59 protein-coding genes, 1 tRNA gene and 1 pseudogene (1 of these 61 running past the window's edge) are annotated in these 57671 nt (G+C 42.4%); 35 read left to right on the plus strand and 26 right to left on the minus strand.

Features of this window, described 5'->3' with window-relative positions; all coding sequences use genetic code 11:
• The first annotated feature begins 96 nt into the window (after positions 1 to 96).
• From A7P55_RS03405 to A7P55_RS03425, 5 genes and pseudogenes are all read left to right on the plus strand, one after another.
• Positions 97 to 293, plus strand: a pseudogene (locus A7P55_RS03405) (hypothetical protein).
• Positions 294 to 377: 84 nt separating this feature from the next.
• Complete coding sequence (locus A7P55_RS03410; RefSeq protein WP_171551094.1) at positions 378 to 773, plus strand: hypothetical protein; 396 nt, start codon at positions 378 to 380, stop codon at positions 771 to 773.
• Positions 774 to 838: 65 nt separating this feature from the next.
• Positions 839 to 1186: a GFA family protein gene (locus tag A7P55_RS03415; protein ID WP_171551095.1), complete on the plus strand. Its 348-nt coding sequence runs from the start codon at positions 839 to 841 to the stop codon at positions 1184 to 1186.
• A 22-nt stretch (positions 1187 to 1208) separates the two neighbouring features.
• Entirely contained in the window at positions 1209 to 1772 is a 564-nt protein-coding gene (locus tag A7P55_RS03420; RefSeq protein WP_171551096.1) for a DUF4256 domain-containing protein, read from the plus strand.
• A 133-nt stretch (positions 1773 to 1905) separates the two neighbouring features.
• A complete protein-coding gene (locus tag A7P55_RS03425; RefSeq protein WP_171551097.1) occupies positions 1906 to 3069 on the plus strand; it encodes an acyl-CoA dehydrogenase family protein in 1164 nt (387 codons plus the stop codon).
• A gap of 60 nt (positions 3070 to 3129) precedes the next feature.
• Here the strand turns inward: A7P55_RS03425 and A7P55_RS03430 are convergent, their stop codons facing one another.
• The 4 genes from A7P55_RS03430 to A7P55_RS03445 all read right to left on the minus strand — a co-directional run bounded on the left by A7P55_RS03430 (position 3130) and on the right by A7P55_RS03445 (position 5727).
• Positions 3130 to 3867, minus strand: a complete 738-nt coding sequence (locus A7P55_RS03430) for a hypothetical protein (RefSeq protein ID WP_171551098.1) — start codon at positions 3865 to 3867, stop codon at positions 3130 to 3132.
• 17 nt (positions 3868 to 3884) lie between these two features.
• Positions 3885 to 4502 (minus strand): hypothetical protein, encoded by a 618-nt coding sequence (locus A7P55_RS03435; protein WP_171551099.1) that lies wholly within the window; start codon positions 4500 to 4502, stop codon positions 3885 to 3887.
• Between the two features lie 119 nt (positions 4503 to 4621).
• Positions 4622 to 5131, minus strand: a complete 510-nt coding sequence (locus tag A7P55_RS03440; protein WP_171551100.1) for a GNAT family protein — start codon at positions 5129 to 5131, stop codon at positions 4622 to 4624.
• Positions 5128 to 5727 carry a TetR/AcrR family transcriptional regulator gene (locus A7P55_RS03445; RefSeq protein ID WP_171551101.1) on the minus strand — a complete coding sequence of 200 codons (600 nt, stop codon included), beginning with the start codon at positions 5725 to 5727 and terminating at the stop codon, positions 5128 to 5130. The genes A7P55_RS03440 and A7P55_RS03445 overlap by 4 nt, the downstream gene beginning before the upstream one ends.
• Positions 5728 to 5922: 195 nt before the next feature.
• Between A7P55_RS03445 and A7P55_RS03450 the strand changes: the two genes are divergently transcribed.
• The 6 genes from A7P55_RS03450 (at position 5923) to A7P55_RS03475 (ending at position 14370) form a co-directional block, all read left to right on the plus strand.
• Entirely contained in the window at positions 5923 to 7731 is a 1809-nt protein-coding gene (locus A7P55_RS03450) for an acyclic terpene utilization AtuA family protein (RefSeq protein ID WP_171551102.1), read from the plus strand.
• Between the two features lie 10 nt (positions 7732 to 7741).
• On the plus strand, positions 7742 to 8623 hold the full coding sequence (locus A7P55_RS03455) for an SDR family oxidoreductase (protein ID WP_171551103.1): 882 nt from the start codon (positions 7742 to 7744) through the stop codon (positions 8621 to 8623).
• The gene (locus A7P55_RS03460) at positions 8620 to 10233 is read left to right on the plus strand and encodes a carboxyl transferase domain-containing protein (RefSeq protein ID WP_171551104.1); all 1614 of its coding nucleotides are present in this window, start codon (positions 8620 to 8622) and stop codon (positions 10231 to 10233) included. The genes A7P55_RS03455 and A7P55_RS03460 overlap by 4 nt, the downstream gene beginning before the upstream one ends.
• A 90-nt stretch (positions 10234 to 10323) precedes the next feature.
• Entirely contained in the window at positions 10324 to 11484 is a 1161-nt protein-coding gene (locus tag A7P55_RS03465; RefSeq protein ID WP_171551105.1) for an acyl-CoA dehydrogenase family protein, read from the plus strand.
• A 10-nt stretch (positions 11485 to 11494) separates the two neighbouring features.
• Positions 11495 to 12325, plus strand: a complete 831-nt coding sequence (locus tag A7P55_RS03470; RefSeq protein WP_171551106.1) for an enoyl-CoA hydratase-related protein — start codon at positions 11495 to 11497, stop codon at positions 12323 to 12325.
• A gap of 86 nt (positions 12326 to 12411) precedes the next feature.
• Positions 12412 to 14370 (plus strand): acetyl/propionyl/methylcrotonyl-CoA carboxylase subunit alpha, encoded by a 1959-nt coding sequence (locus A7P55_RS03475; protein WP_171551107.1) that lies wholly within the window; start codon positions 12412 to 12414, stop codon positions 14368 to 14370.
• A 32-nt stretch (positions 14371 to 14402) separates the two neighbouring features.
• Here the strand turns inward: A7P55_RS03475 and A7P55_RS03480 are convergent, their stop codons facing one another.
• The 12 genes from A7P55_RS03480 to A7P55_RS03535 form a co-directional block, all read right to left on the minus strand.
• Positions 14403 to 14876, minus strand: a complete 474-nt coding sequence (locus A7P55_RS03480; RefSeq protein ID WP_171551108.1) for a hypothetical protein — start codon at positions 14874 to 14876, stop codon at positions 14403 to 14405.
• A 26-nt stretch (positions 14877 to 14902) separates the two neighbouring features.
• The gene (locus tag A7P55_RS03485) at positions 14903 to 15751 is read right to left on the minus strand and encodes a sterol desaturase family protein (RefSeq protein ID WP_171551109.1); all 849 of its coding nucleotides are present in this window, start codon (positions 15749 to 15751) and stop codon (positions 14903 to 14905) included.
• Positions 15752 to 15825: 74 nt separating this feature from the next.
• Positions 15826 to 16605, minus strand: a complete 780-nt coding sequence (locus A7P55_RS03490) for a helix-turn-helix domain-containing protein (protein WP_065343995.1) — start codon at positions 16603 to 16605, stop codon at positions 15826 to 15828.
• A gap of 194 nt (positions 16606 to 16799) precedes the next feature.
• Complete coding sequence (locus A7P55_RS03495; protein ID WP_171551110.1) at positions 16800 to 17729, minus strand: lipase secretion chaperone; 930 nt, start codon at positions 17727 to 17729, stop codon at positions 16800 to 16802.
• A 12-nt stretch (positions 17730 to 17741) separates the two neighbouring features.
• On the minus strand, positions 17742 to 19085 hold the full coding sequence (locus A7P55_RS03500) for a sphingomyelin phosphodiesterase (protein WP_171551111.1): 1344 nt from the start codon (positions 19083 to 19085) through the stop codon (positions 17742 to 17744).
• A gap of 358 nt (positions 19086 to 19443) precedes the next feature.
• Positions 19444 to 19863 carry a roadblock/LC7 domain-containing protein gene (locus A7P55_RS03505; protein ID WP_004652554.1) on the minus strand — a complete coding sequence of 140 codons (420 nt, stop codon included), beginning with the start codon at positions 19861 to 19863 and terminating at the stop codon, positions 19444 to 19446.
• 22 nt (positions 19864 to 19885) lie between these two features.
• Positions 19886 to 20428, minus strand: coding sequence for an ATP/GTP-binding protein (locus A7P55_RS03510; protein WP_004802616.1), 543 nt, complete (start codon positions 20426 to 20428; stop codon positions 19886 to 19888).
• 8 nt (positions 20429 to 20436) lie between these two features.
• The gene (locus A7P55_RS03515) at positions 20437 to 21405 is read right to left on the minus strand and encodes a hypothetical protein (RefSeq protein WP_171551112.1); all 969 of its coding nucleotides are present in this window, start codon (positions 21403 to 21405) and stop codon (positions 20437 to 20439) included.
• Positions 21406 to 21559: 154 nt separating this feature from the next.
• Positions 21560 to 21919, minus strand: coding sequence for a hypothetical protein (locus A7P55_RS03520; protein ID WP_004802620.1), 360 nt, complete (start codon positions 21917 to 21919; stop codon positions 21560 to 21562).
• Between the two features lie 387 nt (positions 21920 to 22306).
• The gene (locus A7P55_RS03525) at positions 22307 to 22969 is read right to left on the minus strand and encodes a hypothetical protein (RefSeq protein WP_171551113.1); all 663 of its coding nucleotides are present in this window, start codon (positions 22967 to 22969) and stop codon (positions 22307 to 22309) included.
• A gap of 15 nt (positions 22970 to 22984) precedes the next feature.
• Entirely contained in the window at positions 22985 to 23410 is a 426-nt protein-coding gene (locus A7P55_RS03530) for a ClpXP protease specificity-enhancing factor (RefSeq protein WP_004802623.1), read from the minus strand.
• A 14-nt stretch (positions 23411 to 23424) separates the two neighbouring features.
• Entirely contained in the window at positions 23425 to 24084 is a 660-nt protein-coding gene (locus tag A7P55_RS03535) for a glutathione S-transferase N-terminal domain-containing protein (RefSeq protein ID WP_171551114.1), read from the minus strand.
• Positions 24085 to 24211: 127 nt separating this feature from the next.
• Here A7P55_RS03535 and A7P55_RS03540 point away from each other — a divergent pair, with 127 nt between their 5' ends.
• Complete coding sequence (locus tag A7P55_RS03540; RefSeq protein ID WP_171551335.1) at positions 24212 to 24610, plus strand: hypothetical protein; 399 nt, start codon at positions 24212 to 24214, stop codon at positions 24608 to 24610.
• Positions 24611 to 24674: 64 nt separating this feature from the next.
• On the opposite strand, the gene rpsI is transcribed toward A7P55_RS03540, so the two are convergent.
• Positions 24675 to 25061, minus strand: a complete 387-nt coding sequence (rpsI, locus tag A7P55_RS03545; protein WP_004775642.1) for a 30S ribosomal protein S9 — start codon at positions 25059 to 25061, stop codon at positions 24675 to 24677.
• Positions 25062 to 25073: 12 nt separating this feature from the next.
• Positions 25074 to 25502 (minus strand): 50S ribosomal protein L13, encoded by a 429-nt coding sequence (rplM, locus tag A7P55_RS03550; protein WP_004802631.1) that lies wholly within the window; start codon positions 25500 to 25502, stop codon positions 25074 to 25076.
• 266 nt (positions 25503 to 25768) lie between these two features.
• On the opposite strand from rplM, the gene A7P55_RS03555 reads away from it, so the two are divergent.
• From A7P55_RS03555 to A7P55_RS03635, 17 genes are all read left to right on the plus strand, one after another.
• Positions 25769 to 26389: a hypothetical protein gene (locus tag A7P55_RS03555; RefSeq protein WP_171551115.1), complete on the plus strand. Its 621-nt coding sequence runs from the start codon at positions 25769 to 25771 to the stop codon at positions 26387 to 26389.
• 77 nt (positions 26390 to 26466) lie between these two features.
• Positions 26467 to 27435 (plus strand): 4-hydroxythreonine-4-phosphate dehydrogenase PdxA, encoded by a 969-nt coding sequence (gene pdxA / locus A7P55_RS03560; RefSeq protein ID WP_171551116.1) that lies wholly within the window; start codon positions 26467 to 26469, stop codon positions 27433 to 27435.
• A gap of 31 nt (positions 27436 to 27466) precedes the next feature.
• Positions 27467 to 28279 carry a 16S rRNA (adenine(1518)-N(6)/adenine(1519)-N(6))-dimethyltransferase RsmA gene (gene rsmA, locus A7P55_RS03565; protein ID WP_171551117.1) on the plus strand — a complete coding sequence of 271 codons (813 nt, stop codon included), beginning with the start codon at positions 27467 to 27469 and terminating at the stop codon, positions 28277 to 28279.
• Complete coding sequence (locus tag A7P55_RS03570; protein ID WP_171551118.1) at positions 28279 to 29118, plus strand: symmetrical bis(5'-nucleosyl)-tetraphosphatase; 840 nt, start codon at positions 28279 to 28281, stop codon at positions 29116 to 29118. Before rsmA ends, A7P55_RS03570 begins: the two co-directional genes overlap by 1 nt.
• A 476-nt stretch (positions 29119 to 29594) precedes the next feature.
• On the plus strand, positions 29595 to 30866 hold the full coding sequence (locus A7P55_RS03575) for a glycosyltransferase family 1 protein (RefSeq protein ID WP_016162564.1): 1272 nt from the start codon (positions 29595 to 29597) through the stop codon (positions 30864 to 30866).
• 39 nt (positions 30867 to 30905) lie between these two features.
• Complete coding sequence (locus A7P55_RS03580; protein WP_171551119.1) at positions 30906 to 31457, plus strand: phosphatase PAP2 family protein; 552 nt, start codon at positions 30906 to 30908, stop codon at positions 31455 to 31457.
• Between the two features lie 96 nt (positions 31458 to 31553).
• Positions 31554 to 31754, plus strand: a complete 201-nt coding sequence (gene iscX / locus A7P55_RS03585) for a Fe-S cluster assembly protein IscX (RefSeq protein ID WP_004652532.1) — start codon at positions 31554 to 31556, stop codon at positions 31752 to 31754.
• Positions 31755 to 31861: 107 nt separating this feature from the next.
• Positions 31862 to 32293 (plus strand): nucleoside-diphosphate kinase, encoded by a 432-nt coding sequence (gene ndk, locus A7P55_RS03590; protein WP_004652531.1) that lies wholly within the window; start codon positions 31862 to 31864, stop codon positions 32291 to 32293.
• Positions 32294 to 32414: 121 nt separating this feature from the next.
• Complete coding sequence (rlmN, locus tag A7P55_RS03595) at positions 32415 to 33650, plus strand: 23S rRNA (adenine(2503)-C(2))-methyltransferase RlmN (RefSeq protein WP_171551120.1); 1236 nt, start codon at positions 32415 to 32417, stop codon at positions 33648 to 33650.
• A gap of 17 nt (positions 33651 to 33667) precedes the next feature.
• Positions 33668 to 34474 (plus strand): type IV pilus biogenesis/stability protein PilW, encoded by an 807-nt coding sequence (gene pilW / locus A7P55_RS03600; RefSeq protein WP_216077959.1) that lies wholly within the window; start codon positions 33668 to 33670, stop codon positions 34472 to 34474.
• On the plus strand, positions 34465 to 35259 hold the full coding sequence (locus tag A7P55_RS03605; protein ID WP_171551121.1) for a helix-turn-helix domain-containing protein: 795 nt from the start codon (positions 34465 to 34467) through the stop codon (positions 35257 to 35259). Before pilW ends, A7P55_RS03605 begins: the two co-directional genes overlap by 10 nt.
• A gap of 22 nt (positions 35260 to 35281) precedes the next feature.
• Positions 35282 to 36397 (plus strand): flavodoxin-dependent (E)-4-hydroxy-3-methylbut-2-enyl-diphosphate synthase, encoded by a 1116-nt coding sequence (gene ispG / locus A7P55_RS03610; RefSeq protein ID WP_004802647.1) that lies wholly within the window; start codon positions 35282 to 35284, stop codon positions 36395 to 36397.
• Complete coding sequence (gene hisS, locus A7P55_RS03615; protein ID WP_171551122.1) at positions 36394 to 37686, plus strand: histidine--tRNA ligase; 1293 nt, start codon at positions 36394 to 36396, stop codon at positions 37684 to 37686. The genes ispG and hisS overlap by 4 nt, the downstream gene beginning before the upstream one ends.
• A gap of 29 nt (positions 37687 to 37715) precedes the next feature.
• Complete coding sequence (locus tag A7P55_RS03620) at positions 37716 to 38414, plus strand: tetratricopeptide repeat protein (protein WP_171551123.1); 699 nt, start codon at positions 37716 to 37718, stop codon at positions 38412 to 38414.
• A complete protein-coding gene (bamB, locus tag A7P55_RS03625) occupies positions 38414 to 39556 on the plus strand; it encodes an outer membrane protein assembly factor BamB (protein WP_171551124.1) in 1143 nt (380 codons plus the stop codon). Before A7P55_RS03620 ends, bamB begins: the two co-directional genes overlap by 1 nt.
• A 176-nt stretch (positions 39557 to 39732) precedes the next feature.
• On the plus strand, positions 39733 to 41142 hold the full coding sequence (gene der, locus A7P55_RS03630; RefSeq protein ID WP_004802653.1) for a ribosome biogenesis GTPase Der: 1410 nt from the start codon (positions 39733 to 39735) through the stop codon (positions 41140 to 41142).
• A 61-nt stretch (positions 41143 to 41203) separates the two neighbouring features.
• Positions 41204 to 41857, plus strand: a complete 654-nt coding sequence (locus A7P55_RS03635; protein WP_171551125.1) for a 4'-phosphopantetheinyl transferase superfamily protein — start codon at positions 41204 to 41206, stop codon at positions 41855 to 41857.
• A gap of 22 nt (positions 41858 to 41879) precedes the next feature.
• On the opposite strand, the gene A7P55_RS03640 is transcribed toward A7P55_RS03635, so the two are convergent.
• The gene (locus tag A7P55_RS03640) at positions 41880 to 43346 is read right to left on the minus strand and encodes an NCS1 family nucleobase:cation symporter-1 (protein ID WP_171551126.1); all 1467 of its coding nucleotides are present in this window, start codon (positions 43344 to 43346) and stop codon (positions 41880 to 41882) included.
• A gap of 192 nt (positions 43347 to 43538) precedes the next feature.
• Between A7P55_RS03640 and A7P55_RS03645 the strand changes: the two genes are divergently transcribed.
• A complete protein-coding gene (locus tag A7P55_RS03645) occupies positions 43539 to 44252 on the plus strand; it encodes an aspartate/glutamate racemase family protein (RefSeq protein WP_171551127.1) in 714 nt (237 codons plus the stop codon).
• A gap of 123 nt (positions 44253 to 44375) precedes the next feature.
• Here A7P55_RS03645 and secF read toward each other — a convergent pair whose 3' ends face one another.
• The 7 genes from secF to queA form a co-directional block, all read right to left on the minus strand.
• Positions 44376 to 45344, minus strand: a complete 969-nt coding sequence (gene secF / locus A7P55_RS03650) for a protein translocase subunit SecF (protein WP_159414281.1) — start codon at positions 45342 to 45344, stop codon at positions 44376 to 44378.
• A 10-nt stretch (positions 45345 to 45354) separates the two neighbouring features.
• A complete protein-coding gene (gene secD, locus A7P55_RS03655; RefSeq protein WP_016162592.1) occupies positions 45355 to 47256 on the minus strand; it encodes a protein translocase subunit SecD in 1902 nt (633 codons plus the stop codon).
• A gap of 51 nt (positions 47257 to 47307) precedes the next feature.
• Positions 47308 to 47637, minus strand: coding sequence for a preprotein translocase subunit YajC (gene yajC / locus A7P55_RS03660; RefSeq protein WP_004802702.1), 330 nt, complete (start codon positions 47635 to 47637; stop codon positions 47308 to 47310).
• 108 nt (positions 47638 to 47745) lie between these two features.
• On the minus strand, positions 47746 to 48876 hold the full coding sequence (gene tgt, locus A7P55_RS03665) for a tRNA guanosine(34) transglycosylase Tgt (protein ID WP_171551128.1): 1131 nt from the start codon (positions 48874 to 48876) through the stop codon (positions 47746 to 47748).
• A gap of 423 nt (positions 48877 to 49299) precedes the next feature.
• Positions 49300 to 49869 carry a LemA family protein gene (locus A7P55_RS03670; RefSeq protein WP_004802705.1) on the minus strand — a complete coding sequence of 190 codons (570 nt, stop codon included), beginning with the start codon at positions 49867 to 49869 and terminating at the stop codon, positions 49300 to 49302.
• Between the two features lie 31 nt (positions 49870 to 49900).
• The gene (locus A7P55_RS03675; protein ID WP_171551129.1) at positions 49901 to 50929 is read right to left on the minus strand and encodes a hypothetical protein; all 1029 of its coding nucleotides are present in this window, start codon (positions 50927 to 50929) and stop codon (positions 49901 to 49903) included.
• Between the two features lie 178 nt (positions 50930 to 51107).
• Positions 51108 to 52145: a tRNA preQ1(34) S-adenosylmethionine ribosyltransferase-isomerase QueA gene (queA, locus tag A7P55_RS03680; protein WP_171551130.1), complete on the minus strand. Its 1038-nt coding sequence runs from the start codon at positions 52143 to 52145 to the stop codon at positions 51108 to 51110.
• A gap of 180 nt (positions 52146 to 52325) precedes the next feature.
• Between queA and A7P55_RS03685 the strand changes: the two genes are divergently transcribed.
• The 5 genes from A7P55_RS03685 to A7P55_RS03705 all read left to right on the plus strand — a co-directional run.
• A tRNA-Leu gene (locus A7P55_RS03685) sits at positions 52326 to 52412 on the plus strand.
• Positions 52413 to 52527: 115 nt separating this feature from the next.
• Positions 52528 to 53127, plus strand: coding sequence for a hypothetical protein (locus tag A7P55_RS03690; protein WP_171551131.1), 600 nt, complete (start codon positions 52528 to 52530; stop codon positions 53125 to 53127).
• A gap of 206 nt (positions 53128 to 53333) precedes the next feature.
• Entirely contained in the window at positions 53334 to 54605 is a 1272-nt protein-coding gene (locus A7P55_RS03695; RefSeq protein ID WP_171551132.1) for a HAMP domain-containing sensor histidine kinase, read from the plus strand.
• Positions 54606 to 54677: 72 nt separating this feature from the next.
• Positions 54678 to 57425 carry a bifunctional [glutamate--ammonia ligase]-adenylyl-L-tyrosine phosphorylase/[glutamate--ammonia-ligase] adenylyltransferase gene (gene glnE, locus A7P55_RS03700; RefSeq protein ID WP_171551133.1) on the plus strand — a complete coding sequence of 916 codons (2748 nt, stop codon included), beginning with the start codon at positions 54678 to 54680 and terminating at the stop codon, positions 57423 to 57425.
• Positions 57426 to 57455: 30 nt separating this feature from the next.
• Positions 57456 to 57671, plus strand: the 5' portion of a protein-coding gene (locus tag A7P55_RS03705; protein WP_004652473.1) for a branched-chain amino acid transaminase. 711 nt of this gene lie beyond the right edge of the window; the window shows 216 of its 927 coding nt (coding positions 1–216); it begins with the start codon at positions 57456 to 57458; the stop codon falls past the right edge of the window.

Raw genomic sequence — 57671 nt, forward strand, 5'->3', positions numbered from 1 at the left:
CTTTTAAATCTAAACACCCCCTCCGCTTACGCAGAGGGGGTGTTTTTTATTGAGCAAAATTTTATATACTAAATCTTTATTGATCGGCTTTCTGATATGACTTGGATCGTTGTACAAAGCTTCTCATTTCCTTATGAAGCTCAAATTGCTAAAACGCAATTAGAAGCAGCTGAGATTCCAGCACGTATTGAAAATGAACATACCATTAAGTGGTTTTTCTATTGCTTGGTTTTCCGCTCTTTTCTTATAAAAATGGAACGAGGTGCCGACAGTGCCAGCATTTTTGGAGTTAGTGTTGTATTGCAAAAGTGGCAAGATGCTTTAAATCAAGAATGATTGGTTTATGTTCAAACTAAAATAAAAAGAGTATTTAGATAATGAAGATTGCCAAGCAAATTTTATGGGTAGATTGTACTGCGGCTGCATCGGCAGGCTTGATTGTGTTGTTCGCTGGCGAATGGTTCAGTCAGCTTTATCATTTACCTAAACATGTCGTCATTTTCATTGGTTGCATTAATCTCTTATATGCATGCTATTCATTTGCACTAGCCAATTATAAAAAACGCTCACTGTTGCTCATCAATATCTTGGTGATCGTAAATAGTATCTGGGTCGTGGTTTGTCTGTTGATGCTTTGGCGATTTTGGCAAGAAATGACAATCTTTGCCATGATCCATATTGCTGGAGAGGCGGTCTTTGTTGGTGCTTTAGCTCGATTGGAATTTCAATGGCGGCATCAACTTATATGTTCTTATCACCAAATAAATAACTAAATTATGTGGACATCATTTAAACAGCTTTGTTTAATACAGTAGAACATTATAAAAAGGACAATAAGATGGAATATAAAGGAAGTTGTCATTGTGAAAAAATCGCCTTTGTTGCACAAGGAGATTTAACTGAAGCAATGTCATGTAACTGTTCGATTTGCCAACGAAAAGGTTCATTGTTATGGTTTTTACCTAAGGATCAGGTTGATATTTCAATTCAAGAAGATGCTTTAGCGAGCTACCAATTTAATAAACATATGATCGATCATCATTTCTGTAAGATCTGTGGTATTCATCCTTATGCAACAGGTATCGATCCGCAAGGGAATCAGATGTATGCCATTAATGTTCGATGTATTGAAGATTTAGATTTGGAAAGCATCAAGATTAATCATTTTGATGGACGTTCGGTGTAATCATCAAATCTAGAGAACAAAAATGACCAAGAATAAAAAGTTAGAGCCTGATCAAGCGACAGTGTTACTGGGCATATTGAAAAAGCGTTTTGAAAAGAATATGCATCGTCACAAAGGCTTGAATTGGGTTGATATCGAGGAGCGATTACAGCAGCAAGCAGAAAAGTTATGGTCGCTCAGTCAAATGGAAGAAACGGGGGGAGAGCCAGATATCGTTTCACTTGATTCTGAATCAAGTGAAATCATCTTTTATGATTTTGCTGTAGAAACACCAAAAGGGCGTAGAAGCCTTTGTTATGATCGTGCCGCTTTGGATGCACGTAAAGAACATAAGCCCGAAAACAATGCTATTGAGCTTGCAGAGGCAATGGGTATTGAATTGCTCACAGAAGAGCAATATAGGCAGTTACAGTCAGTTGAACATTTTGATCTCAAAACCTCAAGTTGGGTCAAAACACCAGAAGATGTGCGTAAATTGGGTGGTGCAATTTTTTGTGATAGCCGTTATGGCCAAGTCTTTACTTATCATAATGGTGCTCAATCTTATTATGCGACCCGTGGATTTCGTGGTCGATTAAAAATATAGTTTTGTGATTCGATCTTACTTTGACGTGTTTTTTTATTCTTTAATTTTGCCAAGCGCTTGCTTGGTTTTTCTGGTTTTGCTACTTTAGTGCTCATTCAATAAACAATGATCAATAATTGCTAGGAAGCAGAATATGCACCTTAATCCTTTGTACTACAACGAGCAGCATCTTGAATTTGCCAAGAGTATTCGACGTTTTGTTGAAAAAGAAATTTCGCCTTTTATCAATGAATGGGATGAAAGTGAAACCTTTCCGCGAGAGCTCTATAAAAAAGCCGCAGATATTGGTTTGTTGGGATTAGGTTTTGAAGAGCAGTATGGTGGGATTGCGGGAACAGATGCATTTTATACCTTGTTATCTTCGATTGAGCTCGCAAAATGTGCTTCAGGTGGCTTAGCGGCCTCTTTACTGTCACATACCATTGGTGCGCCACCCATCCAGCACTTTGCCAAGGAAGAGGTTAAAGCTCAGGTACTCCCTCAGATTCTATCGGGCGAAAAAATCTCGGCATTGGCGATTACTGAGCCGGGCGGTGGTTCCGATGTGGCTTCACTTAAAACCAAAGCTGTGCGGGAAGGTGATTATTTTCTGGTGAGTGGTGAAAAGACCTTTATCACTTCAGGGATGCGAGCGGATTATTATTCAGTGGCAGTGCGTACTGATCCGAATGTGAAAGGGGCAAATGGTATTTCAATGCTTCTTATAGATGCGCATAGTGCAGGGATTAGTAAAACTAAACTGGACAAAATGGGCTGGTGGGCATCGGATACCGCACATTTGCATTTTGATAATGTCAAAGTACCTGCTAGCCATTTATTAGGTCCAGAAAATATGGGCTTTCTGGTGATTATGAATAACTTTAATATGGAGCGTTTTTTCCTTGCAGCCAGTAGTTATGGCTTTGCCCTGACTTGTTATGAGGAAGCGCTGGATTGGGCACAGCAGCGTCAAACCTTTGGTAAGCGTTTGGTCGATCATCAGGTGATGCGTCATAAATTGGTGGATATGGCCACTCGTCTGACCGCAACACGTGCTTTACTTGAGGATACCGCATATCGTTTGGGTAAGCCTGAATTGCAGGGCAGTGAACTGATAGCCCAGATTTGTATGCTGAAGAATGTTGCGACTCAAACCATGCAATTCTGTGCCGATGCTGCGGTACAAACACTCGGAGGCATGGGCTTTATGCGCGGTACCAAATCTGAACGTATTTATCGTGAAGTGAAGGTGAATATGATTGGTGGTGGTGCAGAAGAGATCATGAAGGATTTAATTAGTAAACAGTTGGGATATTAAAACTGTTCCAAATATCATTAAAAGTGCGGTTAAAACACCGCACTTTTTTCATTTTGAAATTTATTCGAGTTCAGCCAATTCTTCTAAAGAAATCTGACGGATTTCAAAGATGGGTTGTTTTAGAAATGAATTTAGTGCTTTGATATCAATAAATTTTATGTTGTCGAGTGCAATACCTTCGATGCTATCTTTTTCAGCATCATAGCGAATATCCGCAGTTTGCTCGATAAACTGTTTCAATAACAATGGGCTATCGCTCAGCTCTGCAAGGGGTTTATCCATCAAGGCTTCGAACTCATAGTCCATCGCATAAATATTGGATTCCCACGAAACATCACTAAAGTTCTCATCTTGGCTAGAAATAATACTGCCAGTTTCATAGCCAGAAAAATAGTCTTCTTCTGAGTTGATCCAGAGGACATAGCAAGGTTGTGACGCATCGACTTCTATAAGTTGATACCAGACAATACCTGAAATTTGGGCAAATTCGAAAGCATCGTCTTCATTCAGTTTCGGAATTTCACCATCTTCGATATCAAATTTTTTGCCTGTTTTTTCTAATACCAAAGCTTCAAGTTTTTCGTAGACCTCATCATCTACTTCACCATTGCCGATGTCATAGTTACAAAGCTCATCATAATATAAGCCCTCAACAACTAAGGTTTTATAGGCCTTTTCTGCTTCAACTTTATCTGTATAAATTTGTTTGATTGCCCCAGTTGAAACGCAGTTGGTCAGATGCCATTCGTCATTATAAGCAAAGTCATTTTGACGAATCACGTATTGGATATTGCTCATTTTTATTTCCCCTTAAGTTAAGCAATTTTAGTTTTTAATTCTTGCAGTTTGGCTGCACTCGGTGGCACAGCCATGCCATTGTCCATCCAGAGTTCAAAACGCATTGGATTGAAAAAGAAATCAGGACGAATATCAAAATCAATAAATTTGGCTTCACCTTTTCCCATCATCGGAAGAATGCTATTGATAAACCAACTATTATGGGTAATCAGCAAAGACTTTAATTGTCCCGTCACCGATAATGGCGAGAGCAGGGTTGCTGACAGCTTTGGATCATTAATCACATCAGCATGGAACTTCTCTAAGCGTTTCGCCAATCCATCTGTAGGGATATCCTGCATCGCTGCAACAAAATCACCTAAAGTTGGAATAAAACGATGATGGAAATCAACCAATAGGTGGTCTTTTTCACACAGGTCTTTTACTTCAATGCTTTTGCCTACACTATTTTCGAAATGATGCCCAAAGATTGGAATAATCACTTCTTGAACACCCCAAAAGGTATGCAAGATACGATGGCGATTGTCTGTACACAACATTTTGGTGCTGTCGATTAGAGCATGAATATCAATATAATCTTCAAGCTCGCCCCCACGACGTTTCACCGATATATTGGCGTGTTGTACTGGATTCATTTTTACTAATTCTTATAATCGTTTGATGTTTAACAACAATAGCAGCTTTCTGATATAACGAATATAGATAAATAGACGTGAGCGATAAGCTGTGTCGTGCTTAAATTGGAATCAATTTTTTAGAATGCTTGATATTTCTGATCGGTCCAATCTGCATTTAAAATTGCCCAACGTTCATGATCTTTCCATTCTTTTCCGCCCACTCGTAGATACTGGCGAGAAAAGCCTTCTTTTATAAAACCTGCCTGTGCCACAAGGCGAATAGAAGGCAGATTATCTGGTTGGATATTGGCTTCTAGTCGATGTAGATTCAGTGTTTGAAATGCTTCGTGTAAAACCAGTTGCAACCCTTGTCGCATATAGCCATGTCCTGCATAGGGATAAAAGGCTTCATAACCTAAATAGGCAGAATGGAAGTAACCACGAATCATATTTGAGATATTAAAAGTGCCAACAAGGGCATGATTTTCTTTCAAGCAGACGAAATAACGATGTTCTTGCGCTAGATATTGCTGAAAGTCCGTTGGTGGATAGGTCCACGGTTGATGCAGTTGAATACTATTTGAGTAGGCATGTTTAATTTCAGCCAAATCGCTGAGTTGAGGCTTACGCAAATAGACTGGACTCATTTCAACGCCATTTCCCAAACCATGTCCGTCAATTCATCAATTTTGACTTTACCTTCGGGTCTATACCACGTTACGGTCCAAGAGATTGAGCCGCCGAGCAAACGACGCCAGATAAAAGCATCATGTTTGACTTTACCTTGGGCACGTAGTTTTTCAATCACATCCAGCCAGACTTGCTCATATTCATTACGCATTTTCAGAAGGTGGTCTTGTTTTTCTTTAGAAAGGGCAAACCATTCATGTACTAATACCGCCATCGCTGCACCCGTATCACCTGCAATCGAAAGTAATTCAGCTTTGATGAGATGACGTAATTGCTGTTCAGGATCAGTTGCGCGTTCAGCCGCTTCTTTTAAGCGGGCAAAATTATAAATGATGGTTTGTTCCATCACTGTCGCCAGAATCTCGTCTTTACTTTTAAAATGATGAAACAGACTACCTGATTGTATGCCAATAAATTCACCGAGTTGACGAACCGTGGTTTTGTCATAACCCTGTTTATAAAATAGATAGGCAGCACCTTGCAATAAACGGCCACGTGGACTGTCATCAAAACAAACAATTTTGGGGATTTGCTCAATTGAAGTTGCGATCATGCCTATCCGTCTATCCTATTTAAGCTGAGGTACATTGTAACAAAATTCATTTGATGCATTGTCTTATCTTTTTATAACAAGCATTTGCTTGAATTTGACTATTTTTGCCAATACAGCATAGCATTATGCACTTTACAAACCAAGCACTTGCTTGGTAATGTTAAGGCGTTTTTAGCAATAACAATGAGAAAGCGCATGACAAGTGTCAAACAGGATGACCAGAGGGTAGTCAAGATTGGGTGTGCATCAGGGTTCTGGGGCGATACCAATACCGCTGCTTTTCAGTTGGTACATTTGAGTGATATTGATTATCTGGTCTTTGATTATCTGTCTGAAATTACCATGTCGATTATGGCCAAGGCGATGATGATGGACCCAAGTCATGGTTATGCCTTGGATTTTGTCAGTCGAGTGATGGCACCGCTGATCAATAAAATTGCTGAGAAAAAAATAAAAGTGATCAGTAATGCAGGTGGGGTAAATCCACTGGCTTGCCGTGATGCCTTGCAGAAAATTATTGATGAAAAAGGCTTGGATTTAAAAGTCGCAGTGGTACTGGGTGATGATGTATTGCCCATGCATGCTGAATTACTTACCCAAAATGTTCAGGAAATGTTTAATGGCGATGCCTTGCCTGCGCATGTTGCCAGTAGCAATGCCTATTTAGGCGCTGTTGCGATTCGCGATGCGCTTGATTTGGGGGCAGATATTGTGATTACAGGTCGTGTGGTCGACTCCGCAGTTGTGCTTGCTCCACTGTTACATGAATACAAATGGTCACTGGATGATTATGACAAGCTAGCACAAGGTTCATTGGCAGGGCATGTGATCGAATGCGGTGCTCAATGTACTGGTGGTAATTTTACCGATTGGCGTCTCGTTCAAGGCTTTGACAATATGGGCTTTCCAATCGTAGAGGTCAGTGCTGATGCTTCATTTATCGTGACCAAGCCAAAAGGGACAGGTGGCCTCGTTTCAACTGCGACCGTAGCAGAGCAAATCGTCTATGAAATTGGCAATCCACAAGCTTATCTTCTACCAGATGTAAGCGCTGATTTTAGCCAAGTCCATTTAGAACAAGTGGCAGAGCATCGAGTCAAGGTGACAGGAGCAACAGGTTGTGCGCCAACTCAGCAATATAAAGTCAGTGCGACCTATGCCGATGGTTATCGGGTCTTGGTCAGTTTCTTGATTGCAGGTCGCGAAGCACCAGAAAAAGCACAAGTGATTGCGGATGCCATTATCAACAAATGTGAACGCGTTTTGGCACTGCGTTCAGTCCCACCGTTTAGTGAAAAGTCGGTTGAGATTCTCGGCATTGAAAGTACCTATGGTGCACATGCGAAAGTGAAAGACAGTCGTGAAGTGGTGGTTAAGATCGCGGTTAAGCATCTGTTTAAAGAAGCCTGTATGTTCTTTGCGTCTGAAATTGCCCAAGCCTCCACAGGTATGGCACCGGCATTGGCAGGGATTGTCGGTGGTCGTCCGAAAGCCTCGGCCGTGGTGAAATTATTTTCATTCTTGATTGATAAAGATCAATTAAAAGTCGAAGTCGATTTTGCAGGGCAGCGTTATCCCGTACAGATTCCTACTGGGCAATCTCGACAGGATTATGTGCAGCATTCCATTGGTGACGTGGCTGTATATCAAGGCGATGAAGTTGAAGTGCCTTTGATCGAGATAGCGCATGCGCGCAGTGGCGATAAAGGCAATCATAGCAATATCGGGGTAATTGCACGCAAGGCTGAATATTTACCTTGGATTCGTGCGGCACTGACTGAAGCCAATGTTGCAGCGTATATGCAGCATGTTCTTGATCCTGAAAAATCAAAAGTCATTCGCTATGAATTGCCAGAAATGCATGCACTGAATTTCATGTTGGAAAATGCATTGGGTGGCGGTGGGATTGCCAGCTTGCGAATTGATCCGCAGGGCAAAGCCTTTGCACAGCAATTATTGGATATGCCGGTGAAAGTGCCTGCACAACTGTTAGAAAAATATTAAGGATGTAAACATGGGTTATCAATCAATTTTCAGGGCAGATGCATTTGCTGACAAAGTGATTATCGTGACTGGTGGTGGTTCTGGCATTGGCCGTTGTACTGCACATGAGTTGGCTTCTTTGGGGGCGCAAGTTGTCATCACAGGACGTAAAGTTGAAAAACTGGAAAAGGTCAGCCAAGAAATTCTGGAAGATGGAGGCAAAGTCCATTTCATCGTCTGTGATAACCGTGAGGAAGAGCAAGTCAAAAATATGATTGCTGAGGTGCTGGAAAAATTTGGCCAGCTTGATGGTTTAGTCAATAACGCGGGTGGACAATTTCCTTCTGCGCTTGAGAATATTTCTGCCAATGGTTTTGATGCTGTGGTCCGTAATAATCTGCATTCAACCTTCTATCTGATGCGTGAAGCCTATAACCAGTGGATGGCGAAGCATGGCGGTAGCATCGTGAATATGACCGCAGACATGTGGGGGGGTATGCCTGGTATGGGGCATTCGGGTGCAGCACGTTCAGGGGTTGATAATCTCACTAAAACAGCTTCGGTTGAATGGGGCAAGTCGGGTGTACGTGTCAATGCAGTTGCACCAGGTTGGATTATTTCTTCGGGCATGGACAACTATAGTGGTGATTTTGCCAAAGTGATCATTCCAAGTTTGGCGAGTAATGTTCCGTTAAAACGTATGGGGACTGAGTCTGAAATCTCTTCCGCAATTTGTTATTTACTCTCCGATGCTGCGGCTTTTGTTTCGGGTGTCACCCTTCGCATTGATGGGGCGGCATCACAAGGCACACGGATGTATCCATTGGCTGATGCGACCAATAATGACGCCTTTAATGGTTTCCATCGTGCTTTTATCCCTGACATATTCAAAACAGATGGAGAAAAAACATGAGTATTCTCCAGTCTGAGATTGCAGTGGGTGGTGAGCAATATGTGCAAAATCGAGAGGCGTTATTAACGCAGCTGGCTGAAGTGCGTGCCGTGCAGCAAAAAAGCATTGATAAGTCTTATGCGGCAAAACCCAAGTTTGACAAGAAAGGCAAAATCTTGCCGCACGAACGTATTCGTTTGCTGTTAGATGCGGATTCACCTTTTGTTGAGCTATGTGGTCTGGTTGGCTATAACATGCATGACGATAAAGATGGTTCCGAAGCCGGTGGCGGGGTGATTGCAGGCATTGGTTTTGTCAGAGGGGTACGTGCACTGGTCTCTGCCAGTAACAGTGCAATCAAGGGTGGCACCATGTCACCGATGGGGGTACATAAAACCCTCCGCCTGCAAAAGATTGCATTAGAACAAAAGCTGCCGATGGTGACATTGACCGAAAGTGGTGGGGCAAACCTGAACTATGCGGCTGAAGTCTTTACCTATGGCGGTATGACCTTTGCAAATCAGGCGCGTTTATCTGCTGCTGGGATTCCCCAAGTCGCTGTGGTGCATGGTAATGCAACCGCGGGTGGCGCTTATCAACCGGGGCTGTCTGACTATGTGATTGCAGTCCGCAAGCAAACGGAAATGCTATTAGCTGGTCCACCACTGTTATTGGCAGCAACAGGGGAAGTAGCGACTGCAGAAGAACTGGGTGGCGCAGAAATGCATACTCAAGTTTCAGGTGTGGCGGAATATCTTGCGGAGAATGATGCCGATGGTATTCGTTTAGCGCGTGAAATTTTTGAACATCTAAACTGGAAAGAACAAACCGCACAATTGAATCAGAGTTATAAAGAACCGCGTTATGCGGCTGAAGAGCTGTTAGGTATTGTTCCACAAGATCCGAAGCAACCTTTTGATATGAAAGAAATCATTGCACGGATCATTGATGATTCAGATTTTCTGGAATTTAAACAGGAATATGATGCTTTAACGGTCTGTGGCTGGGCAAAAATGGGGGGGCTGCATATCGGCATTATTACCAATAATGGCCCGATCACGCCACAGGGGGCAGCCAAAGCAGCGCAATTTATTCATCTGTGTGAACAGACCCAACGTCCACTCTTATTCTTGCATAACACTACTGGTTTTATGGTCGGAACCGATGCAGAGCAGAACGGTATTATCAAGCATGGTTCCAAACTGATCCAAGCGGTGGCTAATGCGACAGTACCTAAGATTTCGATCGTGGTTGCGGGTTCTTATGGCGCAGGCAACTATGCCATGTGTGGTCGCAGTTTATCCCCACAATTTATTTTTGCATGGCCCAATTCACATGTGGCCGTGATGGGCGCGGCACAAGCAGGCAAAGTCTTGCGTATCGTGGCTGAGGGCAAGCAAAAAGCTTCTGGCATGGAACCGAATCCGCAGATGCTAGATTTCTTGGAACAAAGTACAGCGATGAAATTGGAACAACAGTCGACGGCTTTATTCAATACAGCAATGCTGCATGACGATGGCATCATCGACCCAAGAGATACCCGTAAAGTACTGATCTTTTTATTACAAACTATTTATGAAGCACAACAACGTGAACTCAATCCAACACGTTTTGGTGTGTCGAGATTTTAATAATCCCTCCCAGCCTCCCTTTTTAAAGGGAGGAGTTCCCCTCTTTAATTAAAGAGGGGTTAGGGGAGATTAATTTTAAGGAAAAAAACAATGAAATTTACTGCAGAACATGATGCTTTACGCCGTACCACACGTCAGTTTGTTGAAAATGAGCTGAACCCTTTTATTCCAGAATGGGAGGAAGCAGGCCGTTTCCCGATTCATGACGTGTTTAAGAAAATGGGGGATTTGGGTTTATTGGGGATTTGTAAGCCTGAGGAGAATGGTGGTTTAGGACTCGATTATTCATACAACCTTGTGGTGGCAGAAGAATTAGGTCGTGCAGCCTGTGGCGGTGTACCCCTAGCGATTGGCGTACAGACTGATATGGCAACACCTGCACTGGCTCGTTTTGGTAGCAAAGAATTGCGAGATGAATTTTTAAATCCTGCCATTCGTGGTGAATATGTCGCGTCGATTGCGGTCTCGGAAGTGCATGCGGGTTCTGACGTGGCAGCGATTAAGACTACAGCAAAAAAAGATGGCGACGACTATGTGATTAACGGCAGCAAGATGTGGATCACCAACTCATTACAAGCTGATTTCTTCTGTCTATTGGCCAATACTTCTGATGACAAACCACACGTCAACAAATCCATGATCATTGTGCCCGCAAAAACGGCAGGGATTAGCTTTTCAGAACCCTTGAATAAATTGGGCATGCGTTCAACCACCACGGCACAAGTTTACTTTGACAATGTTCGTGTACCACAACGTAACCTTGTCGGTGCAGAAGGTATGGGTTTCATGATGCAAATGATGCAGTTCCAAGAGGAGCGGATGTGGGCCTGTGCCAATGCCGTGGGTGGGATGGAAAAGGTCATTCAGCAAACCATTGATTATGCCAAAGAGCGAACCACCTTTGGTCAGCCTCTGATTCATAACCAATACGTACATTTCCGTTTTGCTGAATTGATGACTGAAGTGGAAGCATTACGAGCATTAACCTATCAAGCCTGCGAGCAGCATATCGCTGGTGAGAATGTCACCATGATGGCCTCCATGGCAAAGCTGAAAGCAGGGCGTTTAAGCCGTGAAGTGGCGGATAGCTGTCTACAATATTGGGGCGGTAATGGCTTTATGTGGGATAACCCTGCTTCGCAACTGTTCCGTGATGGACGTCTAGGCTCAATTGGCGGCGGTGCAGATGAGATTATGCTAGGTATTATTTGTAAGCTCATGGATATTCTGCCTAAAAAGCAGAAAAACTAGGAGTAGGAGCATGACAGTTTTAACTTCTCTTGCAAGCTTAGTGATAGATGACAGCATTCAGCTAGAACAACAAGGTGGGATTTTAACGCTATGGCTAAATCGTCCTGAAAGCCGTAATGCCATGAGTTTGAATATGGTCACCGCCATTCAGCAGGTGTTTAGCCAGATTGCCGATGATGTCTCTATTCGCGCTGTGGTTTTACGTGGTCGAGGTGGGCATTTCTGTGCTGGCGGTGATATCAAAGATATGGCGAGCTTGCGTGTTGAAGCTGCGAATACAGGCAGTTTGCAACCTTATGTTGATTTTAACCGTCGTTTTGGGGCCATGATCGAACAGGTTGATCAAGCTCCCCAAACCGTTGTTGCTGTGCTGGAAGGGGCAGTGCTTGGTGGAGGCTTTGGCTTGGCCTGTGTTTCAGATATTGCCATCAGCCGTGAGAGTGCCCAGTTTGGTCTGCCAGAAACAGGCTTGGGCATTTTACCTGCACAGATTGCGCCTTTTGTGGTGAAGCGAATTGGTTTAACCCAAGCCCGTCGTTTGGCGTTATTAGGTTTACGTTTTGATGGCAAGACGGCTTTGGATTTAGGTGTGGTTCATCAAGTTGCACAAGATGATGTTGAATTAGAGCAACAACTTATGGATACCATTCAGCAGATTAAACGTGCTGCGCCTTTGGCCTCACGTGCCACCAAAGCCTTATTACATCGAACTTTGAATGAACCTTTAGCACAGCTTTTGGATGATGCCGCGCAACAGTTTGCTCAAGCAGTCGGTGGTGCAGAAGGTCAAGAAGGAACCATGGCCTTTATTCAAAAACGTAATCCGAGTTGGTTTGACTGAAATCTCCCCTGATCCCTCTTTGTTAAAGGAGGGACTTCACCTTTTAAAAGGTGGATTGAGAGGGATTTAATAATAGAGATGAAATAATGAGTTTTTCAAAAGTCTTAGTGGCAAACCGTGGTGAGATTGCTGTTCGCGTGATGCAAACAGCTAAAGCAATGGGCTATCAAACGGTTGCGGTGTATTCAGATGCAGATGCCAATGCCCGTCATGTACAGCTGGCAGATGAAGCGGTTTATATCGGTGCATCTAAAGTGGCCGAATCTTATTTATCCATTGCCAATATTATTGCAGCCTGCAAAAAGACAGGCGCAGATGCGGTCCATCCGGGTTATGGATTTTTATCTGAAAATACCGATTTTGCTCAGGCTTGTCTTGATCATGGCATTACTTTTATTGGGCCGACGGCTGCGGCGATTGAGCTGATGGGCAGTAAGCGTCTTTCTAAAATTGCCATGATTCAAGCAGGGGTGCCGTGTGTGCCTGGTTATGAAGGCGATCAGCAAGACCTTGATTATCTAGCACAACAAGCTGAGAAGATTGGCTATCCTTTAATGGTCAAAGCTTCGGCAGGCGGTGGTGGGCGAGGCATGCGTCTGGTTGAGCAATCTGCGAATTTGCTTGAAGCCTTAAAAACAGCACGTTCCGAAGCAGAGAATGCCTTTGGTTCGGGTGAATTGATTTTAGAAAAAGCGGTAATTGCCCCACGTCATGTCGAGATTCAGGTCTTCGGCGATACGCATGGCAATTATGTGTATTTATTTGAACGGGACTGTTCGATTCAACGCCGTCATCAAAAGGTGGTTGAAGAGGCGCCTTGTCCAGTGATGACACCTGAACTACGTCAGAAAATGGGTCAGGCTGCTGTTGCTGCAGCTCAAGCTTGTGATTATGTCGGGGCAGGCACGGTCGAGTTTCTGCTTGATCAATCTGGTGAATTCTATTTCTTGGAAATGAATACACGTTTACAAGTCGAGCATCCAGTCACTGAAATGGTCACAGGCTTGGATTTGGTGGAGTGGCAATTGCGTGTTGCCAATGGTGAAACATTGCCACTACAGCAACATGAGCTGACATTGAATGGGCATGCCATTGAAGTCCGTTTATATGCGGAAGATCCACGTCAGGACTTTCTGCCACAAACAGGTAAAGTGCTGCGTTGGCAAGCAGCAGGTGCGGATGGCAGTTTACCCAATGTTCGTGTTGATCATGGCATGTTGGAACACGGTGAAATTAGTCCCTTCTATGATCCGATGGTGGCCAAAGTGATTGCCTACGGCAAGACCCGTCAGGATGCGATTCGCCTGCTTGCCAAAGCGGTTGATGATTGTGTTTTGCTTGGGGTGAATAGTAATAAGCAGTTTCTTGTCAATTTATTGCGCCATCCGATCATTGTGGCTGGGGATACCAACACTGCATTTATTCAGCAACACTTCCAAGAAGATGTCAGCCTGCACCAACAAACGTTGACACACGAAACCTTAGCCGTCGCAGCCGCATTGTTTAGCCAGCAAAATCAGCAGCAAGTCGCTTGGCAAACCGGTGTTAGTATGCCGTTTCCGCTGAAACTGAAATATGTCGATCAGCAGATATTGCTGCATGTGCAAAATGATCAGCAGCAGGTCAAAGTTACGTTATGTGATCAACAAGCGACAATCAAGATTATAAGCATCAGTGATGAACAGGTTGTTTATAGCTGTGAAGGTGTTCGACGCAAGCTTGCCTATGTCTTTGATCAAAATCAGCTGTATTTAGATGTAGGCAATGGTAATAGCGTGCTTGAAAATATTACTTATGCAGCCCCAGAGGCAGCAGAAGTGGTGGGTGATGGCAAAATCCGTGCGCCAATGGACGGTGCGATTGTGAATCTGCTGGTCAATGTTGGAGATTCAGTAACAAAAGGACAAACCTTGTTGGTGCTTGAGGCGATGAAGATTCAGCAACAAATCAAATCCGATGTCGATGGTGTGGTAGATGAGTTGATTGGTCAAGTCGGGCAACAGGTGAAAAAACGTCAATTGTTGTTAAACCTCAGCACGACTTGAAGACAACACTAGAATAGTGCAAAAGCGAGGTTTTATGCCTCGCTTTTTAATAGGTGCAGCACTGCATCTAAAGAATGCTTTGAATTCCCTTGCAATTCTTGTGTTGCAAATTCAGCTAATGCTCGTTCATGCGCCAATAAATACTTGAGAAAGTCTTGTGTGTTGGTATCTGCGTGTTGCTGCATCCGCTCAAACGTTGCCATAAATGGCTGTGTACCTTGTTTAAGTAAACGCATGGCCAGTTTCCACGGCAGTTTAGCCATGGCAAGCCCTGAAGCTTTCGCTTGTAACTTAACATGCAAACGAATCGTCGCCGTTTGACCTTGTTGAATTAAGTACTGCTGTAACTTGCGTAGGGTTTGGGTTTCCAGTTTGGCCAAAGTTTGCCATTTTTGTTGTTGCTCAATTGAGCGGGCATATTTGGCGGCATTTAAAAAGATCAGTTCACCCAGTATTTCTGATTCAAGTGCGGTGTTGAGGTCGTGTTGATATTGCGGGTAATGCATAGCTGATTTCCTTAAATTTATGCGTCTTATTCATTTTTTCTAGCGAATGGCCACAGTATTTGTTTGAGATAAGTCTTTGGTAGTGCAGTCCTTAACCCGACTTGTCCAGCTTTAACGGGTTTGCTTTCATGGTAGTACGTCCCAAACAGATGATCCCAGATCATCCAGAATTCACCAAAGTTTTTACGACCAAAACCATGTTTATGATGCCAGCGATGGACTTTGGCAACCCCGAGCAAATGCCTAAAAGCACCTAAAGAATAATCGAGATTGGCATGCTGAAAAGCCAAATGAATGGCCGTTAATCCCATCCATGTACCAATTAGATTGGCTGGCGCTCCCATGAGTGTGACACAGATAATGCCCGGTGCTGCGAGCAGAATAGCGCTTAAGGGATGCCGACGTTCACCATTCAGCCAATATAATCGTTCAGAACTATGATGAAGAGCGTGCAGTTTCCATAGAAATCGTTTTTTATGACTGAAGTAATGCATCAGCCATAAGCCAAAATCGATGATGAGACCGACAATCAGTAATTGTAGCCAGATCGGTAGAGAGGCTGGCCAAAAGCTCGGAATATGAATCAGCTGCCGAAATAAAGTAATGCATTCCGCGGTAATAAAAATCATGATGATACTAAAACTGGCATGCAGGATATCAACACCTGTATCTTCGTGATCGTTTAACCACGTTTGCTCATAGGGCTGAATCTGCTCAAGCAGAGCAACCAGCCCAATCGCAACGGCTGCGATTAAGGGCACATATGGCCAATAAGCACGCTCACCCGCTGCAACAGGTAATAAAAAAACCAGACTCAGCCCCATAATCAAGGGATAACTGCTATAGCGAATGAGGTACTGGATTAACTTCGGCATGGTGTATTGTTCCAAAACAATGAACAGTCACTATGCCTGTGCGATTGCAGGACTGAATTGAACAAAACAGCTATTTATTCAATAAAGAAAATTTTGCCCTGCATATCACTCAGTTCCGATGGGCGCACTCCCAATAACTCGATACAAGTTCGTGTGAAATGCGCCTGATCAGCAAAATTAGCTTGGTGAGCTGTATCCGTTAAGGCGAGTCCTTCTTGCATTTGGGCTAATCCACAGATGAGACGTAACCATTTGCGATAACTGCGTAAAGGTAGTCCTGCCTGTTCACGAAACCAGTGCGAAAAGCGACTTTCAGATAAACCTGCAATTTGTGCTAAATATTGACGATCAGGAATGTTGGACTGCAAGATGCCCTGATAAAGCAATTCTAGTATGTGTTCAATCTTCCGTGGATTGCTCTGGGAGGCATGGTTGTTCAGTGGTGTCGTTTTTAAGAAATGGGCTAAGCCATGATTGAGGGGTGTCTTTAGACAAAAGCTTTGTCGTAATTGTTGTTGTAGATCTGTGGATACCTCATATACCTGTGTTGCTCGATGAAGATCTAGATTGAATCGGGTGGTGAGTGCATGATGGGTATCAAGATAGATTGACAGATAGTTGCCTGTTATAAGTTGATGCTTTAGCTTGGCAGGAATGAGTAAAGTCGGTGCTTGATAACGTTGGCCATCAGCAATCACTTGTACAGCTTGATCTGGGTTCAAGGACATGGTGATTTGATGCGCATAGTGGTGGTGAGGGTGATTATTTCCTGATTGTCCAAGAAAAGCGCCAACTCCCAAAGCAATTGCTGCTTGACCAGTCCAACCAGAATTCACATGTTTAATGCTGCTCATGCCACATCATGATCTTGAAGTGATTGAATGGCTTATTTAGCGGGAATCAATGTTCTTTGTCAAATGAGCGAATGGCGAGACTTTTAAAAGTCTCATTTTTGTTTAACGCCGACGCATTGTTTATCTAAATGGTCGGCTGATTTTTATCAGAAATGAGATATAAATTTAAGCTGCTATCCGTTGAGTTCAATGTGTTAAGAGAACATTTTTAGACGCAGACTTTCTAAACGGCTTTGATATTGCTTTTGCCACTCTTCATTTGAGAGTTGTGTTTTTAACGGCTCCATCTCTTGTTGCAACTGCTGCACAGCTTGTTGATATTGGTCGACTTGTTGCTGTTGTTGAACTTCACGTTGTTCTCTTTGCTGAACCTCTTGGCGTTGCTGCTCAGTCAGATAACGTTGTTGTAACATCTGCTTTAAGCGTTGCGTTTCAGCAGGGCTATGTTGCCCTTGATTGATTAAACCGAGTGCTTGTTCATAAAGTCCGATTTTATTTTCTTGTTGAGTTGCATCAGGGTACTGTTTTTGTAGCTGCTCAAATGCTTTTAAGCGTTGTTCAGCACTCAGTTTTTGATTCTGCGCCAAATCATTGTAAGCAAACCGATAATCTGCATAGCCACGCTCTTGCCCAAAACCCAGCATCGCTTCGGCTTGTCCCAAGGTTTGTTCTCTGAGCTTCCACAAAACTTCAAAGCGTTCTTTTGGTGATAACGACGTTGATAACACGGTACTTTGCATGCGTTGTTCATATTGCGGCAGACGTTTTATTAGATTTTCCACCAAATGTGCAAAGTTTTGATCTGGATAATTGGCTAAAGCTTTTGCTAAAGCTGCATTACAGTCGGATACAGGGCAGTTGGCTTTAAAATCATTGAGAAACTCGGTGATATTGCCAGGTTGCTGTTGTAGTGTTTTTAATTGTTTTAAAAGTGACTCTTGAAAAACTTCGTCCTTGGTTTTGTTTGGCATGCCTTCATTACTCACCTGTGTTGATGAATCTTGAGATGATGCGGTGGATTTGGCTTGCTGAATTGCAGCGGAAGAGGCAGTGCTCTTCCAAACTACAATCCCAACCAAGACCACGACAACAATAAGCATTGTCAGCAATAGTCTTTTATTCATACCGAATTCCGTTTATGGGCCGTAATTAAATTGCCCCATCACAGGGAAGTGATCTGAAAGATCCCAAGTCATATACAGTGGGTCCGCTGTGGTACGTAAGATACGCACATCGTTACGAGACTGAGTTGGTTGACGGTGGTTATTTGATGCCACCACATAGTCTAGATATTCGACTGTTGCACCACCTGAACCTGCTGCTCCAGCCAACTTATTTACGCGTGGGTCAAAGGTCGATTCAGTATAACCTGTGCTTGGTGCTGCGGTGGCATTCAGATTGGTCAACATGTCTTGATAATCTTGCGGCCATAACAGTTTATTCACATTGAAATCACCGCCCATGAGTACTGCATCAAAACTTGGAATATTTTGTTGATTGACCAATTGGCGAATTTGTTTGAACTGAACCTGACGCAATGCGCGTGCTGCATCGGTATCAAAAGAAGCGGTATGCGTAGAGGTCACATGATAGGCCTTACCATTCTTAATGATTTCTGCATACAACACACCTTTATCCGCAAAACAATCAGTTCCTGTACAGTCTGGATAAATCAATTGTGCCGTTTTGACGATTGGATAACGGCTCACAATCACCAAACCGCTGTCGAACAAGTTATAGCCAGAACCGACTGGAATATGAGTTTGATATGGGTACTGTTGAGCCAGTTGATTCAGCATGCCAGTACGCGATGAAGCAAAGGCTTCTTGCATCATAATCACATCGTAGCCGTTTAAATGATTTGGTAATTCAGCCAAGCGTTCGCTGATTTTACTCGCCACCATCGGCAGGGCATAAATATTATAAGTCATTACCTTGAGCTCATCGGCACTGGCTGAAACAGGCTCTTGAAGCGTGTTTTGATGAATAGTGTAGTGAAAATCATCATAACCTCCCGTGTACTCAGCTTTCACTGCTGCTTGGGCTGATAAACCAGCATAAGTTGTGCTAATACGGTGTACATCACGATCTGAATACCAAGGTGATGTTGTGGTCGCCGTTTGAATCCCATGTTTAATATTGCTGCCCGACCAAGTTCCAGTCATGGTTTGTTTTAAAGTGACTTGTGAATTGCCACTGCTGAGAACGGTATCAAAGTTATAGGTTTTACCGGATTTGATCCCGGTATAACGGTTGATACGTAATACCCGTTTGGTCTCGTAGGGTGCAAGTTGAGTCGCTTCCTGCGCCCATTCATTGCCTTGCTGTAAGCTTGCCCCAGTTTGATTGACTTGTATTGATACGGTTTGTGGCGTGGTATTGGTCACAAACACGTAGGAATCAGCCAAGGTCTGTTGGGTAGAAAAACCACTGATTAAGAGCGCGACCCCTGCGCCTAGTTTTAAGCTCTTCAGCTTCATCTTTATCTCTCCATAGTGCTTAATAATATCTGAACAAATACAACCTTTCATTGTTGAAATTATTCATTTGTGAAAATTTTATGATTGTTATTTGTTCGAAAATTATAATAATGAAAAAATATTGCTAAATCATTTAAATTTCTAACCGCTCATCTGATGTTTTAAAAAACAATATTTTATTCCATATTTTTGGCTGAAATAGGGATTTTTTAACAGATTGGGATAGTTATTTAGTGAAATATATGAAAATTAATGATTCAAAAAAGAAAATTGAAAAGTAATCTATTTATTATAGAGGCTATAAATGAACAAAATCTGACAAGCTTGCGATGCCTGTCAGATTTTATGATGAGAAAAATTAAGCTTGGTCTGCGTCGACGATTGCACTGCTGGTTTGTTTCAAACTATAGAGCAGTTGTCCTAACAAGACATCTTTATTACTTAAAGTCACCATGACCATGGGATGATGAGGGGCAGGGATTGAAGTCAGAATGGCCTTACCATTTTCAGCATCCAAGGTAATACTTTGGCAGCCTGTCAGCTGGATTTCATTGAGAAAAGCGGTGACCATTGCCAAGATTGAACTACTGACAGCTGCCAGTTTGGTGCTGTTATAAGGGTTCTTCTTGTAAATGGAGGCAAGCTCAAAGCCATCGGTAGAGCAGAGCATAATATAATCGACGCCTCGGATATTGGTTAAAATATCATTGGCCTGCGCTTTAGCAAACTGAATCAGCTCTTTGGGTGCTGTACGTTGCTGACTAGGAATACTGAACATAATTCTTCTCTTTATAAAGTAATTAGTTTGTTGCTTTTAAATTGACTTCTAATGCTGCTATGAGAGATTCAATCATCAGCAAAATATGTTCTTGTTTACGGGCATCAATAAAAAATAAGGGATATTGGTAGTCATTTTGAATTAACCACTCGCGATAGATCGTGGTCGGTTGCCCTTTGTTTTCATCCACGTGGGTGATGCCGATTGAAATATTTTGGGTATAGTCCTTAAAGGTATCCAGATACCCCTCAAGTTCTTCGATCGGTACTTTACTGTTGTGGTCAACCAGTAAAATAACCCCCAAAGCGCCTTGGCAAATCACAGGCCAAATAAAATCAAAGCGTGATTGGCCTGGGGTGCCATATAAGCCTACTTTTACACCGTCATCTAAAGTAATCTCACCATAATCAATACCCACCGTAGTTTGCATTTTATTATGGGCCTGACTATCTGTATTGAATGCTTCGGTCGCGAGGACAGGAATTTCTGAAAGCGATTTGATTGCTTCGGTTTTCCCTGCGCCCATGCTTCCTGCAAATACAATTTTATATTGTTGGAGAATCATATCAATCCTTAAAGCCCAAAGCGGCGTCTGATCTTGCCGAAAAATTTATTTAAAAAGCCTTGTTGTTCAATTGTTTGTTCAGTCTTTTCAATTTGTAGGTAATGACTTTCTGAAGCTGGGATAATGCCGCCATTGTCTGAAATAATGCAGGCAGCGATAAATTGTTGAACCGTTTGAATAGGAAGTTTTAATTGTGTTGCAACTTGATAGAGTTGGGCTCCTTGTATAAAGCAAGCAGAAAGCAATAAAGTGGTTTTACGGTCAGTGCCTTGAGCTGGCTGTGGCCAATATTCAATTTTGTAGTATTCATTTTCATTTGGGGCTAAACGCTGAAACTCGAGTGAATGCCAGAACAGATTCCATAACCAATCTTGCAGGTTATATTCAACTTTGCGAGAAACTTTGGTGAAGTTTGAGGTGGTCGCAAATTCATATTTAAAACTATGGTTGGTTTGCGTGTGGGTGCGGGTTGGTTCTAGCCATGCAATTTGACTTCGCGTATCAATAATGGCCAAAGTACCGTGATCATCAAACAAATGTAGACGGGCATTTTCAGGATTTAACATGTCGGTTAAATACTTTTCATTGATGGCATTATGTGTAGAGGTCGATTCGATCTTCGGTTGTTGCGCCTGTTGATGGGTGATATAGCTTAAAAGGCGAAGATGAATCCAGTTTTTTAATGCATCGGTATGCTGAAAAGGCAAGTAAAGCGTATTGTGTTCTTCTATATGTTGTGAGCCTTCTCCTTTTGAAATTTTTAAACAGGGAAGTTGTTTTTGTTCTAAAATACGTTGAATACCTTCGGTTTCAAAAAAATTTTCATTTATTAATAATAAGTCGATATTGGGATCGGCAATATTGATCCAGTTAATGCCAAATTCATGAGGTATTGTTTTTCTAAGTTCTATTTTTAACTCATCTGAAACTTTTAAACTTATACCTGAAATTGCGATATTAATGCAATGTCCATTCATAGTATCACTTTAATATTTTATAAAATATTGGACTGCACAAAATTAGTCTAATACTAAAGACTGATAATAGACCGCTTGCATATTTATATTTTCTTATAATGAAAATATTAAATATACAAGAAGTCTAATATATTAAGTATTTTGAAATTTAGAATTAAGCAAAGTCTAATTCTTTTTCAAATGTTTTTAATTCGTGGCGAGCCATCGCAAGGTTCGATTTACTGCGATCTAATACGAGATAAAGGAATAAGTTGCCATTGCTTTCTAATGGACGGATTAAGTGGTATGCCTTGCCAAGTGTAATCAGAATATCTTCGATGTCATCGTTTAGTTTTAGTGAGTTAGCTACACGGCGTTTTGCTCGAATAACTTCGGTATTACCCGCAGCTGCCAGTTCTAAGTCGATTGAACCCCCACCTTGAGTTGCTAGTGCCAAACCACTCTCTGTATCTACTAATGCTGCTGCAACGAACCCATCAATATTTGTTAAGCTTTCTAATGAAATTTTAGCCATGATTTTATCTCTACTAATACATCTTTGTTTATGAAGTTATATTCGCCACTTCTGTTTTTGATTAGTTTTCAAAAGTAGTTAATCTCATTATAGGAAACTCTTTTATTAAATCAATCATGCTTTAAAATAATTGAATTGACCGATTTGCTAATAATTGACAATTTTTGTCAAACAAACAAATAAAAATACTAATTGAGGATTGGAATTTATTTTTAGTGTGATTTTATTCACATTAATATCGGGTTTTAAATACTTGCTTTGATTGTAAATAAATGTAAATTATTTTTCATTAATATAGATAAATTGATTTTTTAAATAAAATTAATTTTATAATAAGTCTATGATAAAGAAAGCAATCGTGCTTTCTTTATCATTTAAATGATGAGATTAAACGGAAACCAATTGGCAATATGAACAATACAAAAAGATCAGAATGACCAATGCCACCAAAGGGGAAACAATATAGGCCCAAGTTGGAGTTTCTGGAATTTCGACTTCGATCGTAGGCTCATCATCATGCGCAGCAGGTTGTGCTTGATGAACCATTTGATTGAATTCTTGCATCGTTGCTTCAAGTGATACTTCTTGCTGAATAACCGGCTTCGAGCCAAGTAATTCTGTGAGTTGATTGGTTGACCAAACCCAGTCTTCTGCTTGTCCAGATAGATGCTCAATCTGACCCAATAAAAGTTCTGTTAGTCCTGTTTGCCCAAAGCTACCTGTCTGATCAAGCTGTTTCAATTCAGTTAATTGTAAGGCCAGTACATCTGACAGGCTTTTTTCCAATTCAGTTGCTTTCAGTGCCGATTGATTATGAGCTGAAGTGGTGAGATGGCGAGCAACCTCTTGAATGTAAAGAGGATCGGCAGTATGGACTTCTTGATAGAGTTTCTGTGGATTCTGTTTCCATAGACTAATCAATTGTCCAAGTGCTAATACGTTTACTTCATCAATATATGTTTGTTTTTCTTTAAGAGAATATTGACCAAAAAGTTGTGGTTTTTGAATTTTTATTTGTTCAGAAAAATATTGAACTAAATCAAATGCCATCGTGATGATCCTCGCTTAATCTAAAATTCTTAGTGAAGGTTTCTTTTTCGTTGGTTCAGTTTCTTGCTTTGTTTCATCGATTGATGCCGCTGTAGAGTCTTCGATTTCTGCATATTCAGAAGCATCAAAAAACAAGCCTTGACCATTTTCTCTTGCGTAAATACCTAATACAGCACGAATCGGCACATAAATTTCTTTTGCAACGCCACCGAAGCGAGCAGAGAAGGTAATCGCTTCATTACTCATATGTAGCTGATGAATTGCGTGTGGAGCAAGATTTAAGACAATTTGACCATCCTTCACAAATTGTAAGGGAACATCAGTATGGGGTTGCGTCGCATCCACCAATAAATATGGTGTCAGTTGGTTATCGCAAATCCATTCATAAATGGCACGAGCAAGATATGGGCGTGTAGGTGTAAAAGTTATTTGCTCAGACATAATTGAAAAACTTATTAAATCGTAGAAATCAATTCATTGTAGCTGTTTTTTTCTTGAGCTGTCATTGATTTAATGAACGATGGTCGGCTAAAGATACGATGGCAATACAAGAATATAGGTCGACAGTGCTGTGCAGGGAGTTCAACCCCCATACTTTTTAGCCTTAGGAAGATTGGAGCGAGCATACAATCTAAAATTGAAAAAGTTTCCGACATAAAAAATGGAAAATGCTGAAACAGTGGGGTGAGAGAAATTAGGGTATCCCGAAGTTCTTTCTGTGCTTTTTGCTTTTGCAGTGGGTCTACCGTATCAGTATGTCTCAGCATATGATCGGCAAGTTTGAACCAATCTTGTTCAAAGCGCCAGATGTATTGGCGTTGCTCGGCACGTGCCATCGGGGCATCGGCATAGAGTTTATTTTGACGATAGCGATCATCTAAATATTCAGCAATGACATTGGCTGAAAATAGCTTTAGGTTTTGCTCAATCAACATGGGAAGTTGATTGTAGGGATTGAGATCAGCTAAATCCTCATCCTCATGATCAGTAATAATCAGTTGGTATTTGATTTGTTTTTCAGCAAGTAAAAAACGAATCCAGTGGGAACGGAAATCATCTGCATGACTATAAAGCGTAATGCCTTGGACAGGGGTTGGGGGATTTTCTAAAGACATAAGTCCAAAAAATTATGGTTGACTGTTTAGAATACTAAAATTAACGTTGGAAATCACTTAAAGCTGAATAATATGCTTGTTACGGAATAGATTTATGATTCAACAAGTTCAAAGAGAGAGAAAGGGAATGAAACAATACGACGTTGCTGTACTTTGTGCTGCATTATTACTGGGTGGTTGTGCGAACTCACCTACAGGATCTGGGCAGGGCAATGTCTCATCAGTAGAGAGTGGAGCTGCTGCTGATGCTGTGATTGCTGATGCGGCGGATGATGATAGCGGGCAACAATATGGTGGGATCAAAAAACAGTATGTGGTCAAAGGGTGTCAGGTCACTCTTTATAATGATGGTCCAATCCAGATGGTTCATGAAAAAACGGGTCAACCGTGTAACGCACCAATCCCGAAAGATCATCAATTTTCTAAAGTGAGCAAGACCTATACACAGAATGGCTGTAAGATCACTGAGTTTGCTTCTGCCGATGGCACTGGTGATGCGATCATGGATTGTTCTAAAAAGAAATAATGAAACGCGGGCAATAAAAAAACCTCGGATAAATCCGAGGTTTTTTGTCCAATTCGTAAAACGATTAACGTTTAGAGAATTGAGGACGTTTACGAGCTTTACGTAAACCAAGTTTCTTACGTTCAACTTCACGAGCATCACGAGTAACGAAACCAGCTTGACGAAGAGCAGGTTTTAAGTTTTCGTCAGCAGCGATCAATGCACGAGTAATACCGTGACGGATAGCGCCTGCTTGACCACCAATACCACCACCTTTAACAGTGATGTAAAGGTCAAATTTTTCAGTAACTTCTAAAAGCTCTAAAGGCTGACGCACAACCATACGAGCAGTTTCACGACCGAAATATTGCTCAAGTGTACGGTTGTTAATTACGAGTTTACCTGTACCAGCTGATAAGAAAACACGTGCAGTTGCGGTCTTACGGCGACCTGTACCATAATTAGTAGCCATGTGCTGTATCCCTTAGATGTCCAAAACTTGTGGCTGTTGAGCAGTATGAGGATGCTCAGTACCAGCGTACACTTTCATTTTTTTGATCATTGCATAACCAAGAGGACCTTTTGGTAACATACCTTTAACAGCTTTTTCTAAAACTGCTTCAGGTTTGTGAGCAATTAACTTCTCGAAGTTAGTCTCACGGATACCACCAGGGAAACCAGTATGGCGATAATATTTCTTATCAAGCGCTTTTTTACCAGTCACTTGAACGTGTTCAGCATTGATCACAACGATGTAGTCGCCTGTGTCAACGTGAGGAGTATAAGAAGTTTTGTGCTTACCGCGTAAACGACGAGCGATTTCAGTCGCAAGGCGACCTAAAGTTTTGCCAGAAGCATCAACAACATACCAGTCGTGTTGAACTTCAGCTGGCTTAGCGCTGAGAGTTTTCATTTAAACCACTACCTATTATAGTTGGTTTGGACGGTGAAATCTGTCCAAACAAAAGGAGACCGAATTCTACATGGATTTATAAAAATGCACAAGAAAAAATCACCTGAAAGGTCAGAAAATGCTGCAATGTGACTGAATTTGTAAGTAAGGCGACCTTTATTGATGGCAACATTATTTGCCTTGTGAGGGGGGCAGATTTGACCTATTATTTTTTAGCAAACGTTTGAAATAAATAGAAGTATTAAGCTTTTCTGCTGGGGAATTTGATGAAGTTGTCGTTTTCTACAAAAATTGTTGTAGTTACATTATTAATAGGTGTTTGTTCTACACAGACAAATGCACGACGGCTTTATAAGTGGGTGGATCAAACCAGCGTCACCAATTATTCAGAATTTCAGCCCAAAGAGGGAACCAGCCGAAAATTAGAGGTTCTGGAAAGTCTAGGCAATGATCACGTCGACCCCGCTATGGCTGTAACGGCTGAGATGAAAGCGATCGAGATCCCTGTCGATCAACTCAATCTTCATGGGCAAGCTGCAAATACAACGGCTCAGCAACCGATGACACAAACTGTGGTGAAACAAGGGTCAATCGCAGCACCTTATGCTCGACCTGTAAGCACTGTGGTTGCGCCAACTCCTGTGGAGAAGAAAGAGACTCAAGTCGTACAAGTGGCTGAAAAGAAAGAAGCTGTTAGCAATCCATTGGCAGATAAATCCGCGAGTGCTGTAGCAGTCCCTGAGAAAAAAGAAGAAGCAGTGACGGTACAGGCTGAGAAGAAAGTACAGCCCAAAATTAATCCGTGGACACGCAAGGTCGAGTTTGTACCTTCGAATCTAGTGCCACAAAACTTACCCAAAGCGACCACAAATCCCGAAGTAAAGTAAATTATAAAAAATGAAAGGCTATAGCTCGTTTTAGATTTTGGTTACACTAGATGTAATCAAAAAGATTGGCGATACCTATGCTCCCTTTATATGTCACTTCAGGCGAACCTGCAGGAATTGGCCCAGACATCTGCCTGAGTTTGGCAGAGCGTGTAGATGAGCGGCCCATTGTTATTTTGGCTGATATGCAAATGTTGCAGCAACGCGCCAATCTTTTAGGTGTTGATGTTGAACTGATTGCTTATCAAGGACAGACTGAATCTAGTTTGCTGGGACAACTTTTTGTTGAACATGTGCCTTTAGCTAAGCCTGTTGTGTTGGGACAGTTAGATTCAGCCAATGCCGCTTATGTACTGGAACAATTACGCCGTTCAGCTGATTATGCAGTGTCTGGACAGAGCGTGGGTGTTGCAACAGCGCCAGTGCAAAAGTCGATTATCAATGATGCGGGCATTGCATTTAGCGGGCATACCGAATATTACCAAGAGTTTGCTGGCATTGATCGGGTGGTGATGATGTTGGCCACCAAAACATTGCGTGTTGCCTTGGCGACGACACACCTACCTTTGCGGGATGTAGCTGATGCAATTACACAACAGCGCCTACATCAAGTGATTGATATTCTGATTCATGATTTAAAAACAAAATTTAAAATTGCTCAGCCACGTATTTTGGTCTGTGGTCTGAATCCACATGCTGGTGAAGATGGCTATTTGGGTCGAGAAGAAATCGAAGTCATTAATCCTGTGCTGGAAAGTTATCACGCACAGGGGATTAACATGAGCCTCAGTTTACCTGCGGATACCTTGTTTACCCCAGAAAATCTAAAAGATGCCGATGCTGTTCTAGCGATGTATCACGATCAAGGTCTACCTGTGTTAAAATCACAAGGCTTTGGTGAAGCAGTTAACATTACATTAGGCTTGCCATTTATTCGGACTTCGGTCGATCATGGTACAGCACTTTCTCTTGCAGGCACTGGACAGGCGAAAGCATCAAGCTTACATGTCGCAGTGGATTTAGCACTTGATTTAGCCCGTCAGTGATGGGCAAGAAATTATTCACGTTGGAATTATTATGTATCAAATTAATGCCCTGAACCCTAAAGATGAAGGGCATCAGGCCCGAAAACGTTTTGGTCAAAACTTCTTACATGATCAACGTGTGATTGCCAAAATTGTACGCTCGGTGAATCCGCGTGCGGGCGAAAATATTGTCGAAATCGGACCGGGTTTGGCAGCATTGACTTCACCTTTAATTGGCGAATGTGACGCGTTGACGGTGGTTGAACTGGATCGCGATTTGGCCGCGGGTTTACCGGGGCGTGTGCCACATCCGGAACGTTTGACGATTATTGAAGCCGATGCGTTGAAATACGACTTCACACAACTGTTTCAAGACGGTCGTCCGCTGCGTGTGGTGGGTAATTTACCTTATAACATTTCAACGCCACTGTTGTTCCATCTCTTGGAGTTTGGTGACAAAGTCAAAGACATGCATTTCATGCTGCAAAAGGAAGTGGTTGATCGTATTACGGCAACACCAAACACCAAAGAATATGGTCGTTTATCGGTGATGATCCAGTATTACTGTAAACCAACCTTCTTGTTTGAAGTGCCACCGGGCTCCTTCAATCCGCCACCGAAGGTAACTTCAGCCGTTTTCCGTTTAGAGCCATATGCAACTAAACCGATCGTGGCAAAAAACGAGAAAGCTTTAGCGCGTTTAGTGGGGCATGTATTTACCCAGCGTCGTAAGACCTTACGCAATAGCTTAAAAGGCATGTTGGTGGAAGATGGCTTTGAGAAAGCAGGGGTTGATCCGATGGCACGTCCAGAAACCTTAAGCCTAGCTGACTTTGTCGCGCTTTCTGATCAGATGGTGTCTTAATGCCTAAACGCTATAACTATGTCATTGGTGATGTGCAAGGCTGTTTTGAAGCACTGAAAGCGTTGCTGAAAGAAATCCGCTTTGATCCAGACCAAGACTTTTTATGGTTTGCGGGTGATCTGATTGCACGTGGTGAAAACTCGGTGGGCGCATTACGCTTTATTAAAAAACTGGCGGATCGCGGTGCTGCCGCAACGGTGTTAGGCAATCACGACTTGACCTTGATTGCCTGTGCCCGTGGTTTTAAAAAGGCCAAAGACAAAGATCATACTCAAGAAGTGATTGATGCCATTGATGGCGATGAGTTGATTGATTGGTTGCGTAAACAACCGTTAAGCCTATCTCCGAATGCACAGACCTTGATTACCCATGCAGGTGTGCCATGTATCTGGAATGCCGAAAAAACGGTGGCATTGGCACAAGAAGTCCAACAGGTGGTGGGTCATGACGATCTCTCGGTTTTGGATAGCTTTCTTGCCGAGATGTATGGTTCACAACCTGATGTGTGGTCAGATGAACTTACAGGTATGGCCCGCTTACGCTGTATCACCAATTATCTTACGCGGATGCGTTTGACTGATGCCGAAGGTCGTTTGGAATTCGATTTTAAAGATGCGCTTGATGCACCAATGCCAGTAGGTTTCCAACCATGGTTTGAGTTTGAAAGTCAGGCAGCACAGACCCATCAGTTGATTTTCGGACATTGGGCAGCTTTGCAGGGCAAGACCATTAGCGCTCAAATTCAAAATGTCGATGGTGGCTGTGTTTGGGGACAGCAATTGATGGCGTTCCGTTTGGAAGATCAACGCATGTTTGCGGTGGACAATCCTTTAGCTTGAATAAGAGCAATTTAAGTTTGATCTAAATATTTTTATCTAGAGTTTGTTGGAAAAAATTATCTTAACGGAGTCTTGATAAATTCTCATCGGATTACAGAATCAGCCTGCGGCTCGCCCTACTTTTCTTTTGGGAAAAGTAGGCAAAACCTGAGGGGCGAGTAGCAAAGATTAATAATCTTTGCCGTACCGTAAGATGAAAGCTATGCTTGAGTCCTAAACTACGCACTTCGTTTATCTTGCGCTAAGGCAAAGCTTAATCGCTTTGGCTTGCGCAGGTTGCTGATGACGTTTCCGAGTATCATGTTTCTGATCAAACTTAGGTTAAGTATTTATTGTGTTGTGTGCAAATACCCAGTTTCAGACTGGGCATTTTTTATTTTAAGACTGTCAAAAAACTGTCATAGACTGATCATTAAAGTGTCAAATAATGTTTTTAAGCTGAAAGCATGAAAATAACGACACAAATGGATGGCGATATGCAAAGTACATACGCGACATCTCTATTCAAGCAAGAGTTTCCTGAAAATTTTAAATTTTACTTTAAAAGGAAACAACTCAAAAATAAACAAGATGAATTGTCTGAGCTCCGTGATCTCGTTCGTCCTCGTCTCCGAATTGCCATTGTAACCGAAACATGGCCACCAGAAATCAATGGCGTAGCGCTGTCGATGATGCAATTGTGTCAAGGTTTGCAGCGATTAGGGCATAAAATTTTGTTGGTACGACCAACCCAAAAAGCAGTCTGTACCGAATTTCATCCAGAACAAGAATGTTTGGTGATGTCACAACCGATTCCGAAATATCCAAGTATTCAGTTTGGTTGGCCGCAATATATTAAAGTGTCCAAAGCCTTTGAAAAATTTGCGCCAGATGTGGTGCATATTGTGACTGAAGGGCCTTTGGGTTTGACCGCCTTACAAGCAGCAAAATCAAGAAAAATAGCCGTCTCCAGTGGTTTTCATTCAGCCTTTCATGATTTTAGCCGCTTCTTTGATCTGGCTTTCTTGGTTAAACCAATTCAGCGCTATTTAACTTGGTTTCATAACAGTACCGATGTGACCTGTGTGCCAAGCCAATATACCGAACAAGCTTTACGTGGTTTCGGTGTGACTTGCCCATTGGTGGTGGTTGGACGTGGTGTGGATACTGAAAAATTCTCAGCGAAGCACCGTTCACAACAACTGCGCCAACAATGGGGTGTCGATGCTGATACCCGAGTGATGTTGTATGTCGGACGTTTATCACCCGAAAAAGAAGTCGATGTGCTGATTAAAAGCTTTCATGCATTACAGGCCCAACAAGGCAAAAATAGTAAGTTTGTGATTGTTGGTGATGGCCCAGATCGTGCCCGTCTGGGCAAGATGGCACAATCGGATGACATTATTTTTATGGGCAGTCTGAGTGGTCGTGAACTCTCGGCAGCTTATGCCAGTGCCGATGTTTTTGCCTTTGCCAGCCAAGCCGATACGTTTGGAAATGTGGTCTTAGAAGCAATTGCCAGTGGCTTAGCAGTGGTTGCCTATGATTATGTCTGCGCCCATCAGCATGTACAACCGAATGTGACTGGCTGGTTGAGTCCATTAGGACAAACAGATCATCTCATTCAATCGATTTGCCAATTACCTGCCTTGCCGCAATTACGACAAATGGGCTTATTGGCCAGTGAAAGTGTGCAGCAAAGTAGTTGGCAGTTTCCAGTACAACAATTAGAACAAGCATTGTATCAAGTCGTGAGGAGTCTCCCATGACCGCGACTTAAGCTACTCTCAAAAAAGAGGAGAAATCGTATGAATCTTCAAAATGCAAAAATAAAAATACTCGATTTAGATTTAAAGGGCTGTGTTTACCTCAATCACCTTTCTCAGTCACAACGGATCGCTTTATTTTTTAAAACGATCAGTCGTTTGGGGGATGGGCCATTTTGGTATGTCATGTTGTTGTCTGTATGGGCAATGCAAGGTCTGGCATACGGGCTGCAAATATTGTATGTGATTGCGGCAGGTTCTGTCGGAACCTTGATCTATAAGTTTTTAAAAAATAAAACTACCCGCCCAAGACCCTATCAAGTGCATCAAGTGATTGTCTTGGGTGAGCGACCACTCGATCATTTTAGCTTTCCATCAGGTCACACTTTACATGCGGTGATGGTGACCATCACTTTGGGCTATATTCAACCTCTACTATTACTGTTAATGCTGCCATTCACCATTTTGGTTGCCTTATCTCGAATGGTACTCGGTCTACATTATCCAAGTGATGTGATTGTAGGGGCAATGATAGGTGCATCGGTTGCCAGTGGTATTATCTTATTGGCTCCAACGGCCAATATCGCTTTGTAATGTGTTTTATCTCGAATTTAGTGACAGAACACTATCTCTTAAATTGCATGATTTGTTAAAGTACGCTCAATTACACATATTTATTTAGGTTATCATATGGGCTTACGTTGGACAGATACGATTGATATTGCGATTGAACTCACCGAAGCACATCCAGATGTAGATCCACAATGGATCCGTTTTACCGATTTACATGCATGGGTATGTGCTTTGCCTGACTTTAGTGATGACCCAAATAAGTCAACTGAAGGTTTGCTTGAAGCCATTCAAATGGCATGGTTGGATGAAGTTCGTTAAAAATTCGTCAGAAAACGCTTAAGTTTTGCATATTCAAGCTGATTATTAGCGATGACATCGGTATAATGCGGCAAATTTTTTAGTTTAAACCATAATAGGAGTCAATCATGGCGATTGAACGTACTTTATCTATCGTAAAACCAGATGCAGTATCTAAAAACCACATCGGCGACATCTTTGCTCGTTTCGAAAAATCAGGTTTGAAAATTGTTGCAACTAAAATGAAACACCTTTCTCAAGCTGATGCTGAAGGTTTCTATGCTGAGCACAAAGAACGTGGTTTCTTTGCTGACTTAGTTGCATTCATGACTTCTGGTCCAGTGGTTGTTTCAGTTCTTGAAGGCGAAAATGCAGTTCTTGCTCACCGCGAAATTTTAGGCGCTACAAACCCTAAAGAAGCTGCTCCTGGCACAATCCGCGCTGACTTCGCTGTAAGCATCGACGAAAACGCTGCTCACGGTTCTGACTCAGTTGCTTCTGCTGAGCGTGAAATCGCTTACTTCTTTGCTGATAACGAGATTTGCCCACGCACTCGTTAATCCAAAGTATTCAGACCAGATAAGTGGTATACTACTTATCTGGTTTTTTATTTCTTATAGCTTGTGTTGTGCGAATAATGCACAGCATTTTTTAGCGTCGATATTGTTTAGGTAAATATACATGAGTTCTGCAGTGGTCGTTTCATCAGAAAATTTAGATGAAAAACAACAGTCTGTTTCTACGCCTGTCGTTCATGCTGCCGAGAAAAAAGTAAATTTACTTGGCATGTCTCGAGCTGAATTAGAAAAATTCTTCGAAGGCTTGGGCGAAAAGAAATTTCGTGCCGGTCAGGTCATGAAATGGATTCATCAATATTTTGTGACTGATTTTGCTGAGATGAGCAATATCTCAGGTAAATTACGAGAGAAACTCGAAAAGATTTGTGAGATTAAAGCACCTGATGTGGTGCATCGTAACTATTCGAAAGATGGAACCCGTAAGTGGGTGTTCCGTGTAGGCGATGGTGACGGCTCTTTGGTTGAAACCGTATTGATTCCTGCGGAAGATAAAACAGGTGCACGTAAGACTTTGTGTATTTCATCACAAGTGGGCTGTGCATTGGATTGTTCATTCTGTTCTACAGGTAAGCAAGGTTTTCAACGTGATTTAACCCCAGCTGAAATCATTGGTCAGTTATGGATGGCGAACTATTCCTATATGGAAGAAGTGCCTGTGGCTGAACGTGAACGTACCGTGACCAATGTGGTGATGATGGGGATGGGCGAGCCTTTACTCAACTATGATGCTGTGCTCAGTTCTATGCAGCTCATGCTGGACGATTTTGCTTATGGTATGTCAAAACGCCGTGTAACCTTATCGACTTCAGGTGTCGTACCGAAAATTGATCAACTGGCGCAAGATATCGATGTTGCTTTGGCGATTTCCTTACATGCACCAAATGATGAATTGCGTAACGAACTGGTACCGATTAATAAAAAATATCCATTACAACAATTGATTGCGGCTTGCCAACGTTATCTCGCTAAAGATGGTAATGAAAGTTCACGTCGTCACGTCACCATTGAATATGTGATGCTCGATGGTGTTAATGATAAGCCTGAGCACGCGCAACAATTATTAAAACTGTTAAAAAATCTACCGAGTAAGATCAATCTTATTCCATTTAATCCGTTCCCGCATGCGCCGTATGGTCGCTCGAGTCGTAACCGAATTATTGCCTTCCAAAAAACTTTGTCGGATGCTGGATTTGTGTGTACGATTCGTCAGACACGTGGTGATGATATTGATGCTGCGTGTGGACAATTGGTAGGACAGGTTGCTGACCGTACTCGTCGTGCTGAACAATGGAAAAAGAAAGTGGCGCAACAACAAGAAATTTTGCGCACACAAGGATAATACTTGGGGAAAAGGCGTTGAATACCACTCGACCAAAAACGATTATTGCGACAGCTGTTGCGTTTACTTTACTTGGCCTAACAGCATGTCAGTCAACATCTTCAACATTAAAAAAAGATCCAGAAAAAGCAGTGCAAGTCCGTACCCAACTTGCAGCAGAATATATTCGCAATCGTGATTTAGACGCAGCCAAGCGTTCGCTTGACCAAGCCCTAAAAGTTGATTCTCGTGATGCCAATGCCAATATGATGATGGGCATTTTGCTGCAACAAGAGGGCAGCGCCAGTAATATGGAAAAAGCAGAGACTTATTTTAAGCGGGCAATTTCTGCAGAACCAGACAATGCGCAAGCGCGTAATAATTACGGTACATATTTGTATCAACAGCAACGCTATAATGAAGCGATTGAGCAATTTACCCGTGCGGGTGCAACTTTAGGCTATGAACAACGGTTTCAGTCGTTGGAAAACCTAGGGCGAATCTATTTGAAATTGGGCGATGTTGCGAATGCTGAAAAATCATTCAAACAAGCGCTACAAGCGAATCGAAATGCAACCATTTCAATGTTAGAGTTGGCGGAAATTTTCTATTTGCAACAAAATAATAGAGATGCGTCGCAACTATACGAACAATATGTTCGTAACGTGGGACAGAAAAACCAAGGTGCTCGGGCACTTTGGATTGGTCTACGCATTGCTCGAGCGAATGCGGATCAATTAGGAATGCAAGTGTTAGTCAATCAGCTACGTGCGCTATTTCCTGATAGTCCAGAATATCAACGTTATTTGCAATTACAGTACAGTACTGAGGCCGTATGGAAATAAATCCAAATTCACATCAGCCAACTGGCACAACCTCGCCATCGTCAACCTTAGGAAATATTCAACGACCTGGTGAGTATTTGCGTCAAATTCGTATTGCACAAAAGAAAGAAATTGAAGAGATTGCAAACGTATTGAATATGCCTGTCAAAACATTGACAGCATTAGAGCAAGATGATTATAAATCATTACCTGAAGCAACTTTTATCAAAGGCTATTATCGAGCTTATGCAAAGCATTTAAATGCAGATGCCAGTGCGATCATTCAGCGTTTTGATGAAATCTATGTCAATGATACTGGGCTGAAAGCCAGCCATGCCTTGAATAATTCTCCGATTAAAATTATGGGGAAATTATCAGGTTCGAAAAGTGTACGTAATCGTATCTGGTTAAAACGTATTGCAATCGTCGCGGCTGTTGCAGTTTTAGCGTGGTTGGCAGTCATGGCGGTGCAGAATTGGACATCAAGCCATAAAGATGAAGATGATGTGCCAAAGATCAAAAATTCGGATGTTCAGATTTTGCCGATGGGGAATACCACCACTGCAACATCTGGTGACCAATTGGTCTTGAATTTTAATCGACCAACTTCTGTGCATATTGTCGATGCAACAGGTAAAGTATTGGCAACAGGTCGTCAAGCATCGACTTTGACTTTAAGTGGCGAATCGCCATTTCAAATTCGTTTAGATGACGCGACCGCAGTAGCATTGACTTTAAATCAGGAGCAAATTTCCTTGTCTCCATATACAGTCAATGGAAAAGCAGAATTCCGTTTGTCTCGTTAATGCCAAAGAGTAGAGCTATACGATGATTGTGAATCCAATTAAACGCCGTCCAACACGAAAAATCCGTGTTGGTTCAGTGTATGTCGGTGGTGATGCCCCGATCAGTGTTCAAAGTATGACCAATACTGAAACCTGTGATGTGGATGCAACTGTGGCGCAAATCCAGCGCTGTGCAGATGCAGGTGCGGATATCATGCGTGTTTCAGTACCGTCGATGGAAGCAGCAGAGGCGTTTGGCGCGATTCGTAAACGCGTTTCTGTCCCTTTGGTGGCAGATATTCATTTTGATCATCGTATTGCTTTAGCGGTTGCGGATTATGGCGCAGACTGTTTACGTATCAATCCGGGTAATATTGGTTCGGATCAGAAAGTACGTGAAGTGGTCGCTGCAGCAAAACATCATGGGATTTCGATTCGTATTGGGGTCAATGCCGGGTCTCTGGAAAAAGACTTACAAGTGAAATATGGCGAGCCAACAGGGCAGGCCTTACTTGAATCGGCAATGCGTCATATCGACATTCTCGACCGTTTAGATTTCCATGAGTTTAAAGTCAGTGTTAAAGCATCGAATGTGTTTCTGACCATGGATGCCTATCGCTTGCTGTCACAACAGATCGATAATCCGTTACACCTTGGCGTAACTGAGGCAGGGATTTACCGTACGGGTACAGTCAAATCAGCAATTGCCTTGGGCGGACTGTTGATGGAAGGCATTGGCGATACCATGCGTATCTCGCTTGCGGCTGAACCAGAAGATGAAATTAAAATCGGTTTTGATATTTTAAAATCCTTGGGCTTACGCTCAAACGGGATTAACTTTATTGCTTGTCCAAGCTGTTCACGTCAGGAATTCAATGTGATTCAAGTGATGCAGGCTTTGGAAGAGCGTTTAGAAGATATTCGTACCCCGATGGACTTGTCTGTGATCGGATGTAAAGTGAATGGTCCTGGTGAAGCCAAAGAAGCTGATATCGGGATTGTCGGTGCATCACCGCGTTCACTGGTCTATCGAAATGGTGAAAAGAGCCATTTAATTGATACAAATCAGCTGGTTGATGAAATTGAAACAATGGTTCGTCAACGAGTTCAAGAGCTTGAAGAAGCAAAATCTAAAGTTATTATTCGTAGTTCATCATGAGTTCAATTGTCGCTATCAAAGGTTTTAATGACACCCTTCCAACGCAAACTGCGGCTTGGAGAAGTCTGGAACAACAACTTGCATCGTTAATGGATGCATATGGTTATCAACAAATCCGTTTGCCAATCGTTGAGCAAACAGGTCTATTCAAGCGTGCCATTGGCGATGCGACCGATATTGTTGAAAAAGAAATGTATACCTTTTTCGACAAAGGCACACCGCCAGAATCACTGACCTTGCGTCCTGAAGGAACGGCGGGTTGTGTGCGTGCGATGCTAGAGCATAACCTGTTGCGTGGTGCGACACCACGCGTCTGGTATCTCGGGCCCATGTTCCGCTATGAAAAACCACAAAAAGGTCGTTATCGCCAATTCCATCAATTTGGTGTGGAAACTTTTGGTGTCGCAACGCCAGATATTGATGCTGAAATCATTTTAATGACCGCGCGTTTATGGAAACGTATGGGTGTGGCTGCGAATGTTCGCTTAGAGTTAAATACTTTAGGTGAAAGTGATGAGCGTGCAGAATATCGTGCGGCTTTGGTTGAGTTCTTAAATCAGCATAAAGAAGCATTGGATGAAGATTCACAACGTCGTTTAAGTACCAATCCATTGCGTATTTTGGATTCTAAAATTGAATCAACGCAAAAAATTTTGGAGAATGCCCCAAAGTTGCATGATTTCTTAAAAGAAGATTCAATCAATCACTTTCAACAATTACAGCAATACTTAACGGATGCTGGTGTTGAGTTTGTGATTAACCAAAAGCTCGTTCGTGGTTTGGATTACTACAACAAAACGGTATTTGAATGGACCACCACCATGTTGGGTTCACAAGGGACGGTTTGTGCAGGTGGTCGCTACGATGGCTTGGTTGGCCAGTTGAAAGGTAAAGCGGATCAGTCTGTACCAGCGGTTGGTTTTGCCATGGGGATGGAGCGTTTGTTGTTATTGGTCGAGCAAGTTGCGCAAACCAAAGATGTCCGTGATTGTGAAGTGTTTTTATTGGCTGAGCCGGCGTATCAAGCCAAAGCCTTGGTCTTGGCTGAACAAATCCGTGACCAGTTAGAAGCAGCGAACAGTTCAATCCGCTTAAAAACTGGATCTCAAGGTAGCATGAAAAGCCAAATGAAAAAGGCCGATCAATCAGGTGCAACCTATGCGGTGATCTTGGGCGAGCGTGAGTGGGAATCTCAGCAGTTATTGGTGAAAGAGCTTGCAACGGCTGAACAGGCACAAGTGGCTTTAACTGAACTGACGCCATTTTTTATCGAAAAATTTAAACAATAAATTGCACAATTTAGGAAAAGGACAATCACATGAGTTTAAGTGATGATGAACAACTCGACCAGTTAAAGTCGTTTGCCAAAAAATATGGTTCTGCAATGATTAGCGGAATTCTCATTGCCTTGATTGCCTTTTTCGGATGGGAATACTGGCAAAAGAAAAACCTTGCTGAAGCCCAGAACCAAACAGCAAAGGTACAGAAGTTGATGGATGAGGCGAAAGCGGCATCAGGTCAACCGAATGCCTTTGCCAGCTTATCTGAAACAGCGGATAAAATTGTGAAAGATGATGCGGATTCTGCACAAGCGATTCAAACCCAATTTATCATGGCGAAACTTGCTTATGACAAGCAAGATTATGCTGCTGCTGAAAAAGCCTTGAAGAAAGTTGAAACTTCAAAAGTCAAAGATGCTGGTTTAGTTCAAATTGTTAAATTACGTTTAGCGGATGCGCAATTGGCGCAAAGCAAATACAATGACGCTTTAAAAACCTTAACGAGCGTGACTGATCCAGCGTTCAAAGCGACTGCTGATGAACTTCGCGGTGATATTTTTGTTGCGAAAAAAGACAATGAATCTGCGCGTAAAGCATATCAAAGTGCATGGGATAACCTGCTCGAGCGTAAACAAGAACGTCAGCTTTTACAAATTAAACTCGAAAGTGTTGGCGTTTTAGTAGATGATCCTGAGTTTGAGCGCCCGATCTTAGATACCAAAGTGGATGAGTCTTAATGCAGAATAAACTAAAATTACCTTTGGCAATTGCAATTGCTTCAGCTTTACTGGTTGGTTGTTCAAGCAATAAAGTAAAAGAAGCAAAACCGAATCCATTGCCAAAAATCACGCAAGAACAAAATTTAAACCTTGTGTTTTCACAAAGTGTCTCGTCTACCGATGCTGCTGAAGCTTTACGTTTGCAGTTGGATACAGACAATGGTGTTATTTTTGCGATTGATCCAGATGGTCAGGTTTCTGCATACAAAGGTAAACAGCGTCTTTGGAAAAGTAAAATTACCAAACAAGAACTCACTGCCGGTGTAGAAGCGGGTGAGGGAATTGTGGTGAGCGGTAATCGCAAAGGTCAGTTATTTGCTTTAGACCAAGCCACAGGTGAGCAGAAGTGGACCGCGAAATTGTCGGGTGCCATTTTATCTCCGTCGTTGATCCAGTCGGGTCGTGTGATTACTATTGCCAATGATGGTACGGTATTTGCGCATGATGCAGCGACAGGACAACAGGTTTGGGCATATAAGTTACCCAATGTTCAGTTTAGTTTGCGTGGTCAACCAGCACCTGTTCGCTTAGATGAGCGTACTGTGCTAATTGGTTCTGCCAATGCCTATGTTTATGCTTTGGATATTATCAGTGGTGTACCGCGTTTCCAACGTCGTGTAGCAATTAGTGAAGGTCGTTCTGACATTCAGCGATTAGTGGATGTGGTGGGTGATCCCGTTGTTTCAGGTCAATATCTGGTGACAACGAGCTTCCAAGGTCAAGTGACGGTGACCGATCTTGCAACACAACGTGTGGTGTGGAGCGAAGATGCGAGCAGTACCAATAGCGCTGAAGTTGCGGATGATAAAGTTTTCGTTGCGACGACAGATGGCAAGTTGAATGCATATAACTTGGCAACAGGGGAGTTGGTTTGGCAAAATGAAGAATTGCTGAATCGTAAGCTCAGCAATCCTGTCATGCTAGGACAAAATCTGGTCGTGGGTGATTTGGATGGTGTACTGCATTTAATTAACCCTGCTTCAGGTAAGCTCATTGGTCGTGCGAAAACCAGTGGTGAAGTACGTTCATTGCGCGTGATTGATAATCAGCTTTATGTTGCAACACGAAAAGGTGCATTAACCATTTGGCAGAATCGTTAATTTTGTCTTAGCTTGTGGTAAAATGCTCAATTAGCTATTGCTAATAAAAGAATGATCGGGGGTTTTGTTTAAACAAATCCCCGAATTTTTATTGTGATTACTTGATCACCAAAATCTTCCATACTGTTTCTGATACGATGTCATCAACGATGGCTCGTCTGAATTAAGGTTAATCTATGAAACCCGTTATTGCGCTCATTGGTCGTCCAAACGTCGGAAAATCAACGCTATTTAACCAAATCACCAAAAGTCGTGATGCTTTGGTTGCTGACTTCGCTGGTTTAACTCGTGACCGCAAATACGGCGATGCGGTTTATCAAAACAAATCGTTCATTGTTGTCGATACGGGTGGTATTGGTGAGAACGAAGGTGGTATCGACTCTTATATGGCAGAGCAGTCGAAAACTGCGATTCATGAAGCAGACATCATTGTGTTTGTCGTCGATGCGCGTGCTGGCCTCTTGGCGTCAGATGAGCAAATCGCTCGTGAACTTCGTACTTTAGGCAAGAAAGTATATCTGGTTGCCAACAAAGTCGATGGTGTACATGCTGAAGCTGCTCTGGTTGAGTTTTATAAGCTTGGTATGGGTGAGCCATTACAAGTTGCGGCGAGTCATGGACGTGGCGTGCAACAGATGCTTGAAGATGTCTTGGCTGAGGTTCCAGAAGATGAGAATCCAGAAGAACATGACAAAGCAACAGGTTTACGCTTAGCCATTATTGGTCGTCCTAACGTAGGTAAATCAACCTTGGTTAACCGCCTGTTGGGTGAAGACCGTGTCGTTGCATTTGACCAACCGGGTACAACACGTGACTCGATTTATATTCCTTATGAGCGCGATGGTCGTCAATATACCTTGATCGATACAGCAGGTGTACGCCGTAAAGGTAAAGTAGAGGAAATGATTGAGAAATTCTCAATCGTGAAAACTTTACAAGCGATTAAAGATGCGCATGTGATTGTAGTGGTACTCGATGCCCGTGAAGGGGTGGTCGAACAAGATTTACATTTGATTGGTTATGCGCTTGAAGCTGGTCGTGCCATGGTGATTGCGATCAACAAATGGGACAACATGACCGAGTATGATCGTAAACAATGTAAGTTGGATGTTGACCGTCGTTTTGACTTTATTCCTTGGGCCAAAGTACATTTAATCTCAGCCTTACATGGCACGGGTGTTGGAGAAATGTACCCAACCATCCATCGTGCTTATGATTCATCACACTTAAAAGTTTCTCCTGCAAAACTTACTCAGATTTTGAATGATGCAACTGAAGCGCATCAACCGCCGATGATCGGTGGTAAACGTATTAAAATGCGTTATGCGCATATGGGTGGACAAAACCCACCAACCATCGTGATCCACGGTAACAAGGTTGATAAGACACCTGCGGACTATCGTCGTTATTTAGAAAATGTATTCCGTAAAGTTTATAAACTGGAAGGAACGCCGGTTCGTGTCGATTTCAAAACATCGGATAACCCATTTGAAGGGCGTAAATCTCAAGTTGATGAACGTGTAGCGGCACGTAAACGTCGCTATGTTCAGAAGTTCAAGAAAGCGGAAAAGAAATTCAAACGTTAAGTTGGTCTTGATGATAAAAGCCCAAAGTTTGCTTTGGGCTTTTTTATAGGGAGTATAGCCAATGACGCTACGTGAAATTGAAATCCATGTTCAGGCATTGGCACAACTGCTTGAAAAGCCTAAAACTGATTTTGCTGATTTAAGTAGCTTTAACCATTATAAAAAACAGCAGATCAGGGACTACCGTAATCATCTGTTGGCGGAACGATTGCAAAGTGAAGTTGCAGCACTTAGTTTTTCCAAGCATGAACATGGTAAGCCCTTTTTAAGTTCGCATGCCTTGCATTTTAACCATACCCATAGCCAGCAATATTATGCCTTAGCGATGAGTGAACGGGTCAAAGATCTTGGGATCGATGTCGAAGAACTAGATCGGAAAGTGCGTTTTGATGCCTTGGCACAACATGCGTTTCATGCCGAGGAATATCAGACTTGGCTGCAGCAGGATCAGGATCCAGAATATTGGCTGCGGGTCTGGACCACCAAAGAGGCGGTATTGAAAGCGTCAGGTCTTGGTATTCGTTTAGACCTGAATAGTTTGAATACGCAGGTGCACCCATCCCATCATGGTGGTATGTGTTCACACCCTTTAATCGGTCACTTTGCCTATCAACATTTTATTCTCAATCAGAAGATGGTACTGACCATTGCATGGCGGGCAGAGCCATCTTGTCGTGGTTTTCAGTTTCCACGAATTCAGATTATTCAGCATTAGCGAACAACCACCATCAATGTAGTCATTGATGGTTTTGAGGAAGATTCAAGCTTTGCTGATGATGGATACTTTTTGCTTTTATAACAACACTTTCCCGAGAGAGGCGATAGTAAAAACTGCTGCCCAGTATGACCCCAATAAACCAGTTAAACGGTGCCAAAAATTGAAAACTCGGAACAAGCACCAACAACAGACCGATACTGACTGCTGCCACTAAGCTGATCACAGCTTTTTTATTGATGCCTTTTTGATAGTAATAGGCTGCAGTGGGTTGATCGCTAAATAAGTCATCGACCCGCACTTTTTGTTTGTTAATCAGATAAAAGTCAGCAATTAGAATACCAAACAGTGGACCGATAAAAGCCGCTAAAGTATCAAGGGTATAGTGAATCAGTTCTGGGGAGTTAAATAAATTCCATGGCGTGATAAATACTGAGCCGATCGCTGCAATCATGCCTGCTCTGCGAAAATTAAGAAAACGAGGCGCGAGATTAGAGAAATCAAAACCTGCCGAAACGAAATTCGCCACAATATTAATGCCAATGGTCGCGGTTAATACCGTCAATAAACCGAGCACCACCACAAATCCGTTATCGATCATGGCAACCGTTTCGAGTGGGTCATGCACCATTTTTCCAAAAACACTAAAGGTACCAGAAACAATCATCACCACAATGATAGCAAAGAAAATAAAGTTAAACGGTAGTCCCCAAAAGTTCCCTTTTTTAACCTGTTGCATATTTTTGCCGTAACGGGAGAAATCCCCAAAGTTGAGTAATGGGCCTGAGAAATAAGACACCACCAATGCAATGGCAACAATGGTTTGCATGATCTGCTGATTGACGTTGAGCTGTTTGTCACTGAGATTAAAGGAAATATGACGCCAACCCGCTTTCCACACCAGCCATAATGCCAATGCTAACATCACTACATAGACCATTGGACCTGCCCAATCGATAAACACCTTGATGGTGTCCATCCCTTTCCAGAAAACCAATGCTTGTATCGCCCAAATAAAACCAAAGCAGATCCAGCCAATCGTGCTTAGACCTGCAAATTCAGTCAGTGTAAGCGGGTGTAAGGTTGGATAGAACTTGAGTAGAATCATCATTAGTGCATTAGATGCTAGCCAAGTTTGAATGCCATACCAAGAAACCGCAATCAGGCCGCGAATTAAGGCTGGAATATAGGCCCCATAAATCCCGAAGGCTTGGCGAGAGATCACAGCATAGGGAACACCTGAAATTTGGCTGGGCTTAGCCACCAAGTTCGCCGCAACTTGGACAATCACGATACCAATGAGTAAAGCAAGCAGAACTTGCCAGCTGGCAAGACCGAGTGAAAATAAGCTCGCTGCGACCACATAGCCGCCCATACTATGCACATCAGACATCCAAAAGGAAAAGATGTTATACCACGTCCAATTTTGTTGCGCAGGGATGAGATCTTCATTGGAGAGTTTAGGACTATAGTTCGGGCTATCGCTCATGACGGGTCTTCAAGATAAACTACTGTTCAGACCAGTTATGCATAAATTAAGCCATCTTCTTTTTATTGGTTTAATTTTTTAATTAATTTATTGATTGTATTTGTTTAAATATTTAATTTTATATTTTAACTGTTCAGACCAGTTAGTTTGAAATATGATCAATCTTATTTTTTGAATTAAAAATGTGCAGAAATGAGAAACGCGACCCGAATTCAAATCATTAATCCGAATACCTGTGTCGAAATGACCACATCAATTGCTGAGGCTGCACGTCAGGTAGCCGCAGCGGATACCGAAATTATGGCGCAGTCTCCCGAAAAAGGCGTGTTATCGATTGAGGGGCATTATGATGAGGCAATGTCTGCTATTGGGGTGCTTGAGTTAATTCAACAAGGCAAAGCACAGCAGGTCGATGGGCATATTATTGCTTGCTTTGGTGATCCTGCTTTGCATGCGGCCAGAGAATTGGCTCAGGCACCTGTGGTTGGCATTGCCGAAGCTGCATTTCATATGGCCAGTTTGGTGGCAACAAAATTTTCGATTGTGACCACCTTAGCCCGAACCAAAATTATTGCTGAACATTTATTACATCAATATGGCTTTGAACGAAAATGTGCACAGATTCGATGCATTGATCTTCCGGTATTGGCATTAGAACATGATAAGCAAGTGGCCTATGAAAAATTATTGGCAAGCTGCCAGCAAGCCAAAATGGAGGATGGAATTGGAGCGATCGTCTTGGGCTGTGGTGGCATGGCCGAGATGGCGGATCAGGTCAGTCTAGAGTTAGGAATTCCGATTATTGATGGGGTTCGGGCTGCGGTCAAATTGATTGAGGGCTTACATGGTTTAGGCATTCAAACCAGTAAGTGGGGAGATTATGATTATCCCTTAATGAAAGGATAATAAAGCGCAACTGCGTGTGGAAATATAGATGATGAGCATCTGTTTAAGTTCAGCTTTTCCTTAAAGCGCATACAACAATGCCAGCATTTCGCTGGCATTGTTGTTCAATCCAAAGAAAGGAGATTAAGGAATCTCTTCTTCTTCAAATTCAGGTTTAACTTGAACAATAAAGTCCTGACGATTTAGACCACGCCATAAGGCGAATGCTGTACCGATATAGATCGATGAGTAAGTACCGACAAAGATACCGACAAACATTGCCATAGAGAACCAGTGTAAGCCATCACCGCCTAAGAACATCATGGCCAGAACCACGAGTAATAAGGTCATCGAGGTGTGAATGGTACGACGTAAAGTTTCTGTTAAGGCGATATCTACGATTTCACGAGGACTTGCACCGCGAATCTTACGGAAGTTTTCACGGATACGGTCCGAAACAACGATGTTATCGTTGAGTGAGAAACCAATCACCGCAAGTACAGCCGCAAGTACGGTTAAGTCGAATGGCCATTGGAACAGCGCAAAGGCACCAAAAATGATGATAATGTCATGGAATAATGACATTACAGCGCCGACTGCCATTTTAAACTCAAAGCGAACGGTGACGTAGATCAACATTAATATCAATGCCAGCGCAACAGCACCTGCAGAGCGTACATAGAGTTCATTACCAACCGCACCACCGACAGAGTCCACTTTGTGAACTTCTACGGTGTTATTCGGCAATTGCACTGCTTTCGTGATGCTATTGCTCAGGTCTTCAACATTCAGGTCTTCTTGTACTGGCATACGTACGATGAGGTCAGTGCTACTGCCTAAGGTTTGTACCACAGCATCTTTAAAGCCTGCACGATCAAGTGCTTGAACCACTTGAGCAGGTTGAACACCTTGCTTGTAGTTTAACTCAGCCGAGATACCACCGGTAAAGTCCAAACCAAGATTGAGGCCTTTGGTTACGATAAAGAAGATACTGGCAATGGTAATCAGGATCGAGAAGATGGCCGCAGGTTTGGCAATCTTCATGAATGGGATGATTTTTAGATCATCTGGGCGACCGTATTGCTTTGAGTCTTGTTGAGTCAGATCAGTCATGTGAATCTCCTTAAATACTCAACTTGTTCAAATTACGGCGTTTGCCATAAATGAGCTGTACGATTGCACGGGTTACTGTAATTGCAGTAAACATCGAACAAATAATACCAATCATCAAGGTGACTGCAAAACCTTTGATCGGACCTGTACCAATTGCGAATAAAATAAACGCAACAATGAACGTGGTTAAGTTCGAGTCAAGAATGGTGTTATAGGCACGATCATAACCTGCGACAATCGCCTGTTTTGGCGAGGCGCCCCAGAGCATTTCCTCTCGTATTCGTTCACAGATCAGGACGTTGGCATCGACCGCCATACCAATGGTTATCACGATACCCGCAATACCTGGCAGGGTAAGGGAGGCCCCAATCCAAGACATCACCGTTAAGATCATGGCAAGGTTGAAGACCAAGGCAAAGTTCGCAATTAAACCAAATAAACGGAAGAACACCACCATCCAGATCGCAACCAGCAAGAAACCGATTTGGGTCGATAATACACCCTTATCAATGTTTTCTTGACCAAGGCTTGGACCCACGACACGTTCTTCAACAAAGTACATTGGCGCAGCCAAAGCACCCGCACGCAGCATTAAGGCAAGTTCTGCCGCTTCTTGAGGAGAATCTAGACCGGTAATACGGAATTGTGAGCCCAATACCGCTTGAATGGTTGCAGCGTTGATCACCACAGATTCAGTATATGGGGTACGAACTTCAGTCTGAACACCCGTGTTTGGATCAGCCACGTAAGAGATTTTTTGTTTATTTTCGATAAACAAAACCGCCATACGTTTGCCAACTGCACCACGAGTGGCATCTGCCATCAACTTACCGCCAGAAGAGTCTAGGGTGATATTTACTTCTGCACCACCAGAGTCTTGGCTAAAGCCAGAACTTGCGTTTTGAACACGTTCACCAGTCAAAATACGGTTACGCTGTAACAGCAATTGACGACCACTGTCTAAAGACTGATAAGCAAAGACTTCAGTTCCCGGAGGAAGCGGCTGACCATTATATTTACCTGTATATGGATCGATATATTGATCATTACTATCTGCAACCAAACGGAACTCTAAGTTCGCCGTACGACCCAAGACACGTTTTGCTTCTGCGGTGTCTTGTACGCCTGGTAATTCAACCACAATACGGTTGCTACCTTGGGTTTGTACCAGTGCTTCTGCCACACCGAGTTCGTTAATACGGTTACGTAAAGTAGTTAAGTTTTGGTTGACTGCATAAGATTGAATTTCCTGACGACGAGTGTCGGTATAATTCAATCTTAAGGTTGCACCAGATGAGGTTGCAACCGCCTGCTGAGTAAATTCATTACCATTACGACGTAAAAAATCGGCCGCTGCATCACGGTCTGCATTGCTGGCAAACTGGACGGTAATAGTATTGTTATTTAAAGCAAGGTTGTTAAATTTGATTTTGTTATCACGGAATTGACGACGCAAATCAGTCGCAGATGTTTCCATACGCTGACTAATTGCTTTATCCATGTCGACTTCGAGCAAGAAGTGTACACCGCCACGTAAGTCCAAACCGAGTTTCATCGGTTTTGCCCCAATCTTTTGCAACCATTCTGGTGTGGTCGGCGCAAGGTTGAGGGCAACTACATAGTCATCACCTAAATCACGGCGTAATACTTCTTTGGCTTTTAACTGTTCTTCAGAAGAGTTTAAGCGTAATAATGCCGCGTTGTTGGTAAAGCTATTGTCGTGACTGCTAATGTTGGCAGTTTTTAAAATCTGCTCAGCTTTTTGCACGATCGTCTGATCAATTTTGGTGCCTGCTTTTGCCCCAGAAATTTGGACAGCAGGTTCATCTGGATACAGACTTGGAAGTGCATATAACGTACTGATCACAAGTACCACAAGGATCAGTAAATATTTCCATGCAGGGTAACGCATTCGCTTTCTTCTTAAATGAAAAAGTCGTGCTGAGGCACGACTATTTTATGATTAAAGGTTATTTAATGTGCCTTCAGGTAATACTGAAATGACACTCGCACGTTGGATTTTTACCTCAACACCGCGAGTGAGTTCAACTACTGCAAAGTCACCTTCAAGCTTGGTAATTCTCCCCATTAAACCACCAGCAAACACGATTTCACTGCCTACACCCAAGCTTTCGATTAAAGAACGATGTTCTTTAGCACGTTTTGCCTGAGGTCTCCAGATCAAGAAATAGAAGATTGCGATGAATACCGCGATCATCAATAAGTTTGCCATGAGGCTTGGACCTTGTGTCGCAGCAGGAGCCGCGTGAGCAGTAGAGATGAAAAAACTCATTTCGATTTCCTAAAATTAAAAGGCAAAAAATTAACAATAAATTCCAATTCGTTTTGCAATGTACCTTGTCTTGCGATCAGGCGCAAATCTTGATGCAAATCGTTCCGCTTAGTCCTCTGGACATGCTGGAACTTCTAATCCACGACGGGCATAAAAGTCCTGAACGTACTCATCAAATGTGCCATTATCCAATGCATCACGCATACCTTGCGTTAAGCGTTGGTAGTAACGCAAGTTGTGGATGGTGCCAAGCATTGATGCCAGCATCTCTCCACACTTCTCTAAATGATATAAATAGGCACGACTGAAGTTTTTACAAGTGTAGCAATCACAATGCGGGTCTAAAGGACCTTGATCGTGACGGTAGCGACTATTACGGATTCTGACCAGACCATCGGTGACAAAATAATGACCATTACGTGCATTACGGGTTGGCATCACGCAGTCAAACATATCGACACCACGACGAACCGCTTCTACGATGTCTTCTGGTTTACCCACACCCATTAAGTAACGCGGTTTATCTTGTGGCATTTTTTTGGGTAGATAATCAAGTACCTTGATCATTTCTTCTTTCGGTTCACCGACCGATAAGCCACCAATTGCATAACCATCAAAACCAACTTCTAACAAGCCAGTGAGTGACTCATCACGAAGGTCTTCATACATGCCGCCTTGAATAATGCCGAATAAGGCATTTTTATTGTTAAGCGCATCATGGTGGTGGGTTTTACAACGTTTCGCCCAGCGTAAAGAAAGCTGCAATGATTTTTGCGCTTCTTCATGGGTGGCAGGGTAAGGGGTACATTCATCAAAGATCATCACGATATCTGAGTTCAATACATGTTGGATCTCCATTGAAATTTCTGGAGACAAAAACACCTTTGAACCATCAATCGGAGAGCGGAAGGTGACACCTTCTTCTTTGATTTTACGCATTGCGCCCAAGCTAAACACTTGGAAACCGCCTGAGTCGGTCAAAATTGGTTTATCCCATCGGATAAACTCATGCAGACCGCCATGCTCTTTAATCACTTCCAAACCTGGACGTAGGTACAAGTGGAAGGTGTTTCCTAAAATAATTTGTGCCTGAATTTCTTCAATGTCACGAGGGAGCATGCCTTTAACCGTACCATAAGTACCCACAGGCATAAACACAGGGGTTTCAACCACACCATGTTCTAAAGTAAGTCGACCACGACGGGCGCGCCCCGACTGGCCTAATTTTTCAAATTTCATGTAATAACCTGAGCAAGATCGAAGTGCTACTTTGATTGCAGCGCAAGGAGGCGAAAAAACAGTTCGCTGATCGAAAGCGGCTATTTTCCCCGATTATGGCGTGTAGTTCTACTACTAAATGTAGCGATAGATAAAATAGATTTAATTTAATAAATTTTGAATGATATTTGTTTGAATGTTGAGAAGTAAATTCTTATTTACATTAATAAGGTTTTTGCATTTTGTAGTGCGAAATTTGTGAGGAAATTTGCTATCGAGATGGCGGCATGGATGCCGCCGCGTTAGACTGCGGTAGCAGGGATGTACTGTCAGTCTAACAAATGGTTTTGGTTACTTTTGCCAAAACAAAAGTAACTCCAACTGAAGGTTTTTGCTGAAATGAGTGAGATAACTGTAAGACGCTAAAATGTTATAACTACCGCACTAAAAATTCGGTTTATAGTCAAAATTTTCAGTCGCCAGATTATCTTTAAATGGGCGAATCGCTTTCTTGGACAAGGTCAGGGTATTGATCAAGTTGTTTGGAAACACCTCGATCTGGTTATTAAACAATTCCACATTGCGGTTAAAAATGGTAATTGCAGCACCGACATTTTCGTTTTGTTCCTGAATATCATCCATCATCTTGCTATACAGCGCATCTGCTTTCAGTTCAGGATAATTTTCAACCACCACATTCAAGCTACGAATCAGTTCCTTACTCATTTTCTCAATCTGTTGTAACTGTGAAATATCCGTGTCATTCACATTCAAGTTGAGAATCTGTTGACGTAACTCAGTGACTTTTTCCAAGGTGGATTTTTCGAACTGAGTATATTGATCCAGTGTTGCTTCCAAGGCTTCTAAAGTCTTTACTTTTTGACGTTCGAAGTTGGCTACTTCTGACCATGCCCGTTTGGTGGCATTAAAATACCGTACGATGTTGTTGCGAATAGAAATGCCCCACACGATCAGTGCGACAAAAATTCCCAAGAAGATCAGTAAACCTGTCATCGCCATTCCCCTTATTGTTATTGCTCAATGATTAGCGAATTAAATTCAGCATCAATTGTTGAAACTTATGATATTGCGGCATGGTCATGGTTCTTAAGTGTCCACGTAATGCTGGAATATCCTGAATGTCACTGCGTTTGCTGGCGGTTTGGAAAAGATTTTGTTCGCCGACGTAACACATGATTTGCTCTTGATGATGATAAATTAAATCACCTGTAAAATGTTGAAAAAAATCATGTAGTTTTAAGGTCAGACTAGGGCTCACCTCTTTTGCGAGTCGGTGCTGATCTAAGCCAAAAATATTCAATTCTTGGTTAATCAAAATATCGCTGCTTTGCCATGAACTGATGTAGGGTGCAAAGAAACGAGAGCGCTGATTGCTGACGGCAATTCCTAAAGCCGGCATTTGAAAAATAAACGCGCCCCACAAATCTTTATGGATTTCTTTAACGATTTTTTTATCACTACTCTGATCCTGCAGGATCGGCATTTCACTGACATAGTGATACTGAAATAGTAGAACTTGATGTTCTGTGTTGCCATCATGCCATGTGGTCGACGCGTATTGGGTAATCTCGTTGGATTCATTACCCCGATTAAATAGGGGGAAATGTTGCTTTAACTTGCTGATCACCAAAAGTGGCTGCGCTTGAATGGGTAAATAAGCAGGGAGTTGCTGGAACTGCAAACCATAGCGCAATACCGTCATGCGTTCTTCTAGATAATGAATGACGCGTGTTAATGGTTGTTGTGGTTCATAGAGCAAATAGGCCAGAAAACCAGTCAGGAATGCACCCAGTAAACTCCAGATATATTGAATATGTGGATGTAGAAAATAACCAAAGATTAATGTGCCTACGCTGATCAATGCGAATAAATAAGGCAGTACATTAAAAAAACGCAGGCTGTGATCGTCACGCCAAGGATGCAGTGCATCTAGTAGGGCTTGATCGCTATGTGCTTTCTGTCCAACATCCCACAGTCGTGCAATATTGCGAAAAACCTGCGCATTTTTTTTACGCCTGATATGCAGCGCTTGTTGTACAGTGTCGATTGGCATGGAAATAATCGTTTCATTATAATGGGGTGGTCTTGTCTGAATTATGCGTTAAATTTCAGAAACTAAGAAGTCTATAATCTGAATCTAGCTGTGTTTTATTATTTTGAATGAACGACTTTTACCAAAGCATTTTTATAGGAAAAATCGACTAAACCGGAATTTAGCCGATTGATCTGTATTAAGCGTCGAGCTTATCCACCAACATCGCATCGCCATAACTAAAGAAGCGATAACGTTGTTCTACTGCATGGGTATAAGCCGCCAAGATATTGTCACGATTGGATAGCGCTGAAACCAACATCAATAAGGTCGATTCTGGTAAATGGAAGTTGGTAATCAAACGATCTACGATGCAGAACTGATAACCTGGATAAATAAAGATCTGGGTATCACCTGTCCATGCTGCAATTTTGCCTTGATTAGCCTGTGCTGCACTTTCTAGGGCACGGGTCGCTGTAGTGCCTACAGCAATGACTTTATTACCGCGTGCTTTGGTTGCCAAAATCAGGTCAATCGTGGCTTGAGGTACATCACACCATTCACTGTGCATAATGTGATTAGTAATGTCTGTGGTACGCACTGGCATAAAGGTCCCTGCACCGACATGTAGCGTGACAAAGGTTTTTTGCACGCCTTTGGCTGCTAGTTTTTCTAATAAGCCTTGGTCAAAATGCAGACTGGCAGTTGGTGCTGCAACACTGGCAATTTTTTCAGGGTCGTGGAACACGGTTTGATAACGCTCAGTATCAATCTCTTCGGCTTCACGGTTGAAATAAGGTGGAATCGGCAGTTGACCGTATTGATCCAGCACCGACAAAATCGGTTGTGAAAACTTCACCACAAATAGGTTTTCGTGGCGGCCTTGTACGGTGACAGGCACAGCATCTTCACCGATATACAGTTCTGCGCCTGCTTTGGGTGAGTTGCTTGATTTGATATGGCAATGCGCAGTATGAGTGTCCAACATACGCTCAACCAGAACTTCGATAGCTCCGCCTGTCGCACGTTTGCCTTTTAAGCGTGCTTTCATGACTTTGGTGTCATTTAGTACCAGCAAATCACCGTCTTCGAGTAGGTCGAGAATATCGGTGAAGCTATGGTCGTCATATTGACCTTGTGCATCGATATGCAGCAGGCGAGATGCGCTACGGCTGTCTAAGGGATAGCGAGCAATAAGTTCATCGGGGAGATCAAACGAAAAGTCGGAGAGTTGCATACATCTAAAACATTGCAAAAATTGGGCGTAGTATAGTCTTTTTTGCGTTTTCTCGCTGAGTTCGCGTGTTTATAAGCAGAAAAATATCTGAATGATTTAAAAGTGAGCAATAAGCGTGAGTTAGTGTTTGACAATAAAATCAAACAGGTTATTATACGCAACACAAAGCATCGCACTCTTCCCGAGGTGGTGAAATTGGTAGACGCGGCGGACTCAAAATCCGCTGTCAGAGATGACGTGTCGGTTCGAGTCCGACCCTCGGGACCAAGATTCAAAGACCCCAAGCTGGTATTAAAGGCTTGGGGTTTTTTAATGCTTATAACTTATAAATTAAATATATTTCTCAATAAAAATCTGCAGTTCAATTTATCAAGGGGGAGAGGTGTTAGATTTAATAATAAAAGCATTGCCAGTATTTTTGGCTGTTGTACCACTATTTGTTTGGTTGGATAAAGCGAAAAGATTTACTCATCGTAGAAAATTCTATTTAGAGAGATTGACTGCTGTAACTGAGTATATTGATCATTATTATGAACAGGATAAAGAAAAAGTAGAAAAAGATTGTGCTGCACAGGCATTGGTATGTTCTGAAAAGGTGAGTCATCTTGAAGTGGATTATGTGCTTAAAGAGTATCCCCAAAGATTTTTCATTATGATCAAGAAGTTGATAACTGCCCGTCATATGGTAGATACAACTTTGGATGATGGAAAAATAACTTTAACGACTAAATTTTCAAAGAAGAATTGTCGAAAGAAAAGATGGATTTTGGCTGGATACTATTTGCTATCAATGGTAATTGTTGAGTCAAATGATTTATTAGTCTTTTTAATAAATCATTTGGGTCTAAAAACATTTCAAGTTGACACTTGGATTCTTTTAACAGGAACAGCGGTTACAGTTGTTGTTGGCGTATTTATAGCTTTTATTTCGGGAATGCTATTCTTGAGTGTAGATGCATTGATTGAGATTTATGATGACTAAAAAGTACAGCATGTCCCTAGAGATTAGATCATCTGTTATTGAAATTTACTCTAAGTTAAAATTTAATGAAATTTCACGTTTTGTTGCGAATTGATTGAATCAACAATTGCCTTTTCTGTTAAAGTTTGTTAATACTGAGTGATAGTTTTCACATTTTTTTTATAAAACGTAAAGAACCGTATAACGAAAATATTCGAGAGGCGGGAATGACGATTCAATTATTAGAACTACAGCAAGCCGAAAAGTTAAGTGCTTGTAAAATCTCTCTTTCTTTGGGGCTAACTTCAGAGCAGAATTTGCTTGAGCAATTTTTACAGTTTAACCGAAAACTGATGCAAGCCAGTACCGCATTGCTGTCTTTTCACCAAGAACCTTATCTGTGGCACCGTTGCCCTGAAAAACTCAAAGCCATTGATTCCGCAAAAATTAGCAAAAGTCTAAATACGCTATTTGTGAATGGTGATCTGGTCGATAGCGACCATCCGCAGTACCCAACCTTATTGGCATTTCTAGCACCCATAAAAAAGAAAATCCAAACTGCAGTCGCGCTACATCTCAGGCATCCAGACCAAACCTCACTCGGTTATATCATCCTGTTTGATGAAGCTGCACAAGGTTTTAGTGACTTACAAAAACAACTCCTCCAAGAACATTGTGTCAACTTCATGCAACAACTGGAATTGAAGTTTAATCATGACGAGTTGAAAGAACTATACGAACAAGAAGCTGCACTCAATTTTAGTAAAACCAAATTCTTTTCGATTATTTCCCATGACCTACGTGCGCCATTTCATGGGCTACTAGGTTTCTCTGAGATATTAGCGAAAGAACGTGAAACCTTAGACGAATCCAGTATTCAGAATATTGCTGACTATCTTTACGACACTTCGCAATCGACCTATAACTTATTGGAAAGCTTATTGAATTGGGCGATGGCGGAAGGTGGGCGTTTTGTCTATCACCCGATCAATTTTAAGTTGCGCCAGATCACCAATATTGTGACCGACATTCTTAAAACTTTGGCGATTAAGAAGAATATTCAACTGATTAATGAAGTGGATGAAAATCTTAAAGTCTATGCCGATATGAATATGATCACCTCGGTCATTCAGAACTTGGTGTCGAATGCGCTGAAATTTACCGATGTGGATGGTACAGGTAAGGTCTATATCCAAGCGCAACATAAAGGCACTTATGTTGAAGTGTATGTCAAAGACACTGGTCTCGGCATGACCCAACAACAAATCAATGACCTGTTTCAGCCACGGATTACCATGAGTTATAAAGGCACTGCAGGAGAGAAAGGTGCAGGTTTGGGTTTAAGTTTATGTAAGCGCTTTGTAGAAATGAATTTGGGTGAAATCAATGTCAGCTCCAATGAAGGCGAAGGCACGGTATTTACGGTGTTGCTGCCAATCGAACGTGAACAGGTTGATTTATGTACAGATCAACAAAAAAGCAAAGCGAAATTAGTCTAAAGAGATTTTAAAGATAAGCTTGTAACTGATATAACTAACCTAGATGAGATGACATCAGTCGAGCCTTTTTATATGAATGCGCAACAGCTACAAAAAACCTTAGTTGCAAGCCAATATGCTGAACAAGTTTTAAATTTATACACATTACAATTAGAACAAGACTATTCCGAAGATCTATTTCTGGACTCGCTGTCGACCGAAACCATCCATCAAAAAGTGCAACTGGCTGTGGCTGAAGCCAGCGATGAACAATCATGGATGAAAGCCTTACGGGTACTCCGTGCCAAGCTGATGTTTCGCTGGATTTGGCAAGATGCCAATCAACTCACCAATGTGGTGACGCTGACACGTGAGCTATCCGATTTTGCCGATGCCAGTATTTGTGCCGCCAAAGCTTTTGCATTACCGCCTTTATTAGCCAAACACGGTGAACCCATCGGTTATTCAGGTCAGTTACAAGATCTAATTGTGATTGGTATGGGTAAGCTCGGCGCGCAAGAGCTGAATTTATCCAGTGATATTGATCTGATTTTTGCTTTCGATGAACAAGGCGAAACCAATGGGCGTAAATGTATAGATGTACAGCAGTTCTGCATTCTATGGGGACAGAAACTGATTTATCTGCTCGATCATATTACCGCAGATGGTTTTGTGTTCCGTGTTGATATGCGTTTGCGCCCGTGGGGCGATGGTTCAGCCTTGGCGATTAGCCACAGTGGACTAGAAAAATATTTAAGCCAGCATGGGCGTGAATGGGAGCGTTATGCGTGGATTAAGGCAAGGGTGATTACTGGCGGCAAAGCGGGCGAAGAATTGTTAGACATGTCGCGTCCCTTTGTATTCCGCCGTTATGTCGATTATTCCGCTTTTGCTGCCATGCGTGAAATGAAAGCCATGATCGAACGTGAGGTCATGCGCCGTAATATCGAAGAAGATATTAAGCTCGGTGCAGGCGGGATTCGTGAAATCGAGTTTATCGTGCAGGTCTTTCAGTTAATCTATGGTGGATCGAAGCGTGAACTGCAAGATCGTCAATGTCTGGTCAATTTACATCATTTGGGTGAAGCCGAATTACTGGATCAGCAAGCAGTAATTGATCTGGAAGATGCCTATCTATTCCTAAGACGCGTCGAACATGCCATTCAAGCCTTGAATGATCAGCAAACCCAATCTTTGCCAACCGAACCTGAACTCAGACAACGTATGTTGGACACACTTGGCTTTACCGATTGGTCTGCCTTCTTAGAGGTGTTGAACCAGAAACGTGACAAGGTCAAAGTCCAGTTTAAACAATTGATTCAGGAAAAAGAGTTTGCCGAGCCTGTAGATGATTTTGTCCAGCTTGAGCAAAAGCTCAATGCAGTACTAAATGATGATGCCAAGAACTTAATTCAAAACTTCTGGCATGGGCAGGCGTTACGCAAAATCCCTGCCAGTGCTTTAGAGCGTTTAAAGAAATTCTGGCCGCATTTGATCGAAGCGATTTTACAGTCGGATCAACCGCAAACGGCACTGTTACGTTTGATGCCCTTGGTGGAATCGGTGTTACGTCGTACGGTCTATCTGGTGATGTTGATGGAAAGCCGAGGTGCTTTGCAGCGACTGGTCAAGATGGCAACCGTCAGTCCGTGGATTTGTGAAGAACTGGCGCAATATCCTGTGTTGTTGGACGAGTTCTTGTCGATGGATTTTGGTCTGCCACAACGCAAAGATCTGGAAGATTCACTGCGCCAACAATTGTTGCGGATCGAGATTGATCAAGTTGAAGATCAGATGCGGGTATTGCGCTTATTTAAAAAGAGTAATGTGCTGACAGTTGCCGCCAGTGATGTATTGGCAGAAAGTCCGTTGATGAAAGTCTCCGATGCGCTCACGGATATTGCTGAAGTCAGTGTACAGGCGACGCTGAATCTCGCATATGAAGCGGTTGCAGAACGGCACGGCTATCCTATCGGCAATGATGGGCAACGATGCAGTTTGGACAATAAAGGCTTTGCGGTGATTGCTTATGGCAAATTGGGTGGCATTGAGTTGGGCTATGGCTCGGATTTAGATTTAGTGTTTATCCATGCACTTGAAGAACAAGGTGAAACCGATGGCCGTAAGGGTATTAGTGGGGCCGAGTTTGCGATTCGTGTTGCGCAGAAATTTATGTCCTTGATGACGACGCAAACCTTGGATGGACGTGTCTATGAAATTGATACTCGTCTGCGACCTTCGGGTGAGGCTGGGATGTTGGTCACCAGTTTAAAAGCTTATGAACAATATCAACAGAAAAGTGCTTGGCTCTGGGAGCATCAAGCTCTAGTGCGTGCTCGTTCGATTGCAGGAGATCGTGGATTATGCACGCAATTTGAACAGATTCGCTGTCAAATCCTGACCCAAGTGCGTGATGAAAATGTAGTGCGTGAAGAAGTGCTGAAAATGCGCCAAAAGATGAAAGATCATTTGGGATCATCTTCTGAGCAAAAAAAACATGGGATTTTTCATTTAAAACAGGACTCAGGTGGTATCGTTGATATCGAATTTATGGCACAGTATGTTGTGCTTGCATGGAGTGGGACGAATACAGATCTCGCCCATTTTTCCGATAATGTAAGAATTCTAGAAGATGCTGCTAAAGCAGGCTGCTTATCCAGTGAAGATGCCACAGCATTAATACACGCTTATCTCCGTGAACGAGCTGAGAGCCACCGTCTAGCGCTTGCAAATCAATCTATGCAAGTCAATGCTGCGGATTGGCACGATACCCGCGAGATCGTTTGCAAGTTATGGCAAAGATTAATTGATCCAACTGCGCAAGCATTGGAAAGTGAATAATTGTGTAAAAAAGAAAATGGAGTATGTGCGATGAGTTTGGCTGATCGTGATGGTTTTATTTGGCAAGATGGAAAATTAGTTGATTGGCGTGATGCAAAAATTCACGTCTTAACTCACACACTACACTACAGCATGGGTGTCTTTGAAGGCGTCAGAGCTTACGAAACACCGAATGGTACAGCAATCTTCCGTTTGCAAGATCATACTAAACGCTTATTAAATTCAGCAAAAATTTATCAAATGAAT

The sequence above is a fragment of the Acinetobacter sp. Ac_5812 genome (genome assembly GCF_013072695.1).
In the GTDB taxonomy this organism is placed as follows: Bacteria; Pseudomonadota; Gammaproteobacteria; order Pseudomonadales; family Moraxellaceae; genus Acinetobacter.

Excerpts from the sequence above, each read along its gene's own strand:
- A7P55_RS03500 (WP_171551111.1), bottom strand. The coding sequence starts at position 19,085 with ATGAAGCTGAAGAGCTTAAAACTAGGCGCAGGGGTCGCGCTCTTAATC.
- yajC (WP_004802702.1), bottom strand. The coding sequence starts at position 47,637 with ATGAGTTTTTTCATCTCTACTGCTCACGCGGCTCCTGCTGCGACACAA.
- A7P55_RS03515 (WP_171551112.1), bottom strand. The coding sequence starts at position 21,405 with ATGAATGGACATTGCATTAATATCGCAATTTCAGGTATAAGTTTAAAA.
- A7P55_RS03450 (WP_171551102.1), top strand. The coding sequence starts at position 5,923 with ATGACAAGTGTCAAACAGGATGACCAGAGGGTAGTCAAGATTGGGTGT.
- A7P55_RS03575 (WP_016162564.1), top strand. The coding sequence starts at position 29,595 with ATGCAAAGTACATACGCGACATCTCTATTCAAGCAAGAGTTTCCTGAA.
- A7P55_RS03495 (WP_171551110.1), bottom strand. The coding sequence starts at position 17,729 with ATGAATAAAAGACTATTGCTGACAATGCTTATTGTTGTCGTGGTCTTG.
- rplM (WP_004802631.1), bottom strand. The coding sequence starts at position 25,502 with ATGAAAACTCTCAGCGCTAAGCCAGCTGAAGTTCAACACGACTGGTAT.
- A7P55_RS03510 (WP_004802616.1), bottom strand. The coding sequence starts at position 20,428 with ATGATTCTCCAACAATATAAAATTGTATTTGCAGGAAGCATGGGCGCA.
- A7P55_RS03435 (WP_171551099.1), bottom strand. The coding sequence starts at position 4,502 with ATGAATCCAGTACAACACGCCAATATATCGGTGAAACGTCGTGGGGGC.
- queA (WP_171551130.1), bottom strand. The coding sequence starts at position 52,145 with ATGCAACTCTCCGACTTTTCGTTTGATCTCCCCGATGAACTTATTGCT.
- A7P55_RS03645 (WP_171551127.1), top strand. The coding sequence starts at position 43,539 with ATGAGAAACGCGACCCGAATTCAAATCATTAATCCGAATACCTGTGTC.
- A7P55_RS03570 (WP_171551118.1), top strand. The coding sequence starts at position 28,279 with ATGCCTAAACGCTATAACTATGTCATTGGTGATGTGCAAGGCTGTTTT.
- A7P55_RS03420 (WP_171551096.1), top strand. The coding sequence starts at position 1,209 with ATGACCAAGAATAAAAAGTTAGAGCCTGATCAAGCGACAGTGTTACTG.
- A7P55_RS03425 (WP_171551097.1), top strand. The coding sequence starts at position 1,906 with ATGCACCTTAATCCTTTGTACTACAACGAGCAGCATCTTGAATTTGCC.
- A7P55_RS03580 (WP_171551119.1), top strand. The coding sequence starts at position 30,906 with ATGAATCTTCAAAATGCAAAAATAAAAATACTCGATTTAGATTTAAAG.
- ndk (WP_004652531.1), top strand. The coding sequence starts at position 31,862 with ATGGCGATTGAACGTACTTTATCTATCGTAAAACCAGATGCAGTATCT.
- rlmN (WP_171551120.1), top strand. The coding sequence starts at position 32,415 with ATGAGTTCTGCAGTGGTCGTTTCATCAGAAAATTTAGATGAAAAACAA.
- pdxA (WP_171551116.1), top strand. The coding sequence starts at position 26,467 with ATGCTCCCTTTATATGTCACTTCAGGCGAACCTGCAGGAATTGGCCCA.
- A7P55_RS03535 (WP_171551114.1), bottom strand. The coding sequence starts at position 24,084 with ATGTCTTTAGAAAATCCCCCAACCCCTGTCCAAGGCATTACGCTTTAT.
- rpsI (WP_004775642.1), bottom strand. The coding sequence starts at position 25,061 with ATGGCTACTAATTATGGTACAGGTCGCCGTAAGACCGCAACTGCACGT.
- A7P55_RS03555 (WP_171551115.1), top strand. The coding sequence starts at position 25,769 with ATGAAGTTGTCGTTTTCTACAAAAATTGTTGTAGTTACATTATTAATA.
- rsmA (WP_171551117.1), top strand. The coding sequence starts at position 27,467 with ATGTATCAAATTAATGCCCTGAACCCTAAAGATGAAGGGCATCAGGCC.
- A7P55_RS03530 (WP_004802623.1), bottom strand. The coding sequence starts at position 23,410 with ATGTCTGAGCAAATAACTTTTACACCTACACGCCCATATCTTGCTCGT.
- A7P55_RS03415 (WP_171551095.1), top strand. The coding sequence starts at position 839 with ATGGAATATAAAGGAAGTTGTCATTGTGAAAAAATCGCCTTTGTTGCA.
- hisS (WP_171551122.1), top strand. The coding sequence starts at position 36,394 with ATGAGTTCAATTGTCGCTATCAAAGGTTTTAATGACACCCTTCCAACG.
- A7P55_RS03485 (WP_171551109.1), bottom strand. The coding sequence starts at position 15,751 with ATGCCGAAGTTAATCCAGTACCTCATTCGCTATAGCAGTTATCCCTTG.
- ispG (WP_004802647.1), top strand. The coding sequence starts at position 35,282 with ATGATTGTGAATCCAATTAAACGCCGTCCAACACGAAAAATCCGTGTT.
- A7P55_RS03520 (WP_004802620.1), bottom strand. The coding sequence starts at position 21,919 with ATGGCTAAAATTTCATTAGAAAGCTTAACAAATATTGATGGGTTCGTT.
- A7P55_RS03505 (WP_004652554.1), bottom strand. The coding sequence starts at position 19,863 with ATGTTCAGTATTCCTAGTCAGCAACGTACAGCACCCAAAGAGCTGATT.
- A7P55_RS03640 (WP_171551126.1), bottom strand. The coding sequence starts at position 43,346 with ATGAGCGATAGCCCGAACTATAGTCCTAAACTCTCCAATGAAGATCTC.
- A7P55_RS03430 (WP_171551098.1), bottom strand. The coding sequence starts at position 3,867 with ATGAGCAATATCCAATACGTGATTCGTCAAAATGACTTTGCTTATAAT.
- A7P55_RS03465 (WP_171551105.1), top strand. The coding sequence starts at position 10,324 with ATGAAATTTACTGCAGAACATGATGCTTTACGCCGTACCACACGTCAG.
- A7P55_RS03455 (WP_171551103.1), top strand. The coding sequence starts at position 7,742 with ATGGGTTATCAATCAATTTTCAGGGCAGATGCATTTGCTGACAAAGTG.
- iscX (WP_004652532.1), top strand. The coding sequence starts at position 31,554 with ATGGGCTTACGTTGGACAGATACGATTGATATTGCGATTGAACTCACC.
- A7P55_RS03440 (WP_171551100.1), bottom strand. The coding sequence starts at position 5,131 with ATGAGTCCAGTCTATTTGCGTAAGCCTCAACTCAGCGATTTGGCTGAA.
- A7P55_RS03605 (WP_171551121.1), top strand. The coding sequence starts at position 34,465 with ATGGAAATAAATCCAAATTCACATCAGCCAACTGGCACAACCTCGCCA.
- A7P55_RS03410 (WP_171551094.1), top strand. The coding sequence starts at position 378 with ATGAAGATTGCCAAGCAAATTTTATGGGTAGATTGTACTGCGGCTGCA.
- A7P55_RS03460 (WP_171551104.1), top strand. The coding sequence starts at position 8,620 with ATGAGTATTCTCCAGTCTGAGATTGCAGTGGGTGGTGAGCAATATGTG.
- A7P55_RS03480 (WP_171551108.1), bottom strand. The coding sequence starts at position 14,876 with ATGCATTACCCGCAATATCAACACGACCTCAACACCGCACTTGAATCA.
- A7P55_RS03635 (WP_171551125.1), top strand. The coding sequence starts at position 41,204 with ATGACGCTACGTGAAATTGAAATCCATGTTCAGGCATTGGCACAACTG.
- bamB (WP_171551124.1), top strand. The coding sequence starts at position 38,414 with ATGCAGAATAAACTAAAATTACCTTTGGCAATTGCAATTGCTTCAGCT.
- A7P55_RS03525 (WP_171551113.1), bottom strand. The coding sequence starts at position 22,969 with ATGGCATTTGATTTAGTTCAATATTTTTCTGAACAAATAAAAATTCAA.
- A7P55_RS03470 (WP_171551106.1), top strand. The coding sequence starts at position 11,495 with ATGACAGTTTTAACTTCTCTTGCAAGCTTAGTGATAGATGACAGCATT.
- A7P55_RS03695 (WP_171551132.1), top strand. The coding sequence starts at position 53,334 with ATGACGATTCAATTATTAGAACTACAGCAAGCCGAAAAGTTAAGTGCT.
- glnE (WP_171551133.1), top strand. The coding sequence starts at position 54,678 with ATGAATGCGCAACAGCTACAAAAAACCTTAGTTGCAAGCCAATATGCT.
- A7P55_RS03475 (WP_171551107.1), top strand. The coding sequence starts at position 12,412 with ATGAGTTTTTCAAAAGTCTTAGTGGCAAACCGTGGTGAGATTGCTGTT.
- tgt (WP_171551128.1), bottom strand. The coding sequence starts at position 48,876 with ATGAAATTTGAAAAATTAGGCCAGTCGGGGCGCGCCCGTCGTGGTCGA.
- A7P55_RS03675 (WP_171551129.1), bottom strand. The coding sequence starts at position 50,929 with ATGCCAATCGACACTGTACAACAAGCGCTGCATATCAGGCGTAAAAAA.
- secF (WP_159414281.1), bottom strand. The coding sequence starts at position 45,344 with ATGACTGATCTGACTCAACAAGACTCAAAGCAATACGGTCGCCCAGAT.
- der (WP_004802653.1), top strand. The coding sequence starts at position 39,733 with ATGAAACCCGTTATTGCGCTCATTGGTCGTCCAAACGTCGGAAAATCA.
- A7P55_RS03620 (WP_171551123.1), top strand. The coding sequence starts at position 37,716 with ATGAGTTTAAGTGATGATGAACAACTCGACCAGTTAAAGTCGTTTGCC.
- A7P55_RS03445 (WP_171551101.1), bottom strand. The coding sequence starts at position 5,727 with ATGATCGCAACTTCAATTGAGCAAATCCCCAAAATTGTTTGTTTTGAT.
- A7P55_RS03490 (WP_065343995.1), bottom strand. The coding sequence starts at position 16,605 with ATGAGCAGCATTAAACATGTGAATTCTGGTTGGACTGGTCAAGCAGCA.
- A7P55_RS03670 (WP_004802705.1), bottom strand. The coding sequence starts at position 49,869 with ATGACAGGTTTACTGATCTTCTTGGGAATTTTTGTCGCACTGATCGTG.
- A7P55_RS03540 (WP_171551335.1), top strand. The coding sequence starts at position 24,212 with ATGAAACAATACGACGTTGCTGTACTTTGTGCTGCATTATTACTGGGT.
- secD (WP_016162592.1), bottom strand. The coding sequence starts at position 47,256 with ATGCGTTACCCTGCATGGAAATATTTACTGATCCTTGTGGTACTTGTG.